Annotated in this window: 48 protein-coding genes (1 of these 48 running past the window's edge); 32 read left to right on the forward strand and 16 right to left on the reverse strand. The window is 61.1% G+C overall.

Features of this window, described 5'->3' with window-relative positions; translation table 11 throughout:
• A protein-coding gene (locus WNY80_RS07180; RefSeq protein WP_342886665.1) for an amidase crosses the window boundary here: on the forward strand, positions 1 to 274 show its 3' portion. Its footprint begins 2,090 nt before the window's first position; only the last 274 of its 2,364 coding nucleotides appear in the window; the start codon falls outside the window, past its left edge; the stop codon is at positions 272 to 274.
• Positions 275 to 287: 13 nt separating this feature from the next.
• Positions 288 to 2,057: an AMP-binding protein gene (locus WNY80_RS07185; RefSeq protein WP_342886666.1), complete on the forward strand. Its 1,770-nt coding sequence runs from the start codon at positions 288 to 290 to the stop codon at positions 2,055 to 2,057.
• Positions 2,058 to 2,240: 183 nt separating this feature from the next.
• Here WNY80_RS07185 and WNY80_RS07190 read toward each other — a convergent pair whose 3' ends face one another.
• Genes WNY80_RS07190 through WNY80_RS07225 form a run of 8 tightly spaced genes read right to left on the reverse strand, consistent with a single transcriptional unit; the run spans position 2,241 to position 9,843 of the window.
• Positions 2,241 to 3,014, reverse strand: a complete 774-nt coding sequence (locus tag WNY80_RS07190) for an HpcH/HpaI aldolase/citrate lyase family protein (RefSeq protein ID WP_342886667.1) — start codon at positions 3,012 to 3,014, stop codon at positions 2,241 to 2,243.
• An 11-nt stretch (positions 3,015 to 3,025) separates the two neighbouring features.
• Positions 3,026 to 3,826 carry a 2-oxo-hept-4-ene-1,7-dioate hydratase gene (hpaH, locus tag WNY80_RS07195; RefSeq protein WP_342886668.1) on the reverse strand — a complete coding sequence of 267 codons (801 nt, stop codon included), beginning with the start codon at positions 3,824 to 3,826 and terminating at the stop codon, positions 3,026 to 3,028.
• Positions 3,823 to 4,674: a fumarylacetoacetate hydrolase family protein gene (locus WNY80_RS07200; RefSeq protein ID WP_342886669.1), complete on the reverse strand. Its 852-nt coding sequence runs from the start codon at positions 4,672 to 4,674 to the stop codon at positions 3,823 to 3,825. The genes hpaH and WNY80_RS07200 overlap by 4 nt, the downstream gene beginning before the upstream one ends.
• Positions 4,674 to 6,071, reverse strand: coding sequence for a pyridoxal-dependent decarboxylase (locus WNY80_RS07205; protein ID WP_342886670.1), 1,398 nt, complete (start codon positions 6,069 to 6,071; stop codon positions 4,674 to 4,676). Before WNY80_RS07205 ends, WNY80_RS07200 begins: the two co-directional genes overlap by 1 nt.
• Positions 6,072 to 6,080: 9 nt before the next feature.
• Positions 6,081 to 7,061 carry a 3,4-dihydroxyphenylacetate 2,3-dioxygenase gene (gene hpaD / locus WNY80_RS07210; protein WP_342886671.1) on the reverse strand — a complete coding sequence of 327 codons (981 nt, stop codon included), beginning with the start codon at positions 7,059 to 7,061 and terminating at the stop codon, positions 6,081 to 6,083.
• 20 nt (positions 7,062 to 7,081) lie between these two features.
• Positions 7,082 to 7,936, reverse strand: a complete 855-nt coding sequence (gene hpaD / locus WNY80_RS07215) for a 3,4-dihydroxyphenylacetate 2,3-dioxygenase (protein WP_342886672.1) — start codon at positions 7,934 to 7,936, stop codon at positions 7,082 to 7,084.
• A 12-nt stretch (positions 7,937 to 7,948) separates the two neighbouring features.
• Positions 7,949 to 9,454, reverse strand: coding sequence for a 5-carboxymethyl-2-hydroxymuconate semialdehyde dehydrogenase (gene hpaE / locus WNY80_RS07220; RefSeq protein ID WP_342886673.1), 1,506 nt, complete (start codon positions 9,452 to 9,454; stop codon positions 7,949 to 7,951).
• Positions 9,451 to 9,843 (reverse strand): 5-carboxymethyl-2-hydroxymuconate isomerase, encoded by a 393-nt coding sequence (locus WNY80_RS07225; protein WP_342886674.1) that lies wholly within the window; start codon positions 9,841 to 9,843, stop codon positions 9,451 to 9,453. Before WNY80_RS07225 ends, hpaE begins: the two co-directional genes overlap by 4 nt.
• A 105-nt stretch (positions 9,844 to 9,948) precedes the next feature.
• Here WNY80_RS07225 and hpaR point away from each other — a divergent pair, with 105 nt between their 5' ends.
• The gene (gene hpaR / locus WNY80_RS07230; protein ID WP_342886675.1) at positions 9,949 to 10,413 is read left to right on the forward strand and encodes a homoprotocatechuate degradation operon regulator HpaR; all 465 of its coding nucleotides are present in this window, start codon (positions 9,949 to 9,951) and stop codon (positions 10,411 to 10,413) included.
• A gap of 20 nt (positions 10,414 to 10,433) precedes the next feature.
• Here hpaR and WNY80_RS07235 read toward each other — a convergent pair whose 3' ends face one another.
• Positions 10,434 to 11,138 carry a GntR family transcriptional regulator gene (locus WNY80_RS07235; protein ID WP_342886676.1) on the reverse strand — a complete coding sequence of 235 codons (705 nt, stop codon included), beginning with the start codon at positions 11,136 to 11,138 and terminating at the stop codon, positions 10,434 to 10,436.
• Between the two features lie 108 nt (positions 11,139 to 11,246).
• Between WNY80_RS07235 and WNY80_RS07240 the strand changes: the two genes are divergently transcribed.
• From WNY80_RS07240 to WNY80_RS07300, 13 genes are all read left to right on the forward strand, one after another.
• Positions 11,247 to 12,713: an FAD-binding oxidoreductase gene (locus tag WNY80_RS07240; protein ID WP_342886677.1), complete on the forward strand. Its 1,467-nt coding sequence runs from the start codon at positions 11,247 to 11,249 to the stop codon at positions 12,711 to 12,713.
• Between the two features lie 43 nt (positions 12,714 to 12,756).
• Complete coding sequence (locus WNY80_RS07245; protein WP_342886678.1) at positions 12,757 to 13,764, forward strand: MBL fold metallo-hydrolase; 1,008 nt, start codon at positions 12,757 to 12,759, stop codon at positions 13,762 to 13,764.
• Between the two features lie 178 nt (positions 13,765 to 13,942).
• Positions 13,943 to 14,155, forward strand: a complete 213-nt coding sequence (locus WNY80_RS07250; protein ID WP_342886679.1) for a hypothetical protein — start codon at positions 13,943 to 13,945, stop codon at positions 14,153 to 14,155.
• 50 nt (positions 14,156 to 14,205) lie between these two features.
• Positions 14,206 to 15,249 carry a TRAP transporter substrate-binding protein gene (locus WNY80_RS07255; RefSeq protein ID WP_342886680.1) on the forward strand — a complete coding sequence of 348 codons (1,044 nt, stop codon included), beginning with the start codon at positions 14,206 to 14,208 and terminating at the stop codon, positions 15,247 to 15,249.
• A gap of 2 nt (positions 15,250 to 15,251) precedes the next feature.
• Positions 15,252 to 15,791, forward strand: a complete 540-nt coding sequence (locus WNY80_RS07260; RefSeq protein WP_342886681.1) for a TRAP transporter small permease — start codon at positions 15,252 to 15,254, stop codon at positions 15,789 to 15,791.
• Between the two features lie 2 nt (positions 15,792 to 15,793).
• Entirely contained in the window at positions 15,794 to 17,113 is a 1,320-nt protein-coding gene (locus WNY80_RS07265) for a TRAP transporter large permease (RefSeq protein ID WP_342886682.1), read from the forward strand.
• A gap of 62 nt (positions 17,114 to 17,175) precedes the next feature.
• Positions 17,176 to 18,591 carry an aldehyde dehydrogenase family protein gene (locus WNY80_RS07270; RefSeq protein WP_342886683.1) on the forward strand — a complete coding sequence of 472 codons (1,416 nt, stop codon included), beginning with the start codon at positions 17,176 to 17,178 and terminating at the stop codon, positions 18,589 to 18,591.
• A 9-nt stretch (positions 18,592 to 18,600) separates the two neighbouring features.
• A complete protein-coding gene (locus WNY80_RS07275) occupies positions 18,601 to 20,226 on the forward strand; it encodes a thiamine pyrophosphate-dependent enzyme (RefSeq protein ID WP_342886684.1) in 1,626 nt (541 codons plus the stop codon).
• Positions 20,227 to 20,353: 127 nt separating this feature from the next.
• Positions 20,354 to 21,121, forward strand: coding sequence for an SDR family NAD(P)-dependent oxidoreductase (locus tag WNY80_RS07280; protein ID WP_342886685.1), 768 nt, complete (start codon positions 20,354 to 20,356; stop codon positions 21,119 to 21,121).
• Positions 21,122 to 21,137: 16 nt separating this feature from the next.
• Complete coding sequence (locus WNY80_RS07285) at positions 21,138 to 21,911, forward strand: crotonase/enoyl-CoA hydratase family protein (protein ID WP_342886686.1); 774 nt, start codon at positions 21,138 to 21,140, stop codon at positions 21,909 to 21,911.
• 88 nt (positions 21,912 to 21,999) lie between these two features.
• Complete coding sequence (locus tag WNY80_RS07290; protein WP_342886687.1) at positions 22,000 to 22,476, forward strand: MarR family transcriptional regulator; 477 nt, start codon at positions 22,000 to 22,002, stop codon at positions 22,474 to 22,476.
• A 23-nt stretch (positions 22,477 to 22,499) separates the two neighbouring features.
• Positions 22,500 to 24,314 carry a feruloyl-CoA synthase gene (locus WNY80_RS07295; protein ID WP_342886688.1) on the forward strand — a complete coding sequence of 605 codons (1,815 nt, stop codon included), beginning with the start codon at positions 22,500 to 22,502 and terminating at the stop codon, positions 24,312 to 24,314.
• Between the two features lie 7 nt (positions 24,315 to 24,321).
• A complete protein-coding gene (locus tag WNY80_RS07300; protein ID WP_342886689.1) occupies positions 24,322 to 25,203 on the forward strand; it encodes an amidohydrolase family protein in 882 nt (293 codons plus the stop codon).
• 60 nt (positions 25,204 to 25,263) lie between these two features.
• Here WNY80_RS07300 and WNY80_RS07305 read toward each other — a convergent pair whose 3' ends face one another.
• The 7 genes from WNY80_RS07305 to cydD all read right to left on the reverse strand — a co-directional run bounded on the left by WNY80_RS07305 (position 25,264) and on the right by cydD (position 33,486).
• Complete coding sequence (locus tag WNY80_RS07305) at positions 25,264 to 25,614, reverse strand: DUF5368 domain-containing protein (RefSeq protein ID WP_342886690.1); 351 nt, start codon at positions 25,612 to 25,614, stop codon at positions 25,264 to 25,266.
• Positions 25,615 to 25,624: 10 nt separating this feature from the next.
• Complete coding sequence (locus WNY80_RS07310; RefSeq protein WP_342886691.1) at positions 25,625 to 26,938, reverse strand: FAD/NAD(P)-binding oxidoreductase; 1,314 nt, start codon at positions 26,936 to 26,938, stop codon at positions 25,625 to 25,627.
• Positions 26,939 to 27,121: 183 nt separating this feature from the next.
• Positions 27,122 to 27,265: a cytochrome bd-I oxidase subunit CydX gene (gene cydX / locus WNY80_RS07315; RefSeq protein ID WP_342886692.1), complete on the reverse strand. Its 144-nt coding sequence runs from the start codon at positions 27,263 to 27,265 to the stop codon at positions 27,122 to 27,124.
• 16 nt (positions 27,266 to 27,281) lie between these two features.
• Positions 27,282 to 28,445 (reverse strand): cytochrome d ubiquinol oxidase subunit II, encoded by a 1,164-nt coding sequence (gene cydB / locus WNY80_RS07320; protein WP_342886693.1) that lies wholly within the window; start codon positions 28,443 to 28,445, stop codon positions 27,282 to 27,284.
• Positions 28,446 to 28,450: 5 nt separating this feature from the next.
• Positions 28,451 to 30,061, reverse strand: coding sequence for a cytochrome ubiquinol oxidase subunit I (locus WNY80_RS07325; protein ID WP_342886694.1), 1,611 nt, complete (start codon positions 30,059 to 30,061; stop codon positions 28,451 to 28,453).
• A gap of 153 nt (positions 30,062 to 30,214) precedes the next feature.
• Positions 30,215 to 31,906, reverse strand: a complete 1,692-nt coding sequence (gene cydC / locus WNY80_RS07330; RefSeq protein ID WP_342886695.1) for a thiol reductant ABC exporter subunit CydC — start codon at positions 31,904 to 31,906, stop codon at positions 30,215 to 30,217.
• Positions 31,903 to 33,486, reverse strand: a complete 1,584-nt coding sequence (gene cydD / locus WNY80_RS07335; RefSeq protein ID WP_342886696.1) for a thiol reductant ABC exporter subunit CydD — start codon at positions 33,484 to 33,486, stop codon at positions 31,903 to 31,905. Before cydD ends, cydC begins: the two co-directional genes overlap by 4 nt.
• A gap of 214 nt (positions 33,487 to 33,700) precedes the next feature.
• Here cydD and WNY80_RS07340 point away from each other — a divergent pair, with 214 nt between their 5' ends.
• The 16 genes from WNY80_RS07340 to WNY80_RS07415 all read left to right on the forward strand — a co-directional run bounded on the left by WNY80_RS07340 (position 33,701) and on the right by WNY80_RS07415 (position 50,053).
• On the forward strand, positions 33,701 to 34,189 hold the full coding sequence (locus tag WNY80_RS07340) for an Rrf2 family transcriptional regulator (protein WP_342886697.1): 489 nt from the start codon (positions 33,701 to 33,703) through the stop codon (positions 34,187 to 34,189).
• Positions 34,190 to 34,438: 249 nt separating this feature from the next.
• A complete protein-coding gene (locus WNY80_RS07345; RefSeq protein ID WP_342886698.1) occupies positions 34,439 to 35,317 on the forward strand; it encodes a GntR family transcriptional regulator in 879 nt (292 codons plus the stop codon).
• Between the two features lie 35 nt (positions 35,318 to 35,352).
• Positions 35,353 to 36,597 (forward strand): ABC transporter substrate-binding protein, encoded by a 1,245-nt coding sequence (locus tag WNY80_RS07350; RefSeq protein WP_342886699.1) that lies wholly within the window; start codon positions 35,353 to 35,355, stop codon positions 36,595 to 36,597.
• A 74-nt stretch (positions 36,598 to 36,671) separates the two neighbouring features.
• On the forward strand, positions 36,672 to 37,544 hold the full coding sequence (locus WNY80_RS07355) for a branched-chain amino acid ABC transporter permease (protein ID WP_342886700.1): 873 nt from the start codon (positions 36,672 to 36,674) through the stop codon (positions 37,542 to 37,544).
• Complete coding sequence (locus tag WNY80_RS07360; RefSeq protein WP_342886701.1) at positions 37,541 to 38,533, forward strand: branched-chain amino acid ABC transporter permease; 993 nt, start codon at positions 37,541 to 37,543, stop codon at positions 38,531 to 38,533. The genes WNY80_RS07355 and WNY80_RS07360 overlap by 4 nt, the downstream gene beginning before the upstream one ends.
• Positions 38,526 to 39,272, forward strand: a complete 747-nt coding sequence (locus WNY80_RS07365) for an ABC transporter ATP-binding protein (RefSeq protein ID WP_342886702.1) — start codon at positions 38,526 to 38,528, stop codon at positions 39,270 to 39,272. The genes WNY80_RS07360 and WNY80_RS07365 overlap by 8 nt, the downstream gene beginning before the upstream one ends.
• A complete protein-coding gene (locus tag WNY80_RS07370; protein WP_342886703.1) occupies positions 39,265 to 39,969 on the forward strand; it encodes an ABC transporter ATP-binding protein in 705 nt (234 codons plus the stop codon). Before WNY80_RS07365 ends, WNY80_RS07370 begins: the two co-directional genes overlap by 8 nt.
• Complete coding sequence (locus WNY80_RS07375) at positions 39,966 to 41,249, forward strand: 3-isopropylmalate dehydratase large subunit (protein ID WP_342886704.1); 1,284 nt, start codon at positions 39,966 to 39,968, stop codon at positions 41,247 to 41,249. Before WNY80_RS07370 ends, WNY80_RS07375 begins: the two co-directional genes overlap by 4 nt.
• A complete protein-coding gene (locus WNY80_RS07380; RefSeq protein ID WP_342886705.1) occupies positions 41,246 to 41,752 on the forward strand; it encodes a 3-isopropylmalate dehydratase in 507 nt (168 codons plus the stop codon). The genes WNY80_RS07375 and WNY80_RS07380 overlap by 4 nt, the downstream gene beginning before the upstream one ends.
• Entirely contained in the window at positions 41,749 to 42,615 is an 867-nt protein-coding gene (locus WNY80_RS07385; RefSeq protein WP_342886706.1) for an isocitrate lyase/phosphoenolpyruvate mutase family protein, read from the forward strand. Before WNY80_RS07380 ends, WNY80_RS07385 begins: the two co-directional genes overlap by 4 nt.
• Positions 42,612 to 44,351, forward strand: a complete 1,740-nt coding sequence (locus WNY80_RS07390) for a hydantoinase B/oxoprolinase family protein (RefSeq protein WP_342886940.1) — start codon at positions 42,612 to 42,614, stop codon at positions 44,349 to 44,351. The genes WNY80_RS07385 and WNY80_RS07390 overlap by 4 nt, the downstream gene beginning before the upstream one ends.
• Positions 44,348 to 46,399, forward strand: a complete 2,052-nt coding sequence (locus WNY80_RS07395; protein WP_342886707.1) for a hydantoinase/oxoprolinase family protein — start codon at positions 44,348 to 44,350, stop codon at positions 46,397 to 46,399. The genes WNY80_RS07390 and WNY80_RS07395 overlap by 4 nt, the downstream gene beginning before the upstream one ends.
• Before the next feature lie 3 nt (positions 46,400 to 46,402).
• On the forward strand, positions 46,403 to 47,017 hold the full coding sequence (locus WNY80_RS07400) for a cysteine hydrolase (RefSeq protein WP_342886708.1): 615 nt from the start codon (positions 46,403 to 46,405) through the stop codon (positions 47,015 to 47,017).
• A 1-nt stretch (position 47,018) separates the two neighbouring features.
• Positions 47,019 to 48,440, forward strand: a complete 1,422-nt coding sequence (locus WNY80_RS07405; RefSeq protein ID WP_342886709.1) for an FAD-dependent oxidoreductase — start codon at positions 47,019 to 47,021, stop codon at positions 48,438 to 48,440.
• Between the two features lie 108 nt (positions 48,441 to 48,548).
• Entirely contained in the window at positions 48,549 to 49,301 is a 753-nt protein-coding gene (locus WNY80_RS07410; protein ID WP_342886710.1) for a class I SAM-dependent methyltransferase, read from the forward strand.
• On the forward strand, positions 49,298 to 50,053 hold the full coding sequence (locus WNY80_RS07415; protein ID WP_342886711.1) for a formyltransferase family protein: 756 nt from the start codon (positions 49,298 to 49,300) through the stop codon (positions 50,051 to 50,053). Before WNY80_RS07410 ends, WNY80_RS07415 begins: the two co-directional genes overlap by 4 nt.
• Positions 50,054 to 50,270 lie beyond the last annotated feature (217 nt).

Raw genomic sequence — 50,270 nt, forward strand, 5'->3', positions numbered from 1 at the left:
GCGTTTCGACGTGCTGCTGATGCCCACCATGCCGATGAAACCGCAGGAAATTCCGCCTGCCGACTGTTCGATCAGCCTGTATGTCCAGCGCGCTTTCGAGATGATCGGCAACACAGCGCCTTTCAATGGAGGCCTGCCCGCCATGAGCGTGCCATGCGGTTTGAGCGAGGGCCTGCCGATCGGCATGATGCTGGTGGGGCCGAGCTTTGGCGAAATGAAGATCTACCAGGCGGCGCACGCCTTTGAACAAAGCGAAGACTGGCGCAGCATGTAAAGGGGGGAGGCCCATGTCCATTCTGAACGAGAGCCTGGCAGGACGACTTTCCGATTTCGGCCGTTCGGACAAGGCGCAAGCCATCGAGTCGAGCGAACCGGAAAACAATCTTTCCTATGTCAGGGGAAGCACGCATCTGCCGCTGCGCTACATCACCATTCCGCAATTGCTGCGCGAGGCCGTGTCGCTGTTCGGTCCGCGCGAGGCGATCGTCTGCCCGCAACAGGACATCCGGCTGAGTTACTACGAGTTTGACCGCGCCGTGGACGAACTGGCGTCGGGGTTCCTTGCCATGGGCCTGCAGAAGGGTGACCGCATCGGTATCTGGTCGCCCAATCGCTATGAATGGGTGCTGACCCAGTTCGCAACAGCCCGGATCGGGTTGGTGCTGGTCAACATCAATCCGGCCTACCGGCTGTCGGAACTGGAATATGCGCTCAACAAGGTCGGCTGCAAGGCGCTGGTGACGGCGCGAGCCTTCAAGAGTTCGAACTATCTCGAGATGATCCAGGCGCTGGCGCCGGAGATCGAGGCTTGTGCGCCCGGTCGGCTGCGGGCTTCAAGGTTGCCGCATCTGCGGGCGGTGATCGTTCTTGGCGAGGCCAGCGAACCGGGCGTGTTTTCCTTCGAGCAGGTGAGGACCCTGGGCGGCCCGGCGCAGCAGTTGCGGCTGCCGGCAATCGAGGCCGAGCTTGGCCCGGATGACGCGATCAACATCCAGTTCACCTCGGGCACGACCGGCCATCCCAAGGGCGCGACGCTTTCGCATTACAACATCGTCAACAATGCCCGTTTCGTCACCGATCGCATTGCGCTCACGGAAAGTGACCGGCTGTGCATTCCGGTTCCGCTCTACCATTGCTTCGGCATGGTGATGGGGGTGCTGGGCGCCGTCAGCAAGGGCGCTGCCATGGTTTTTCCCGGCGAGGCCTTCGATCCGGCCGCAACGCTGTCGGCGCTGGAAGCCGAACGCTGCACCGCGGTCTATGGTGTGCCGACCATGTTTGTGGCCATGCTCGAGGAGCTCGAGCGGTCACCGCGCAACCTGACGCAGCTGCGGACCGGGATCATGGCCGGTGCGCCATGTCCGGTGGATGTGATGCATCGCGTGATCGCGCGGATGCACATGGGCGAGGTGACCATCTGCTACGGCATGACCGAGACATCGCCGGTGTCGTTCCAGAGTTTCAGCGATGATGCGGTCGACAAGCGCTGCGAGACCGTTGGCCGGGTCCACCCGCATCTCGAGGTCAAGATCGTCAACGACGACGGACGGATCGTGCCGGTCGGCGTTCGCGGTGAGCTGTGCACACGCGGCTACTCGGTGATGAAGGGCTACTGGGGCGACCAGGAAAAGACCGCCGAGGCGATCCGGGACGGATGGATGCACACCGGCGACCTGGCGGTGTTCGACGAGCAGGGGTTCTGCACCATCGTCGGGCGGGTCAAGGACATGATCATTCGCGGCGGCGAGAACGTCTACCCGCGCGAGATCGAGGAGTTCCTCTTCACCCATCCCAAGATTTCCGAGGTGCAGGTGTTTGGAGTTCCGGACGAGAAATACGGCGAAGAGGTCTGTGCCTGGGTGGTTGCCAAGCCTGATACCAGCCTTGACGGGGAAGAGCTGCGCGCCTTCTGCACTGGCCAGATCGCCCATTACAAGGTCCCCCGGCACATCCGGGTGGTCGAGGCGCTGCCGATGACGATCACCGGCAAGCCGCAGAAATTCATCATGCGCGACCAGATGGCGGAGATGCTGAAACCGGGCAACAGCCCGGCCTGACGCTGTGCCACCGGCCGGGACATCAGGATCGAGCGCAACCGGGCATGAGAGCAAAGCTCACGCGCAGCCTTTCCGCTTCTGCGGCCCGGGGGCATGCCTTCAAGGCTGGCGCAACCACCCGCGGCGACAGCGACCGGTTCCATGCCAGCCTGCTTGCTACATTCTGAGATCCGGATCAGGCGTTCAAACGCCTGATTTGAACTTTTTCGCGTGGGCACGCATGGCGCCGGCAAACAGCGTTATGTCGATGCCGACACCGAGGAAGTTTGCACCCGCTGTGCGGCAATCGGCGATGTAGGCGGGGTCCAGGGACAGCACGCCCGCGATTTTCCCGGCAGCGCGAATGCGCCGGAGCGCGTCAAGCACCGCGTCCTTGACGGCCGGTTCCGAGGGCTTGCCGATATGGCCCATGTCGGCAGCCAGATCCGAGGGGCCGATGAACACGCCGTCGACGCCGTCAATGGCGAGAATAGCATCCAGCGCTTCGAGGCCTGCACGGCTTTCAACCTGGGCCAGCAGACAGATCTGGTCATCGGCGGTGGTCAGGTAATCCGGAATGGCGGCAAATTTCGAAGCGCGGGCGAGGGCGGAACCGACCCCGCGGAAGCCAAGCGGCGGATAGCGTGTGGCGCGGTAGATCTGCCCGGCCTGTTCTGCGCTCTCGACCATCGGGATCAGCAGCGTCTGCGCGCCGATATCCAGTGCCTGCTTGATCTTGGCCGGGTCATCATCGGGCAAGCGCACCACGGTTGATGCCCCGCCGGCTTCGAGCACGGCCAGTTGGGCTGCCATCGAGCGGATATCATTTGGCGCATGCTCGCCGTCGATCAGCAGCCAGTCAAAGCCCGCCGTGGCCGAGATTTCCGCAAGATAGGGCTCCGCCATGCCAAGCCAGCAACCGATCAGTGTTTCACCTGCCTGGAGGCGATGCTTGAGCGTGTTTTGAGGAGCCGGCATGGTGAAAATCCTTAGCTGAATGTCACGGAGACTGAACCGAAGCCGCCAAAATCGGCCTCGAAGATTGAGCCTGATGGCGCCTCGATGGGGCGGATGAAGGAACCCGAGAGGACGATGTCACCTGCGGACAGGCCATCTCCATACTGGGCAAGGCGGTGGACCAGCCACAAGATTCCGGTGACCGGATCATCGAGGACCCCGGCGCCAAGGCCGGTCTCCTCGACAACGCCGTCGCGCTTGACGATGGCGCCGACCCAGCGCAGATCAAACGCATCGACGGCATGAAGTGCTTCGCCCAGAACGATGCCCGCATTGGCAGCGTTGTCGGAAATCGTATCGGTGATGATCCGCGCCTTTCCGGTTTCGGGGTCAGCGCGAAGTATTCGGGTGTCGAGAATTTCGAGCGACGGCGCGACATGAGCGGTGGCGGCGAGCACATCGTCGCGGGTCACGTTCCTGCCTGCGAGACCGGTTTTCATGACGAAAGCAATCTCGGCCTCGACGCGCGGCTGGATGAATCGTCCGGCAGGGATCGTCGCACCGTTTGCGAAAAACATGTCTTCCAGCAACACGCCGCTGTCGGGCGTGGTGATGTTGAGTGCCTGCTGCATGGCGCGGCTGGTCAGGCCGATCTTCCAGCCGATGACAGCGAGACCGGCGGCGCGCTTTTTCGCCACAAGTGCCGATTGAACTGCGTAGGCATCGTCCAGTGTCATGCCGGGGTAGGCAAGGCTCAGGAGTCCACACTGGGTGCCGGTCTTTTCGGCTTCGAAAAGACGGCTTGCGGCTTCTGCAATCTGGTCGGGTGTCATTCGTCGACCACTCCATTGCGCAAGGTGCCGATACCGTCCGCCTCGACCTCGATCGTGTCGCCGGGAACCAGCCATACGGGCGGATCGAAGCGGGCGCCGGCGCCGGTCGGGGTTCCGGTGACGATGATGTCGCCGGGAACCAGCGTGGTGAAGGTCGAGATGTAAGCAATCTGCCGGGCCACGGGGAAGAGCATGCGGCCGGTCCGGTCGTCCTGGCGGATATCGCCGTTGACCCTTGTCTGCAGGTGCACATCGACAATCTGGGCAGGATCGGTGAACGGCACCAGCCAGGGGCCCATGGCGCCGGAACCGTCCCAATTCTTGCCCTGGGTGACGTTGAACTTCGCATGCCGCACCCAGTCGCGCAGCGTGCCCTCATTGCATAGGGTCAGTCCTGCGATGTGGGACAGGGCTTCTGCTTCCGGTATCCGGCGTCCGCCCTTGCCGATCACGATGGCGATCTCGCCTTCATAGTCGAGTTGCGGCGTTTCCGGCGGTCGGGTCAGCGGTGTCTCGTGACCGACGAAGGATCGCGGGAAACGGATGAACAGGCTCATGTTTGGCGGCGCGTCCTGACCGTCCTTGTATTCGGCATTGCGGTCGGGGAAATTGACGCCGACACAGATGATCTTTTCGGGATCGGGAACCGGGATTTCGTAGGTGAAGCTGCCATGCGGATGGGTGACGGCCCGGCCGGTTGCCGCCTGGGCAATCTCTTCCAGCGCGCCTGCCGCAATGACATTGCGCAGGGTGTGCAGATGCGGATAATCCGGCGAAAGGGCAATCATTCCCTCCGGGCGGGCTATTCCCCAGTGGCTTGTTCCCTCAGAGGTAAACGTGGCAAACATCAGATGGTCTCCGCAATTTCGGACAGCACGTCAAACGCAGTATCAACATCATCGCGCGTCGCGTCGAACTGGCCGACCTGAAAGCGAATGGCGATCTGCCCGTCCACGCGTGTCTGGGTGATGTAGATGCGCCCGTCGGTGTTGATCCGGTTTACATATTCGATCAGTTGAGCGTCGGTTTTGTCGGCAAGGCGGAACGTGAAGAGCGAGAGAACCGGCTCGGTGACAATCTCGAAACCGGGCGTCTGGCGCAGCCGTTCGGCCAGACTTTGCGACCAGGCAACATGGTTGCGGATGCGCTGGCGCAGTCCTTCAAGTCCGTAACTGCGGATCAGGAACCACAATTTGAGTGCCCGAAAGCGGCGGCCAAGCGGTACCGACCATTCCGAATAGTTGATGATGCCATCGGCACCATGGGTCTTGAGATATTCCGGCTGGATCGCAAGCGTTTTGACCAGGCTTTCGGGATCGGCAATGAAATGTGCCGAGCAGTCAAATTGCGCACCCAGCCATTTGTGTGGATTGAAGACGACGGAATCCGCGCCGTCGACGCCTTCCCAGAGTGTGCGGAATTCAGGGCAGATCATCGCCGATCCCGCCCATGCGGCATCGACATGGGTATACAGATTGTAGGCCTTGGCAACCTTGATCACCGCGGCAAGATCATCGCACGCGCCGGTTCCCGTGCCGCCGGTGCAGGCAACAAGGCCACATGGCAGGAAGCCGTTTTCGATATCGGCACGGATGGCTGCATCAAGCGCTGCGGGATCCATTGCACGCAATGGCCCACCGGTGGGGATGCGAACCAGGTTTTCCTCGCCGATGCCGGAGACCCAAATCGCACGGTCCACCGATGTGTGAACCTCGGCGCTGGTATAGACCCGCAACCGCGGCTGGCCGGAAAGGCCCTTGGCGTTGCCGGTCCAGCCGAGTGCGCGTTCCCGCATCGTCAGCACAGCAGCCAGCGTGGCCGAGGAGGCGCTGTCCTGAATGACGCCGGAAAAATTGCCGGGAAGCCCGAGAGCCTGACGCAGCCATTCGAGCATGCGGGTTTCCATTTCGGTCGCCGCCGGGCTGGTTTGCCAGAGCATGCATTGCGGCGCGATGGTCGACACCAGCATTTCGGCCAGCATCGATGGCGGGGCGGCATTGGCCGGGAAATAGGCGAAGAAGCGCGGGTGCTGCCAGTGGGTAATTCCGGGCATAACGATGCGCTCGAAATCAGCCATTACCGCGTCCATCGGCTCTCCGTTTTCGGGAGGATGGGCCGGAAGCTGGGCGGAAATTTCACCTGGCTGCACCTGGGCACGAACTGGACGCTCCCGCAGGGTCGCGTGATAATCGGCCGCCCATTGTGAAATGTGCGATCCCCAACGGGAGAATTCGGTCCATTCCATGATCAATCCTTACGGTGCAATAATGGGCTGCGACTTGAGATCGCTTTCCACCAGCCTGGCGCCCTCGAATTCAGACCCCAGCTCGAACCAGCTGCGCGGCGCAGGTGCACCCCACAACGTCTGGCGCTGGGGATCCTTGAGATCCCATTTGATCGGTTCGTGATCGGGATCGATGGTCTGGTAATCCGAGCAGTAGATTTCGGTACGATGGCCGTCATTGTCGCGGATATAGAGGAAGAAGGCATTCGATATGCCGTGACGGCCGGGGCCCCGTTCGACATTGGCGAGGTAGCCGGTTGTCGACATCAGGTCCAGGAGGTCGATGATGTTGAGCGGGGTCGGGACCCAGAACGCCGTGTGGTGCAGGCGGGGGCCGGTACCATTGGTGAAGGCGATATCGTGGACGCCGCCCTTGCGATGCATCCACGCGGCCCAGCTGCGGCCGGTTTCAGCGTCTTCGGTGTATTCGGTGACCCGGAAACCGATATCGCCGTAGAACTTGATGCTTTCATCGACATTGGAGGAAAACAGGTTGAAGTGGTCGATCCTGAGCGGCTTGACGCCGCGATAGAGCTTGTACTTCTGGTGCACCGGTTCCAGCCGGTCCATCTTGGCGTAGAACTCCAATGGCACGCCGAAGGGATCACGGGTGCTGAGCACCCTGCCCATGAACGGGCGCTCGATCCAGGCGGTGGGAAGGTCACGTGACCTGAACCAGCTTTCGGCCTTGTCGAGGTCTTCCTCGCTCCAGACCTTGAAGCCGAGCACACCGACCGACGGCTGTGCCGCTTTCTTGAGGATCATGCAGTGGTGGCCGCGTTCCTCCATGGCGCGCAGGTAAATCGTCTCGGAATCTTCATGGGTGACCTGAAGGCCGAGCGTGTCGACATAATAGCCGCGCGACCAGGCAAGGTCGGTGACGCGCAACTCGGTATGGCTGAGCCGGACGATGTTGAAGGGCGGATTGAGGTTCGGTGCGGGAATGGACATGGTTCTCTCCTCCAACCGGTTCAGGTGACCGGGAAAATGACGTTGGTCTGCCCGGTGCCGGACGACGGGAAATATTCGGTCACCACTTCGCACCTGGCGTCGTAGGCATCCCAGCCCAAGGCACCGTAGAGCATGGCGGTGTCGTGCATCGAGCCTTCGCCGCAGCAGAAATTGGCATAGTCGCCGAGCATCTTGAGGAAAGTGGCGTGATCGCCGTTCTTCCACATTTCCAGCACGTGAAGATCCATCTGCCGGTTGAACTCGGAGCTGATGGTGAAGGTGCCGTTGTTGGCGGCGTAGTCCTTGTTGGGCCAAATCTTGTGCGACAGCGAACCGGACGCCACCAGCAAGACCTTGCTGTCGGAGGCCTCGACCGCCTGACGGATGGCCTCGCCAACGATCCGGCTTTCATCATGGCCGTGCACGGTGCACCAGGCGGCGACCGAGACCACTTTCATCTTGTGCTCCCGGCTCATGAACCGCATCGGCACGAGTGTCCCGTATTCGAGTTCGAGACTGTCGAGGTGGTGCGACAGCGTGTAGGCGCCCTTGTCGGAGGCGCATTTGGCGATGGCGTCGCCCAGAGACGGGTTGCCCTCGTAGTCGTATTCCAGATCCTGGATGAACTGCGGAAATTCGTTGGACGTGAACACGCCCCTGAACCGGTCATTGGCATTGATGTGGAAACCGGCATTGATCACCCAGTGTGTGTCGCAGACCACCACGGTATCCGCGCCGAGTTCCTTTGCCCGGCGGGCGATTTCGATGTGACCATCGATTGCCGCCTGGCGCTTGCCCTTCACCGGTCCGTCCTGTTCCGACATCAGCATGGTCGGAACATGGGTGCATTTTGCTGCGAGGACTATTTCTCCCATGGTCTTTCCTCCTCAGGCGCCCAGCCGCTGGATCTTGTGCTGGCCCAGGGCAAAGGCCACGTTCTTCTGCTCCATGTAGAACTCGAACGACCATTGCCCGCCATCGCGGCCGATGCCGCTGGATTTGACGCCGCCGAACGGTGTGGGCAGGTGGCGCACGTTTTCCGAATTCACCCAGATCATGCCTGCTTCCAGCGCATCCGAGAAACGCAGTGCCCGGGTGACGTCATTGGTCCAGATATAGCCGGTGAGGCCGTACTGCACGTCATTGGCAATCGCCAGCGCCTCGTCCTCGTCCTTGAACCGGATGGAGGTGAGGAACGGGCCAAAGACTTCCTCCTGGGCGATGCGCATGGTGGTGTCTGCATGGGTGAAGAGGGTTGGCTGAATGAACCAGCCCGCATCGCCGATCCGTTCGCCGCCGGCGGCAAGCGTCGCGCCGTCGGTCTTGCCGATGCCGACATATTCGGTGACCTTGTCGAAATGCACCTTGTGGATCAGCGGACCGATTTCTGTGGCCGGATCGAGCGGATGGCCGACCTTGATATTGTTGACCCGTGCTGCAAGCCTGGCTTCGAACTCGTCGGCGATGTTCTCCTGGACGAGCAGACGGCTCGAGGATGTGCAGCGTTCGCCGTTGAGCGAATAGATCATGAAGATCGCTGCATCGAGTGCGCGGTCGAGATCGGCGTCATCGAAGACGATGACAGGGTTCTTGCCGCCGAGTTCGAAATGAACCCGCTTGAGCGTGTCGGCACCCTGTTTCATGATCATCGAACCGGTGCGGCTTTCACCGACAAAGGCAATGGCCTTGATGTCGGGATGCTCGGTCAGCGCCTTGCCGGCGTCTTCACCGAAACCGTTGACCAGGTTCCACACGCCTGCGGGCAGGCCAGCCTCATGGGCGATTTCGGCAAGGATGCGCGCGGTCAGCGGGCTGAATTCGGCCGGCTTGTGAACCACCGTGCAACCGGCGGCCAGCGCCGGCGCGATTTTCCAGGTGGACAGCATGAAGGGCGTGTTCCACGGGGTGATGACACCGACCGGGCCAATCGGGCTGCGGCTGGAGACATTCAGATGGGTCTTTGTCGGCAGGGACTGACCGTCACGGGCGCTGGGTGCCAGATCCGCATAGTAGCGGAAGTTCTCCGCCCCGCGCAAAGCGGCCTTGGACATGAAGCGGTAAGCCTGCCCGGTGTCCCAGCATTCGCACAGCGCGATTTCCTCCGCGCGCTCGACGATGAGGTCGGCAATCTTGTGCAGGATTTTCTTGCGCGCTTCGCCGCTCATCGCGGCCCAGGCGGGGAAAGCGGCCCTGGCGGCCTTGGCCGCGGCGTCGATATCGGCGGCGGAGCCGCGGGCGACGTTGCAGATCAGGCTTTCATCGACCGGCGAGCGGGTCTCGAAGGTTTCGGTCGCGGCCGCGTCCTCGCCATTGATCAGGTTGAGGATCCCCTTGTCGCGGTAGCGGGCCAAATGGGTCTCGAGTTTGGCGAGATGGGTGGAAAGGTCGCTCATTTGCCGTCTCCCGGTAGATGTTTACGGATTGAACTGGCCTTGGGGCTCAGCTCGGGATCGATGTCGCGCATCTCGAGCGACAGCATGAAGGAAGATGTTTCCATCACCTCGGCACAGAATGCCTCGGCGGCCGCGAAGATGTGCTGCGTGGCCTGTTTCTTGGCCTCGGGGGTGCGTCCTGCACGCAGGCGGATGGAAATATCCAGAAAGGCGTGATCCGGATTGCCGTCAGCAATGAGCCAATGGTCACAGGCGGTCGCGCGGATGCGGATGCCGGCAAGTGGAAAAACGCCGGTTTCCATCGCAGCGTCACGAATGACCACCAGAAGGTCGGCGATCTGCAACCTCTCCTCGAGATTTGCGGAATAGTCGATATGGAAATGCGGCATGCTGCAACCCTCCCGATTGATTGCTTTGTTAAGTAATATTGGTTGCCTTGTCAACTATTATGTTGCAATGTCGGTCACGCCCAATTGCAGAGTGTCAGAGAGATTATGGACAAGCCAGATTCCAGGCCGGCAAACGGCACCTCCCAGTTCGGGCCGACTTCGCGCTCGCTGCCGATCGCGCTTCTGCGCACGCGCGAGCGGATCATGGCTCCGATCCGGGAGATGCTGCAGCAAAGCGGCATCTCGGAGCAGCAGTGGCGGATTCTCCGTGTTGTCGACGAGGCGGGCGAAATGGAGCAGACAGCAATTGCCCAGGCCGCCTGCCTGCAGCTTCCCAGCCTGACGCGGATCCTGCGATCGATGGAGAACGACGGGTTGGTCGCCCGCAAGACAGACGAGAGCGACAGGCGCCGGACCCTGGTCAGTGTAACGCCGGCAGGCAAGGCGCTTATCGCCAGGCATCGTGAGCGCAATGCAAACATCTTTTCCACCGTGGAAGCGGAATTTGGCCGGGAGAAGCTCGACCTGCTGCTCGACCTGCTGGACGAGCTTCAGCAGATCCGGATGTAAGGCCAGCGACGGCTGCGAGATTAGGCGGTTACGGTGGAGAGGCCGTCAAACAGCGATGTTTCCGACAGGGCCACTCGATAGGCGTCAACCAGGTGAGCTGCATGCACATCGACAAGCCTTTCGGCTTCGTCGGCATCCTTGGCGCGGCATGCCTCAAGCAGGGCCAGATGCTCCTTCATCGAGCGGGCAAGATTCTCGTTCATGATGGTGAAGAGATGGGTCCGAAGCGCCATTAGCGGGCCGATCGTCCGCTTGTAGGATGAGGTGATGGAGTGGTTGCCGCCGCTCAGGATGATCGAATTGTGAAACTCCATGTCACCCCTGGTGTATTGCAGGGCGTCCTCCCGCCTGGCTGCCTCGGCCATGCGTGTGCATGCGGCGGCCATGTTCTTGAGCAGTGCTGCATGATTGTTGGCGATAGCCTTGCGGATTGATGCTTTCTCCAGAATGCAGCGATGCTCATTGATCTCGTCGACGGCCTTGAGATCGGGCGTGAAGACGAAGGAGCCGCGTTTGGGGGAAATCGTCACCAGTCCCTCGACCTGAAGCGCGGCTAGCGCATCGCGGACCGGCGAGCGGCTGATGCCGAGCATGTCGGCCAGGCGCTGCTCGGACAATTTGCACCCCAGAGGCAACTCGCCAGCGATGATCGCGTCGCGGATACGGTCAACGGTGACCTCCATCAGGGAGGTCGGCGGATCGATTCGTTTCAGGCTGCTGCTCATGGCTCTAGCTAACATTCTACATGGTAGTTGACAATCCAATCTACCATGTAGCATGTTAGTTTTGGATGGAGCCGGATCGTGAAAAGCAGGTCCGGCGGGGAGTGAAGCGTGAGGCAAACCGTCAAACCTGTTGAGGGTGTTTCAGTCGATTTCGTCGATGGCCTTTGCGGTATCGTCGGCCCGGAACACGTTCTGACCGAGGCGGCCGCGATGGCCGGTTACCTGACCGACTGGACGCGGCAGTTCTCCGGCGATGCGATCGCTGTGGTCAGGCCTTCGGCGACAGAGCAGGTGTCGCGGATCGTCAGGCTGTGCGGTTCGGCCGGGGTCCGGATTGTCCCGCAAGGCGGCAACACCGGGCTTGCCGGCGGCGGCATACCTTCGCCGGACGTTCCATCGATCATCCTGTCGCTCAAGCGAATGAATGCTATCCGCCATTTTGACGAGGCCGGCCGCACTGTCGTGGCCGACGCCGGCGTGGTTCTGGAGGCTCTCCAGACATATGTGGAGGCGCGCGACCTGCTGTTTCCGCTGACCTTCGGGGCAAAGGGCAGCTGCAGCATCGGCGGCAATCTTGCGACCAATGCGGGCGGTTCCAACGTGGTGCGTTACGGAAACACCCGTGAATTGTGTCTTGGTGTCGAGGCGGTGCTGCCCGATGGCTCGGTCTTCAACGGGCTGACCGGGCTGCGCAAGGACAACACCGGGTACGATCTGAAGGACCTGCTGATCGGGTCAGAGGGGACGCTCGGCATCATAACGGCTGCGGTCTTCAAGCTTTTTTCCAAGCCGTTGACCCGGGTCACCGCGTTTTTGTCGATGGCTTCCGTCGAGGCGGCGATCCGGACGCTGAACCGGATCCAGGACCGGACCGGTCAGTCGGTCGAGGCGTTCGAGTACATTCCGCAGCCGGTGCTCAGCGCCGTGGAAAAGTCCTTCCCGGACCTGAAGTCACCACTCGAGGGGCCGGTCGAAACGGGCGTGTTGCTGGAGGTCGGGTCGAGCCGTGTCTCGGACGCCAGAACAGACGATGCCGGTTCGACCTACCTCGCTACCGAACTCCTGGCGGTTCTTGAGGAGCTGATGGAAGCGGGCGACATCGTCGATGCCGCGATCGCAACGTCGGAACAGCAACGCCTGGTTCTTTGGCGCATGCGTGAATCCGTCCTGGAAGCGATCATGGAATACGGCGCGTCCTATCATTTCGACATCTCGCTGCCGCTGGCGAATATTTCCTGGTTTCTGCAGGAGATGGACGCGATGGCCGCTGAGCTTGGGTTCGAAACCCTGACCATTGGCCATCTCGGCGACGGCAATCTTCACTATGCCCTGGTCTGTGCCGACCAGGACAGGTGGCTGACGCTTCCGCTCGATCAGGCGAAAACCAAGGCATTCGAACTGCTCACACGATTGAACGGTTCCTTCAGCGCCGAGCACGGCATCGGGCAGAGCAAACTCGATGTCATGCGCATGCTCAAGGAGCCGGCCCAGCTTGATGCCATGCGGGCAATAAAGCGGGCGCTGGATCCGGAAGGCATCATGAATCCGGGCAGACTTGTTCCAGGGGTGGAGTGAACCGCCAGCCCGTCCGGTTGGCGAAGAAACAGGGAAAGCAGACATGGAAACTCGAAGCACACAGATGAAGGAAAGCGCGGTTCGGGCTCGGATCAGGGCGATGGCCGGCGCAACCCTGATCTCTTGCCTGGCAGGCATGACCGCTGTACCGGCTGCATCGGCACAATCGCTTTTTGACGGGTGCCCGTCGGATGCCATCCTTGAGCGTTTCGTGGATTTCGGCCGCACCGGCAAGATGCCGCCGGACCTTGGCAAATGGCTCAACGATGCCGCCGCACAGAAGGTCGAACCGTGGAAGCCGTTCGACAATGTCGATTATGTCGGGGTTTGCTGGGTCTCGGCCTGGCTGGTTCAGACAGATGACGGTTATGTCCTGATCGATACGCTGTACGGCCCGTTCATCGGTCAGCTGATCGACAATCTGAAATCCACCGGGGTCGATTTCGCCGACATCAATTATGTGCTGATGACGCACGGGCATTTCGATCATGTCGGGGGTGCCGCGGCGCTCAAGCCGCAATTGCCCAATGCCAGGTTCGTGATGACGCAGGGCGGCTGGGACGAGGCGATCGAATCCGCCGAGAAATCGGAAGGCACGCGACGTGCCTGGAAAATGATCGAGCCTGATGTCGTGGTCAAAGGCGGCGATGTGATCGAACTTGGCGGCAACAGCTTCAAGGTGATCGAAACACCGGGCCACACCTGGGGGACGGCGTCGTACCTGTTCGATGTCAAGGATGGCGACGAGACCTACCGGGCGATCACCATTGGTGGCCTTGGCCTCAATGCGATCGACGGTCCGACCCAGGTGGAAGCCTACATTCAAAGCGTCGACCAGGTGCGGGCCCTGGTCGAGAGCGGGGATGAAAAGGTCGAGGTGCATCTGACCACGCACGGATTTTCCAATGATCTGGACGAGAACCGGCAGAAACATCTGGCGCGAAAGCCGGGTGAGCCGAACGTTTTTGTCGATCCGCAAGCGTTGCTCAACCAGGTTGCGACACTGCGGGCCGGAGCAGTGGAGCGGCTGGAGATCGAAAAGAAGAAATAGGGTCGAATATCATGGCTTCGAACTGGCCGTCCGCATCTTCAGCGCGGCCGGCCGGTTGCCGGTTGTCGGGCTGCAAAAGGCCGGCTTCTGGAGGTTGAACCGGCATATGCGACCATTGAATAATTGTTCATTGACATAACAATTATTCTTATTCACAACTTGCGTGAGGAGGAGCGACATGGGTCTTGATACATCAGCGGCACTCATCGCCTGTGCGGGTGGTGGTCTGGGCGCGGTGGCTGTCTGGCGGTTCGCGCAGACGGCGGCGGCAAACGCAATCAATGTGCCGCCGGCCTTTCCGGTCTCTCATGCAGCAGGTCCTGCAAGTGCCACGCAGTTGGCGGTGCAGGAAAAATCAAGCGGGGCAACCCTGTTCAGAAACGGGGAATAGACCCCGTTTCATGTCGAACGGATCTCCGGATCCGAAGGAGGAGAATGTAGATGACAATATTCAAAGTTTCACGACGCCAGGTGTTGGGTGGAATGGCTGCAGCCATTGCCGCTCCGGCTTTCATCCGCGATGCCAAGGCTGCGGAAGTAACGCTGCGCCTGCATCATTTCCTGCCGCCGGTGGCTCCGATGCACTCGAAGTTCTTCGAGCCATGGGCAAAGGAAATCATGGAGGCATCCAACGGCGCAATCGAGGTTCAGATCTTCCCGGCGATGCAGCTCGGCGGCAAGCCACCACAGCTGGCCGACCAGGTCAAGAACGGCATCGTCGACATTGCCTGGGCGCTGCCGACCTACACGCCGGGCCGTTACCCCGTTGCGGAAACCATGGGCCTGCCGTTCATGGTGACCAACGCCGAGAAGACATCCGTCGCGCTGCACAAGCTGATGGATGAGTTCGGTGGCGATGAATATGCAGGCATGAAGAATCTCGCTTACTGGAGCCATGACGGCGGCAAGCTGCACATGCGCGACAAGGCCATCCGCACCGCGGACGATCTCAAGGGCATGAAGATCCGCAGCCCCAACTCGGCAATGGGCGAATTGCTGGAATCGATGGGTGCCGAACCGGTGTTCTTCCCGGTCACCGAAATGGTCGTCGGGCTGAGCAACGGCGTCATCGACGGCTGCTGCCTGCCTTACGAAGTTGTGCCGCCGTTCAAGCTGCAGGAACTGACCAAGTTTTCCTGCGAGGCAGCTCCGGGTGCGCGTGGTCTTTATGCCAACACCAATACGCTGCTGATGAACCAGGCCTCGTATGAGGGGCTTTCGGACGATCTGCGCGGTGTCATCGACGCCAACAGCGGCATCGCCCTGTCACAGCGGATCGGCCAGACCTTCGATCAGTTCGAGGCGGTTGGCCGCGGCATCGTCGAGAAGAACGGCAACGAGATCGTCGAAATCTCGACGGACGAAATCGCCAAATGGCAGGAAGCTTCCAAGCCGGTTTACGCCAACTGGGAGAAGACGCTGAACGATGCCGGGCATGACGGCGCGGCGATCATTGCCCGCGCGAATGAACTGCTGGACAGCTAAGCATGTCCACTTGGTCCAGTCTCTGGCCGGCGCAGCAGGGGGGGCAATCCCCCCTGCACACCTGGCTGCTGCGGCTCGCGACGCTTTCGGGTGCGCTGGGCGGCGCTGTCATTCTGACGGTGGCGTTGATCGTCACCGTGTCGGTGGTCATGCGCAATGTCGGATTGCGCGGGATTACCGGCGATTTTGAACTGGTGCAGATGTCCTGTGTCTATGCGGCCGGGCTGTTTCTGCCGCTATGCCAGCTGAACAAGGGCCATGTCATGGTCGACCTGTTCACCAACTGGTTGCCGGAAAAGGTCGTTGCCCGGATCGACCAGTTCTGGACTTTTGCCTTTGCACTGGCCTGGGCCTGCCTGTTCTTCTTCATGTTCAGGGGCATGGAAGATATCCGGGCCTATGACGACCGGTCGATGCTTCTGAAAATACCGATGTGGTGGGCGTTCGTGCCGGCCATCGCGGGAACCGGATTGTCGAGCCTGATTGCCCTGGCGCAAACATTTTTCTGGCGTGACGAGATCACCGGGCCGATTGGACACTGATCATGGATCCCACACTTCTTTCAGCCATCATGGTCGTGGTGCTGCTCTGCGCGATTCTGCTGCGGGCGCCGATCGGCCTGGCCATGGGCCTGGTTGGTGCTGCGGGGTATGCCGCACTTTCCAGTGTCGCCGGTCTTCAGGCCTATATCGCCTCGGCCTGGCCGGACCGTTTCCTGTCCTACGAACTGGCCATCGTGCCGCTGTTCATCCTGATGGGGAACCTTGCCACCCGCACCGGTATTTCCGCCGCGCTGTTCTCTGCCTCAAATGCCTGGATCGGGCATTTTCGTGGCGGGCTGGCCATGGCGTCGGTGGCCGGATGCGCCATGTTCGGTGCGATTTCAGGATCTTCCATTGCCACGGCATCAACCATGGCGCGCGTTGCGCTGCCTGAAATGCGCAAGCACAAATATTCGGACGCGCTTGCTTCCGGCTCGCTGGCCGCCGGCGGCACACTGGGAATTCTCATTCCGCCCTCGATCGTGCTGATCATCTATGCCCTGCTGACAGAGCAGAACATCGTCAAGTTGTTCCTTGCCGCGACCCTGCCCGGTCTGCTGGCAATCGTCGGCTTCCTGATCACCATCGCCATCTATGTCCGGATTTATCCCGAGGAGGGGCCATCGCAGGAGCCCGCCAGTCTGCGTACCCGGCTCAAGAGCCTTGGCGAGGTCTGGCATATTGTCGGTATTTTCGTGGTGGTGCTCGGCGGCATTTACGGCGGCTTCTTCACCCCTGCCGAAGGGGCGTCTGTGGGGGTGGTACTGACGGCGCTTGCCGGACTGCTGACCCGGGAAATGACGCTCGAGGCTGTCATCACCAGCCTGATCGACACTGCTGCGGCCAGTGCGATGATCTTCGTCATCATCTTTGGCGCGGACCTGTTCAATGTCGCCATGGCCTTGTCGCGGATGCCGACCGCGCTGGCCGACTGGTTCATCGCCGCCGACATTGCGCCGATGGTGGTGCTTCTGTGCATCGTCGTGTTCTACCTGGTGATGGGCTGCGTCATGGACAGCCTGTCGATGATCCTGCTGACGGTGCCGGTGTTCTTTCCGACGGTGATGAGCCTCGATTTCGGCCTGTTGCCCGAACAGCAGGCGATCTGGTTCGGGATCCTGACGCTGGTGGTCGTCGAAGTCGGCATGATCACCCCGCCGGTCGGGATGAACCTGTTCATCATTGCCGCCATCGCCAAGGACATTCCGACCCGGGAAATCTTCAGGGGAACCATTCCGTTCATCCTGTCGGAACTCGTGCGGATCGTGCTGCTGATCTCGTTTCCGTGGCTCAGTTACTGGCTGGTGTCGTTCTGGAATTGAAGCACTCAACGGCGCCGCCGGAGACCAGTTCTGGATTGCCGTATGCAAGGGAAGGAAACCCGATGACCTATTCACTTACCATCGACGGAAAAGCGGTTGAGACGCGGGAGACGTTCGATGTCGTCAACCCGGCTACCGGCGATGTTCTGGCAGCCTGTCCGCAGGCTTCGGTTGCGGATCTTGACCGGGCGGTGGCAGCCGCCCGGCGTGCATTCCCGGGCTGGGCTGCGAAGCCGGATGCGGACCGCCAGGACGCGCTCGGCAAGATCGCAGATCTCATCGAGGCGCACCAGGACGAACTGGCGGCGTTGATCACCGCGGAACAGGGAAAACCGCAGGCCGGACCGGGCGCACCTTTCGAAGTCGGCGGCTGCGTGGCCTGGACCCGTGTGACGCAAGGGCTTTCCACCGGATCCGAGGTTCTGATCGAGAATGGCGAAGAGCGGGTCGAGCTGATCCGCGAGCCGGTCGGTGTCGTCGCCTCGATCACGCCGTGGAACTGGCCGCTGATGATCGCGGTCTGGCATGTGATGCCGGCGCTGAGAGCGGGCTGTACCGTGGTGATGAAGCCGTCGCCCCATACGCCGCTGAGCACATTGAAGCTGGTTCAGCTGATCAACGAGGCCGGCATCCTGCCCGCCGGTGTGCTCAATGTCGTCACCGGTGACGCCGAGGTCGGCGACCGCATTTCCAGCCATCCGGATATCGACAAGATTGCCTTCACCGGCTCTATCGCGACCGGTCGGCGGATCATGGAGCGGGCGGGATCGACGCTGAAGCGGCTGACGCTGGAACTTGGCGGCAATGATGCGGGCATCGTGCTTCCCGGCACCGACATGAGCAAACGGATGGAAGACCTGTTCTGGGGCTCATTCATCAATGCCGGCCAGACCTGCTCGTGTCTCAAGCGGCTTTACGTTCATGACGACGACTATGACGCCGTGTGTGAGGGGCTGGCGGAATTCGTTGGCGGGATCAAGGTTGGCAACGGCGCGGAACCGGACACGCTGATCGGGCCGCTGTCGAACAAGATGCAATTCGACAAGATCGTCGACCTGGTCGAGGATGCGCGGGCCAGGGGCGCACGGATCCTGACCGGCGGCGAGAAACCGAACGGCAAGGGTTACATCTATCCGCTGACCATCATTGCCGATGCGACCGACGACATGCGCGTTGTCGCCGAAGAGCAGTTCGGGCCTGTTCTGCCGGTGATCCGCTACAGCAATCTCGATGATGCCATTGCCAGGGCCAATGCGCTGGAAGTCGGGCTGGGTGCCTCGGCCTGGGGCGATGATCCGGAGGAGGCGGCCAAGGTGGCGCGCAAACTCGTCGCCGGGACGCGCTGGGTTAACCGGCACGGCGTCCTCAATCCGACGGTTCCAATGGGCGGGGTCAAGCAATCGGGCATCGGCGTCGAGTTCGGCGAGGAAGGCTTGCGCGAATACACGACTGTCCAGATTCTCAGCGTTGCAAAGTAGGATGTTCCAATGACCCGCATGACCACCGGCGAAGTAATGGCAAAGTCGCTGATTGCCAATGGCGTGGATACCGTCTTCGGCATTCCCGGCGCGCATATGTATGATTTCAACGATGCGATTGCGCGTGAAGCCGGGAGCATCCGGTTCATCCATACCCGGCATGAGCAGGGTGCGGGCTACATGGCCTATGGCTATGCCAAATCCACCGGGCGGGTCGGAGCCTACACGGTGGTGCCGGGCCCGGGGCTTCTTAATTCGGGCGCTGCCCTGTGCACCGCCTATGGTGCCAATGCGCCGGTGATGTGCCTGACCGGCAACATCATGTCGCACCTGATCGGACAGGGCCGGGGACAGTTGCATGAATTGCCCGATCATCTGGGAACGCTGAAGGGGCTGACCAAGTGGGCCGAGCGGATCAATCATCCGACCGAAGCCGGTGCGGTGATGGATGAGGCTTTCAAGCAGATGCTGTCGGGCCGCCAGCGGCCTGTCGGTGTTGAAGCGCCGTGGGAGGTGTTCGGCATGGCTGCCGAAGTAGACATGCCCGAAGCTGCGCAACCGGTTGCCGCGCCGCGTCCGGATCCCGAGGCTGTCGAAAAGGCAGCGGCGCTGATCCGCGAAGCCAGGAACCCGATGATCATGCTCGGTTCTGGCGCCATCGGTGCGGAAGCCGAAGTTGCCGAACTTGCCCGCTTGCTGCAGGCGCCGGTCACCGCGCACCGCTCGGGCAAGGGCGTGTTGCCCGATGATGATCCGCTTGCGCTTTTGCCGCCGGCAGCCTGGCACTACTGGCAGAAATGCGACCTGCTGATCGGCATCGGCTCGCGGCTTGAGTTGCAATATTTCCGCTGGCGCTGGATGCCCGAGGGGCTGAAAGTCGTGCGGATCGATATCGATCCGACCGAGATGGTGCGGCTCAAACCCGATGTCGGACTGGTGACGGATTCGGCTGCCGGTGTCCGTGCGCTGATTGACGAACTCAAGGGCATGCCGGCGCGACCGTCCCGTGAGGCCGAGCTAGGCAAGCTGAAAGCGGATGCCGCCGAGGCGCTGACCAGCGTTCAGCCGCAAGAGGGGTATCTGCGGGTGATCCGCGATGTGCTGCCGCGAGACGGGTTCTTTGTCGAAGAGGTTTCGCAGGTCGGGTTCACCGCACGGATGTGCTTTCCGGTCTATGCCGCACGGCAATATGTCACTTGCGGTTACCAGGACAATCTCGGCTTCGGCTTCAACACGGCGCTGGGTGTGAAGGTTGCCAATCCGGACAAGGCGGTTGTTTCTGTTTCCGGCGACGGTGGTTTCATGTTCGGGGTTCAGGAACTTGCGACAGCCAAGCAGTTCGGCATTGCGGTCGTTGCCATCGTCTTCAACAACTCGGCCTACGGCAATGTGCGGCGGGACCAGCAGACTGTCTATGGCAACCGCCTGCTTGGCGCCGATCTGGAAAACCCGGACTTCGTTGCCCTGGCAAAATCCTTTGGCGTCATGGCGATGAAAGCCGACAGTCCGGAAGACCTTCGCGGCAAACTGGCCGAGGCATTGCAGGCCAATGAACCGGTGGTGATCGAGGTAACCATCCCGCGCGGGTCGGACAGTTCACCCTGGCCCTTCATCCATCCGGCGCCCCTGGCATAGGTCACAACGGACAGGGTCTGTCGGCGGGGCAGTCAATGTCCGGCCGTCGGTTTGGTGTCAAATATAATTGTTAATTGACATAACAATTATATTTGCTAACAAAAATGAACGAGTGAGGAGGAACGTCATGGATTTGAGCGGAAGCATCGCGTTGGTGACCGGTGGCGGCAGCGGCCTTGGCGAGGCGACCGCCCGGCGTCTGGCGGCAGCGGGTGCGCGTGTCGCAGTGCTTGATCTTTCGATGGAGGCGGCCAGGCGGGTTGCCGGCGATATTGGTGGCGAGGCGCTTGCGGCCGATGTTTCCAGCGCCGCCGAAGTCGAGGCTGCGTTTGAGCAGGCGGTTCAGGCGATGGGAGGCGCACCGCGTGTGGTCGTCTCGTGCGCCGGGATCGGCACGGCGTCCCGCATCCTTCCGCGTGACGGCTCGCTGACAACAGAGATCTTTGACCGCACGATCCGCGTCAACCTGATGGGGACCTATGCGGTCATGAATGTCGCCGCCCGGGCAATGGCGTCTGCCGAGCCGCTGGATGAGGACGGCACGCGCGGCGTGATCGTCAACACGGCTTCGGTGGCGTTCGAGGACGGCCAGATCGGACAGGTGGCCTATTCCGCCTCAAAAGGCGGCGTGGTATCGATGACGTTGCCGGCGGCGCGGGAGCTGGCGCGGTTCGGAATCCGGGTCGTCGCCATCGCGCCCGGCCTGTTCGAAACCGGCATGAGCGCCGGGCTGCCTGACGATATTCGCGGCGACATTCTCAAGAATGTGCCCTTTCCGAGCCGGATGGGCCTGCCCGCAGAGTATGCGCAGCTGGTCCAGCAGATTGTTGAAAACTCGATGCTGAACGGTTGCGTCATCCGGCTGGATGGTGCGGCCCGTATGCCCGCAAAATAGGATTGCACAGATAAAGATGACCAATTCCAGTGACATACTGGTGGTGACGGCCGACGGACCGGTGGCCACGCTGACCATGAACCGTCCGGCCAAGCGCAATGCCATGTGCGACGAGCTGCTCGAAGCGCTCGAGGCCTTTTTCACGAAGCCGCCGGAAGGCGTCAGGGCCGTTATCCTGACAGGGACGGCCGGGCATTACTGCTCCGGGCTTGATCTGTCGGAGCATGTGTCGCGCGATGCGGAAGGCACCATGCGGCACTCGCGCAACTGGCACCGGGTGATGGATATCATCCAGTTCTCCGGTCTACCTGTTGTCTCGGCGATGTTCGGTGCGGTGATTGGCGGCGGACTGGAGCTTGCCACCTCAACCCATGTGCGGATTGCGGAACCATCGACCATCTTCCAGCTGCCCGAGGGCATGCGCGGCATTTTCGTCGGCGGCGGCGCCACCGTGCGCGTCGGCCGGATCATCGGGTCGGACCGGATGTGCGAAATGATGCTGACCGGGCGCAAGTACAACGCCGAGGAAGGCCTGGCGCTTGGTCTGACGCACTACTCGGTCGGCGAGGGCGAAGCCATGGCGCTGGCGCAAAAGCTTGCGAACAAGATTGCCAACAATGCCAGCCTGTCCAACTACATGATGATCCAGGCGATCAGCCGGATTTCCGACATGTCGAAATCGGACGGTTTGTTTGCCGAAAGCCTCTGTGCGGCGGTGTCGCAGACCAGCGCCGACGCCGAGGAAGGTCTGCGGTCTTTCCTCGAGAAGCGGCGCCCGGTTTTCCGGTGAACTCAATGATGGCAGGCGGGATCCTCGTCAAAGGCCACCGCAATCCCGGCGATCACTGCACGGCAAGGATGCCACGACAGGAGCAGAAATGAAAAAGCGAGCAACTGATATGGCCGGAAAGGATGAGCAACTGGCGCAGAGCAATCTCCGTCAATTCGCCGGTTACGAGATGAAACTGGCCTACCTGCTGATCCATGAAGACATGATGCGCATTCTCAAGCCAACCGGCCTGAGGATCGTGACATTCTCGGCGCTCGGCATCGTCGTTGAAAACCCGGATATTTCGCAAACGCAACTGGCCCAGGCGCTGCAGATCGAACGCTCCGGTGTTGTCGTCATTGTGGACGAGCTGGAAAACGCCGACTTGATTTCGCGCAACAAGGTCGAAGGCGACCGCCGCTCCTATGCACTGCGGGCGACGTTGAAGGGCCGCAACCTGTGGAGCCGCACCGAGAAGCGGGTTCACGAACATGAAGACCGCATTCTTTCCGGATTGACCACGTCAGAGCGCGAGACGCTGAAGATGCTTCTCGGGCGCATCATCGAAGACAATAGCAAGAGCTGACTGACCGCTTGGGAGGGCATGTCATGAAAGACAACTCAACGGGGCTGACACTTGTGTCTCATGCCGTCGCGATGGAGCGGCGTGCCAGCGACCTGGTGATGACAAGCGGGACCCCGTTTGATCCGGTGGTCTCGAACACCGGTGTCTGGCTCGACAAATGGGCCGATGAAACACCATCGAGCATCTTCCTCGCCGAAAGGTCAGGCGAGGGCTGGCGCGAGATGGAGTATGCGGAAGTCCGCGATGCGGTTCGGGCGATTGCATCGAGCCTGGCGGGGCGCGGGATGGATGCCTCGACCCCGATCGTCATCATGTCCGGCAACAGTCTCGATCACGCGCTGCTCTCGCTCGGGGCGCAATATGCCGGCATCCCGACGGTGCCGCTGGCCGAACAATACTCGCTGATCACCGAGGCGCATGACCGGCTGGTCTATGTGCTCAACAAGATCCGGCCGAGCATGGCTTTTGTCGATGATGCCTCACGCTACGGCGCCGCCATTTCGCGGCCCGAACTGGAAGGCGTCGAGATCGTTGCAAGCCGGACCGAAAATTCGCCGGTCAAGGTGACTCCGTTTGCGGAATTGCTGTGCGGTGACAGCGGGGTCGATCTCGCCAGCGTCCATGCCAAGGTCGGTCCCGAAACCCTGGCCAAGATCCTCTTTACCTCGGGGTCCTCTTCGGATCCGAAGGGTGTTCTGACGACACAGCACATGATGTGCGCCAACCAGGCGCAGATGAGCAGCGTGTTGCCTTTCCTCAAGGAACGGCCGCCGCGGATCATGGACTGGCTGCCGTGGAACCACGTCTTTGGCGGCTCGCACAACACGCTGATGATGCTGGCGCATGGCGGCAGCCTTTACATCGACAATGGCAAGCCGACGAGTTCGGGGTTCCAGCAGACGGTCAGGAATGTCATCGACAAGCCGGGTACGTTGTCCTTCAACGTGCCCGTGGGCTTCTCCATGCTGGTCAACGAGATGGAAACCAATATGGCGCTTCGGAAAGCCTATTTCGGCGACCTGGACATGCTGTTTTATGCCGGCGCATCGCTGCCGCAGGACGTCTGGACGCGGCTTGAGGAGATGGCGATCGAAATCCGCGGCAGGCTGCCGCTGATGATATCGAGCTGGGGCATGACAGAGACGGCACCGGCGACGCTGATGGTGCATGAGCCGATCGGCCGGTCCGGCGTGATCGGCGTGCCTTTGCCCGGGACCGAAATCAAATTGATCCCGGATGAAGAGATGCGCTGCGAATTGCGCGTCAAGGGCCCCAATGTCATGTCCGGCTACTGGGGCGACGCGGAAAAATCGGCGGCAGCCTTTGACGAGGAAGGGTTTCTGATCACCGGGGATGTGGTGCGTTTCGTCAATCCGGACGATCCGGAACGGGGCCTGATCTTTGACGGACGGGTGTCGGAAGACTTCAAGCTGCTGACCGGCACATGGGTGCAGGCGGGAAGGCTGCGGCTCGATGCGCTCGAACATCTGCGCGGGCTGGTGCAGGATGTCGTCGTCTGTGGTCATGACCGCGGCGAGATCGGCCTGTTCATCTTCCCCAAGCCCGACCAGGTGCACGGCGACAACACCTCGGAAGGTGCGGTCATCGATCCGGAGCTTCAGGCGGCGATCGAGACTCGTTTGCGGGACCTGGCCAAGGCGTCCACCGGATCGGCCAGACGCATCAGCCGGGCCATCATACTTGCGGAGCCGCCGAGCCTGAAGGATTCAGAAATGACGGACAAGGGCTCGCTCAATGTCCGCAAGATCATCACCCGCCGGGCCGAACTTCTCGAACGGCTTTACGACAATGAAGATCCGGCGCTGATCCGGGTGTGAGGAAACAATGGTAGATTTTTCAAAAATTCGCGCAATCGACACGCATACCCATGCCGAGGAGCCCTGCGGCTGCCACGCGGATGACGGCTATGACGAGCTGCAGACGACGATGGCGAAATATTTCGGCGCGCCCTGGCAGCATCCGCCGACCATTCCGGAGACCGCGGCGCATTACCGCGAAATGAACATCGCGGCGGTGATTTTTCCCGTCGATGCGGAGCGCGAGACCGGCTATCGCCGCTACAACAACTACGAAGTCGCCGAGGCGTGCGCCAAGGAAAGCGATATCCTGATCCCGTTCGCCTCGATCGACCCGCACAAGGGCAAGCTTGGTGCCCGCGAAGCGCTTGACCTGGTGAAGAACCACGGTGTCCAGGGCTTCAAGTTCCACCCGACCATGCAGGGCTTCTACCCCAATGACCGGATGGCCTACGATCTCTACGAGGCGATTGCGGAAACCGGTAAGCCGGCACTGTTTCACACCGGCCAGACCGGTGTCGGATCGGGCATGAAGGGTGGCAACGGCATGCGGCTGAAATACTCGAACCCGATGTATATCGACGATGTGGCGGTCGACTTCCCCGACATGCCGATCATTCTCGCGCATCCCTCGTTCCCGTGGCAGGAAGAGGCGTTGTCGATCGCGACCCACAAGCCCAATGTCTTTATCGACCTCTCCGGCTGGTCGCCGAAATACTTCCCGCCGATCCTTGTCCGTTATGCCAACACGCTCTTGAAAAAGAAGATGCTGTTTGGTTCGGACTGGCCGATGATTGCTCCGGAGAAATGGCTGGATGCCTTCGACAAGGCCGACTTCAAGGAAGAGGTGCGCCCGCTGATCCTGAAGGAAAATGCCATGCGGCTGCTGGGCGTGTCCGGAAGCAAGTAGGGCCGGGTTTCAGGTGTTTGCGGGCGCGTGCTCGCGCGCGCGCAGCCACGTTGCTTGCGGTTATTTTGAACGTGGCCGCATCAGCGATTGCAGTGTGTAGACCAGAATGGCGGTGCCGACAGCGCCCAGAGCTGCGACTCCCAGAAGCACGATCAGATCAATCGGCCCGCCGATATCGTTGAACCCGGAATGGGTCATCACTTGCACAAACAGCACTGCGGCGATTGCACCGAACGGCATAGAAAGCTGTGCCAGCAGGAACTTCCGCATCGACATCGAGCGGTCGCGGATCAGCACATAGAGATAGGCAACGGTTATCAACACGGCGGCAACTACCATGGCCCAGAACAGGCCGCGGCCGAAAATTTCCTCGAACACCGCGATCAGGGTAGTGAAGGTCAGGTCTTTCATGGCGGTCTCCTCAGGCCTTGCCGCGCAGCATGGCGTTGTATGTGGCTTTCAGCGCCACTTCTTCCATCAGCCAACTGATCCAGAGTTCTTCCAGCGGCGAGATGATGCCAGGGAAGGAAGGTGTCAGATTGTTCTGGTAATCGAATTCGACCAGCATGGCCCGGCCGATGCGGGTGATCATCGGGCAGGAGGTATAGCCATTGTAGATCGCGGTGCCTTCGCGGCCTTCAATCGCTGCCACCAGATGATCTTCGACCACCGGAACCTGCCATTTCACCGAAGCCGCGGTCTTGCCCTTGGGCACACCGGCGACGTCGCCGAGCGCGAAAACCTCCGGATAACGCAGGTGCTGAAGTGTCTGCATGTCGACTTCAACCCAGCCCTGGCCGATCCATTTGTCGGCCCATGACAGACCCGACTGGCGCACCACATCCGGTGCCCGCTGTGGCGGGATGACATGCAGATAGTCATAGCCCATCTCGGTGTCGCCCTCAGGCGTGGCAAAGGTGGCGATCCTCTTGCCGGGCTCGATTGCCTTGAGCACATGGCTGTAGGCAGGCTCGATGCCGCGGTCGTCAAACAGCATCCGTACCTTTTCCGACACGATCGGCACGCCGAACAGGCTTTCGTTGTTGGATGCGTAAATGATTTCGCTCTTGCCGGCATTGCCTGCGGTGCGGGCAATGTCATCGATCAGGAAGGCATGCTTGAGCGGTGCGCCCGCGCATTTCATTTCGGTCGCCGGGCGGGTGAAAATTCCAACGCCGCCGTCTTCGGTAAACTTCTGGGCGGCCTTCCAGGTGCTGGCGGCATAATCCGCCCCGTTGTAAAGCGACCCAATGCCGTTCGTGCCAATCAGGTCCGGCGAAAATCCCTCGATTGCATCATTGTCCAGAACCAGTCCGGGCGCGACGACGAGAAAGTCATACGCGATTGTCTGGCCGCCTGAGGTGGTGACGGTCCGGGCTTCAGGATCGATGCCGGCAGCGGCCTCGTTGATGTAGCTGATCCCCTTGGGCAACCAGTCGGTGGTCTTGCTCTGGGTGTAGGAGGCTGGTTTCAGCCCGGCGGCCACAAGTGTCAGTCCGGGCTGATAAAGGTGCTCCTTGCTGGCGTCGAGAATGGTGATGGCAGCGCCGTCGAGCCGGTCGACCAACCGGTTGACCAGTGCCGTGCCGGCTGCACCTGCTCCGATGATCACCACGCGCGCGGACGTCTTGACCGGCGCAGCTCCAGCGGGACCGCTGATGGCGGCAGCGGCTATTCCGCTTGCGGCGAGGCCCAGAAACATGCGTCTCGATGTTGCAAAGTCTGAATCGGTCATTCTGGGTATCCTCCAAAACATATTCCGCATTGATGTCACAGGTTTCTGCGCTGCGGGTTGATCTGGGTCAAAATGCATTCGTATATCCAAATTCTTTTATAGACGTCTCGATTTGCCGACACGAAAAAGGGCGCCGCAATGGTGCGGCGCCCTTCAAACTCAGGGTAATCAATGGCAGATGATTTAGCGCTGTGCGCCGCCCTTCCGGCCGTGTTCGCCTTGATCATTTATAATGCGACTGTCTTCCTGCAGTTCCAGCCACATTGCGTTGACGACGGCGAACATTGCGGCCAGCGGAAGACCGAGCAACCAGGCGAAATACCACATATCTTGATCCTCCTGATCAGTAGACGGAGTGAGAGTTGTCGGAGACATCGGCCTCGGTGACCTTGCCCCACAGCACTTTGTAGACCCATGCCGTGTAGGCCAGGATCAGCGGCATGAAGATTGCAGTCGACACCAGCATGACGAACAGGGTCAGGTGGGACGATGAGCTGTTCCAGACCGTCAGCGACGAGCGCGGATCGGACGAGGACGGCATGATGAACGGGAACATGGTGAGCCCGACAGACGAGATCACGCCGAGGATTGCCATCTTGGAGAACAGCAGTGTCGAGACTTCACGTCCGGCTCGCAGACCGGCAAATGTCAGCAGGCCACCGACGATGCCCATAATCGGAGCAATGGCGATCCATGGACGATCCGCATAGGAGGTCAGCCAGCTCGCAGTCTTTTCAACCTCGAAATGCAGCGGATTGGACGGGCCACCCGTCACATAGTCACCAACAATGCGATAACCGTCGATGCCCACAGCCAGCCACACACCAGCCAGCACGTAAGCTGCAATGGCGACCAGGGCCGCGGTGGAACCAAAACGGCGGGCCCGGTCACGAACAGTGCCTTCGGCCTTCAGCGTCAGCCAGGCACCGCCATGCATGACCAGCATGGACAGCGATACCACGCCAGCCAGCAGGGAGAATGGATCCAGCAGGCCGATGAACTTTGTGTACCAAGCCCCCTCGTAGATGGTGTGCAAATCATCGGTGAAATGGAACGGCACGCCCTGGATCACGTTGCCGACGGCGACGCCGAACAGCAGGGCCGGGATCGCGCCACTGGCAAACAAGGCCCAGTCCCACGACGTCCGCCAGCGTACATCATCGCGCTTTGAGCGGTACTTGAAGGCCACGGGCCGCACGATGAACGCCGCCAGGATCACGAACATCGCCAGATAGAATCCGGAAAACGAGACCGCGTAAAGCGGTGGCCAGGCGGCGAAGATCGCACCACCGCCGAGAATGAACCAGACCTGGTTGCCTTCCCAGACCGGGCCCACGGTGTTGATCGCCACGCGGCGCTCGACATCGGTTTTGGCGACGAAGGGCAGCAACGCGCCGACGCCCATGTCGAAGCCGTCGGTCAGGGCGAAGCCGATCAGCAGCACGCCGAGCAGGCCCCACCAGATCACGCGCAAGATGTCATAGTCGATAAGAGTGTGCAGAATCATGGTTCTTACTCCGCTGGCATGGCGATGGCGTCGGCATTCTGCCGGCCGGCCAGCCGTTCATTGTGTCTGATCACCCAGGCGTCGGTTTCCTCGACATCCTGGTAGGGACCCTTGCGGATGTATTTCAGCATCAGTCCCATCTCGATGACGAAGAGCACGGTGTAGAAGATGACAAAGCCTGCAAGCGTCATCGCCACCTCGGTCATTGACAGCGCCGAGACCGACATGGCTGTCGGCAAGACGCCGTCCACCGTCCAGGGCTGCCGGCCATATTCGGCGACGAACCAGCCCAGTTCGGCGGCAATCCAGGGGGTCGGGATCATCCAGACGGCCAGATGCAGGGCCGGGCGTGGAAAGTTCATGCGCTTGAAAGAGGCGCGGTAGAAGAAATAGGCCATCGTTGCGATGAAACCGAAACCCAGAGCCACCATGATCCTGAATGCCCAGAACAGCGGCCAAACCCTGGGGATGGTGTCGTTGGCGGCCTGCACGATTTGTTCGGGCGTCGCCTGTCGCGGATCGTCGACATATTTGCGCAACAAGAATGCGAAGCCGAGATCTGCGGAATGCGCCTCGAACCTTGCCAGTTCAGCAGGATCGGCGTTGTCGCGCGTTTCACGGATATGCATCAGTGCGTCATAGGCGATGATGCCCGAGCGGATGCGGGTTTCGGCCTGAGTCTCGAGCTCCTCGATGCCGGGAATGGAGGTGGTCAGCGAGCGGGTGCCGATCAACCCCATCACATAGGGAATGTGGATGGCGTAATGGGTTTCGCGGGCTTCCTGATCGGGAAAGCCGAAGGCGGTAAATGCTGCCGGAGCCGGCTCGGTTTCCCACATGCCTTCGATGGCCGCGAGTTTCATCTTCTGGCTGTGCGTGGCGCTGTAGCCGGATTCATCACCCAGCAGCACGACCGAGAATGCGGAAGCCAGTCCGAAAGCCGCGGCGACCGTGATTGACCGCCGGGCCAGTTCAATATGGCGCCCGCGCAGCAGGTACCAGGCCGAGACGCCGAGCACGAAGACAGAGGCGGTCACGTAACCGGCCGACACGGTGTGCACGAATTTGGCCTGGGCCACTTCATTGAACAGCACCGCATAGAAATCGGTCATTTCCATGCGCATGGTCATCGGGTTGAACTCGGCGCCGACCGGATTCTGCATCCAGCCATTGGCGATCAGGATCCACAGGGCCGAAAAATTCGACCCAATCGCCACCAGCCAAGCCACGGCCAAATGCGCCACCTTGCTCAGCTTGTCCCAGCCAAAGAAGAACAGGCCGACAAAGGTCGCTTCGAGAAAGAACGCCATCAGGCCTTCCATCGCCAGCGGTGCGCCGAAAATGTCGCCGACATAATGGCTGTAGTAACTCCAGTTCATGCCGAACTGGAACTCCATGGTAATGCCCGTGGCCACACCCAGAGCGAAGTTGATGCCGAAAAGCATGCCCCAGAACTTCGTCATCTGCCGCCAGATCGGACGGTTGGTCATCACGTAGACCGTCTCCATGATGGCGACGACGACGGAGAGACCCAGCGTAAGCGGCACGAAGAGGAAGTGATACATAGCCGTCGCGGCAAACTGCAGCCGTGACAACTCGACGATCCCGAATTCCATTTGTTGTGCTCCTTGGAACAGGGGACGCGGAAAAGTCCCCAAATGTATATATGCGAGTTTAGATATACGTAGGCAAACAGGTCAACCTTGATGTGGATCAATTAACTTGCATTGGGGATGTGGCTTTGAGCCGCACACATTCGACTGGCGATATCATTGCGCCCCTCTGCCTGTCTGGTCCAGCCTGAGAACACGGTCAGCCCACCGGGTTTCGACCGTGCGGTGTGATGCGGTCAGGATGGCGGCTTCAGGCAGGTAGGCCCGGATTCCTTCAAGAACAGCCAGCGCCGTGGCCTCGTCCAGCCCTTCGGTCGGCTCATCGAGCAGCAGCAGTTTTGGCCGCCGCAGCAGGCTTCGGGCCAGCACGAGCCTTCGCGTCTCTCCACCCGACAGGCCGGCGCCCATTGGTCCTAACAGGAATTCGAGCCCGCCCCTGGTGCGGATGACGGTGGCCAGCGACACGGCTTCGAGAGCCTGCCAGAGTTCGGTGTCCGTTGCCTCCGGTGCACCAAGCTGCAATGCCTGCCTGATCGTTCCGGCCATCAGGGTGCTGCGTTGCGGCACCAGGGTGAGGACCGCGCGCAATCCGGTCTCGTCCCATTCGGCCAGCGGGACGGACCCAATGAGTATGCGTCCGCTACCGGCTGGCAGAAGCCGGGCGACGATCAGCAGCAAGGTGCTTTTTCCGGATCCGCTGGCGCCGGTGATGGCGAGGCTTTCGCCGGCTGCGAGGCTGATGGAGACATGATCGAGAACCTGCCGTGCTGCATCGGCGCGCCGGAACGAGAGGTCTTCGACCAACAGGTCGGCAGTCTCGCTGGAACGGTTGCCGTGGTGTTGGATTCCGGCCGAAGCGAGATTTTCATTCACCCTTTGCGCGGCAACAGCCATTCGGCCCAGCTCTGCCATCGCCCTGCGCAACGGGGCGATTGTTTCCATCAGCGCCAGCGAAGCGAAGAAGCCTATTGCCGCAAGCGCCGGCGTGATGGTGCCTGCCCGGGTCAGCACCATGCCCAGCGCTAGTGCGCCCGCTGCCACGATTGTTCCTGTCAGCGAGAGGGCAAATCCGGCGCGCCTTTCAACGCGGTCAAGCCTGTCCCTGTCGGTTTGCCGTTGGGCGTCGGTCGCCAGTACGGCCTCTCCGCGTTGTGCCAGCTGCCCATAGACGGCGAGATCGCTTCGTGCCCGGATCAGATCGATGAAACCTGACCGGAACGCCTGGGCTTTGGCTTCCTCGTTGCGAGACGCGTTGGAGGCAGCGCGGGCGGCGAGATACAGCGTGACAGTGGAGGCAGCAAGAAAACCTGCCGCGATCCAGAGCGCGACACGGATGTCCACCAGCCACCAAAGTGCCGCGAATGTCAGCATCTGGGCGGCGAGGCCGGCCGCGACCGGCAGGATCAGCCGTAGCGGCACGCCGTCGAGCGCATCGACATCGGCCATCAGCCGGTTCAGGGCCTGGGGGCCGCGCAACCGGACCAGAAGATCGTGCGGGGCGGAGATGGTGGTGGCCAGCAGCCGTACCCGGATCGATGTCAGCGCCCGGAGCGTTGCGTCGTGGGTCAGCAATCTCTCGCCATAGCGCGCGGCAGTTCGGCCAAGCGCGAGAAACCGCACCATGGCGGAGGGCCTGAATACGTCGAAAACCGCGCCCATGCCCGCCAGTCCTGCCGCCGCAGCGGCGGTGATGAACCATCCGGACAGTCCGAGAAGGGCGATGCCGGCGACCAGCACGGCAAAGCTCAATGCCGCGCCGCGCATCAGCGCGGTTTTCTGATCTGCAAGGATCACCCGGAATATGCGCCACAAGGAACTCATTCCGCGATCATGGTTGGTCCCGCTCATGCGCCCGCCCCGATGCAGATTATCCGGTCCATACGCGCAGCAAGCTCAGGATCATGGGTGGCGACGATCAGGCTGCACCCTTGTGCGGTGAGCGCGCTCAGCCCGGTCATCACCATGCTGGCGGTTTCAGCGTCGAGATCTGCGGTTGGCTCGTCGGCAAGCAGGATATCGGGCCGGGCGAAGACTGCCCGCGCCAGCGTCAACCGACGGGCTTCGCCGCCGGACAGTCCACCGCCGGTTTCCCCCAGCAGTGTCCGGGTTCCGTCAGGCAGCGCCGCGACTACTGGCTCGACTGCCGCGGCGCGCAGGGCTTCGCCGAGATTGCCGGGCTGTCCAAGGCTTATGTTGTCGGCCACGCTGGCGTTGAGGAAATGCGGGGCTTGCGGCATCCAGCCCAGTCGCGCGCGCCAGGCATCTGCGGTTTGGGTGTCAAGCTTCTCTCCGGCCACGGTGACAAGTCCTTCATCCGGCGCAGTCAGACCAGCGAGCAACCGCAGCAGCGTGGTCTTACCTGCGCCCGAGGCCCCCATCAGGGCAACGCTCTCGCCCGGCCGGATCGACATGTCCGGATAGCGGATCACCTTGTCGCCCAAATGCACGGCGACGCCCTGCAGGCTGATTTCGGCCGGTCCGGGGAGTTTCGCGGTTCTCGCGCCTTGGCCAAGCAATGCCGCGGGCGCGCGGTCCCGCCATGCGGCGAGTTCGCCGGCAACGGCCAGCGCCGCCGCCTTGTCATGCCAGGCGGCCGACAAATCCCGCAATGGCTGGTAGAAATCGGGCGCCAGAAGCAGGAGGAAAATTCCTGCAGCGGGGCTCAACGGAGCCGAGTAGCTGCCAAACCCGATGGAGCCGAGCAAGGCAAAGCCGACATAGACTGCCACCATCGCCACACCGATGGCTGAAAACAGTTCCAGCACTGTCGAGGACAGGAAGGCGATCCGCAGCACGTTCATGGTTTTGGCCCTGAGGCTTTCCGCGCCGCTGGCAAAACCGGAGACAACCGCGGGACCGGCATCCAGCAATCTAATGTCGACAAGAGCGGACAGCCGTTCGATCAGCAGGTCGTTGAGCGAGCCGATGTCGGCCATCTGCCGCTGGCTTGCCTCTTTGGCGGCCAGCCCGATCAGCGCCATGAACACCGGGATCAGGGGGCCGGTTACGACAAGCACCAATCCGACCGCCCATGAAAACCCGAAGCCCAGCGCGAGAATGATCAGCGGAACAATCATCACCCGTGCACGTGCCGGGGCATAGCGGGTGATGTAGGGCAGGAGGGTGTCGAGCTTTTCGGTGGCCAGCGCGGCAATGGATCCGGCGCCTCCGGTATCGATTGTCTGCATCTCGCGCCGGACGATTTCCTCTCGCGCCCCGGTCACCACTTTCGTGGCCGCGGTAAACAGCAGTCCCTCGGCGTAATTGGTCAGCAAAGCACGCGCGACACCGAGGCCGATAAAGGCGGCTGCGGAGGTGATCGGGCCGGGGCCGGGGTGCTGACCGAGCAGGCCCGAGATTGCCATTGCCACGATTGCCGCCTGCAGCGGCCAGATCAGCGAAGATGCCGCCGTAAGCATTGAAGCCATGCGAACCTGGCCGCCGGTAGTGCGTATCAATTGATCCAGCGTGCGTTCGTCTGCCTTGAGATCTGCTTCCGGCCGTGAGGACATGTCTGCCTGTAAAGTTGTTTTCAGAATGTGTGTTATCGGTTCTCACTGCGCGAAAGAGTGATCTGAATCAATCCGCGGCGGTTCGGCCTGGTCTATTTTGCGAGGTGATCGATGTCACCGGAACCGCGCCATGCGCCTGACCACCAGAACAAACCTTGCCACTCGTGTTTTGATGTATTGCGCTGTCAATGATGGACAGGTCGTCCGTTCATCCGACATCGCCAAGGCCTGCAATGCGTCGGGCAATCATCTCGGTCATGTCATTCATCAACTCCGGCAGCACGGTTTTGTCGAGACCCTGCGTGGACGCGCGGGCGGGCTGCAGCTTGGCCTCAGGCCGGGCGATATCAGCATCGGCAAAGTCTTCCGCATATTCGAATCCGGCGTTCCCTTCGCGGAGTGCTTTGCCCGTGACCAGAACACCTGTCCGCTGATTTCGGAATGCCGGTTGCGCGGCTTTATCATCCGGGCGGTCGAGGCGTTCTATCATGAACTGGACATGGTCACCCTGGATGATCTTGTGGCTGGCAATTGCGGTCTGGAAACCATTCTCAAGCTTGCACCCGAGAGGCCTGCTGCCTGTTCGGACAAGAACAGCGCCGCCGCCATAATCGCCTGAATTCCCAAGACCTGCTCCAGAGGACACGAAGGTTCTGAAATCGACGGGCCGTCTCTGCTGACGCCGTGGCGTTGGCGGCTTCCGGAAAAATCCTGGCCTGATCGTTTCCCGTGTCGAGTGGCAGCCCTCAATCGCCAAAGCCCCGCCTTGTCCGGTCCATCGGGGCTGTCAAAATCGGCTTTGTGCAAAATATATTTGACATAATGGCATATTGACATACCATTAGTTTCAACTGGCGTTGGAGCGGATATGAAAACGACAAAATCCGGAGATTCGGGCAAGGTTGACGCGGGCAATGAACGCATGTCCGTTCGGCTTGATCCCAATGCCCGCGTGCCGCTTTACCACCAGATCTTCCTGATTCTGCGCAACCGCATCTTCGGAGGCGAGGTTCGTCCGGGGGAACTTGTTCCTGGTGAGCAGGAACTGGCTGCAGAATTCAACGTCTCCCGCATCACCGCCAAGCGCGCGCTCAATGAGCTTGCCAGCGCCGGGCTTGTTGTTCGCGAACGTGGCCGCGGGACCCGCGTGACCCACCGGCCCAAGGCGCCGGCTGTGACCTCGTCCATCGAGGGCTGGCTTGAAAACATCTCGTTGATGGGCATCGCCACGGAAGCCCAGGTGCTTGATTTCGGTTATGTCGCGGCCAGCGAGGACATTGCCCACGCGCTTGAGCTCGACCCTGGCACGGACGTGCAGCATGCCGTGCGCGTGCGCAGTCTCGACGGCGAGCCGATGTCCTATCTGGTGACCTACGTGCCTGCCGATATCGGGCGTCAGTATGATCGCGACGATCTTGATACAAAGCCATTGCTGCTGCTGCTGGAGCTGGCCGGCGTCAAGGTGGCCTCGGCGCGCCAGACCATCTCGGCAACGCTCGCCGATTCAGAAGTTTCCAGTGCCCTGTCGGTTCATGCCGGCACTCCGCTGATCGAAGTCCGCCGCGTCGTTCGCGACAGTGCGGGTCGGCCGGTCGAGTACATCCGGGTGCTGTATCGACCCGACGTCTATCATTTCGAAATGTCCATGAATCGCGTTCGCGAGAGAGAAGGCATGAGATGGGCGACGCAGACCTCGTCACCGGTCCCGGCCGGCGGCGCTGAAACCAATCTAACCGGGGAACACTGATTCGACCCGAAGGTCGACCAAACAGGAGGTGAATGATGGCTGATACGAAGACAACGAAAACCAATTCCGCAGGGGTTCGCCGGCGCGAATTCCTCGCAACCGGTGCGGCAGCGCTTGGCGTTGGCATCACCGGGTTCCCGGCAGTGCTGCGCGCCCAGGCTGCGCCGGTCAAGATCGGCCTGATCCATCCGGTTTCAGGCTTCATCGCGTTCTCCGGCTCGCAGTGCCGCGCCGGTGCCGAGATGGCAATTGCCGACATCAATGCTGCGGGCGGCATCAAGTCGTTGGGCGGCGCCATGCTCGAAGCAATGCTGGCTGACAGCCAGGGCAAGCCGGATATCGGTGCAGCCGAAGTGACCAAGATGACCGAAGCCGGCGTGCACGGCATCGTTGCCGGTTATTCCTCGGCGATTTCGCTGGCGACCTCGCAGGAAGCCGCCAAGACCAACACGCCGCACGTGGTCGATGTCGGGGTGTCGGATTCGATCGTCACCCGTGGCCTCGCCAACACGTTCCGCTTCGGACCCGGCTACGGCAAGGTTGCGCAGATGGCTGTCGCCAACCTCGACACCATCAACAAGGCTGCCGGCTCACCGGCCAAGACCGCGATGATCGTTCACGAGGAATCGCTGTTCGGAACGGGTACCGCAGAGCTTCTGTCCAAGCAGCTTCCGGGCATCGGCATCGAAGTGGTTGATGTGATCAAGCACGCCAACCCGACGCGTGACTTCACCAACATCGCGCTGCAGATCAAGTCGAAGAAGCCTGACCTGATCATTCCTGCCAACTACTACAATGAGTATGTGCTTCTGGCCCGTACCCTGCGCCAGCAGAAGATCGAGGCCATGGGCATCTATTCGGTGCTTGGCGGAGCTGCTTCCAACCTTCAGTTCGTCAATGAATTCCCGGAAGCGGCCGAGCTGATCATGGATTGCAATCACTGGTACAATCCGAACTCGGATGTTGCGCTGGAACGCCGCAAGGCGGCCGAGGCCAAGGGGCTGGTCTACACTTACGAAGTGTTCCTGGCCTACAATGCCGTGGCCTTCCTTGCCGACGCCATCGAGCGTGCAGGGTCGACGGATCACGATGCTGTCAATGCAGCGCTGGCGTCCTCGACATGGGACAATCACGGCATGCCTTACGGTCCGACCAAGATGGTCAACGGCCAGAACGAGGGTGCCCAGCCCGTCAACACACAGGTTCAGAAGGGCGCCATCGAGGTGATCTATCCGGAAGAGTTCGCGTCTGCCGAAACCGTCTTCCCGATGAACATGTAGGCTTCTCGACCGACATCGACGGGCCGGGCGCACGCCGCCCGGCCTGCAATTTCCCTTCGTGATCGCAGGCCAGCATGCCAGACAGCGCAATCATCATTCCATCGGTTCTCAACGGGCTGACCACCGGCGGGCTCTATGCCCTGGTGGCACTCGGTCTGACACTGATCTACGGCGTTCTGCACATCATCAATTTCGCCCATGGGGCGCTGCTGATGCTCGGGCTGTATGCCGTGTATTTCCTCAATGCGCAGTTCGGGATTGATCCCTATGTGGCGTTGCTGATCGTGCCTCCGGCGATGTTTGTGCTGGGGTACGGATTGCAGCGCGGGATCATCGGCCGGGCCAGCCACGGCAGGGACGAAAACATACTTCTGGTGACGCTCGGACTTTCGATCATCGTTGAAAACCTGTCGCTGTTTTTCTTCCGGTCCGACACACGGACCGTGGACACACCCTATTCCTTCGACGTGGTCGAGATATTCGGGGCCTTCCTGCCCTATCCCAAAGTGGTGGCCTTCATCGGTGCGCTGGTGACGGCCGGGTTGCTCTGGCTGCTGATGAGCCGGACCGATCTCGGCCGTGCCATCCGTGCGCTGGCCAAGGAGCGCAAGGGCGCGCAACTGGTCGGTATCAACGCAGACCATGTGTTCGCCATGAGCTTCGGGCTCGGCGTTGCCTGTCTTGGCGTTGCGGCCTGCCTGTTGCTGCCGAGCTATTATGTCAATCCGCAGGTTGGTGGCGGCTTTGTCCTGATCGCCTTCACCATCGTCGTCCTTGGCGGCATGGGATCATTTGTCGGCGCACTGATCGGCGGGCTGATCGTCGGTGTGGTGGAAGCGCTGGGCGGATTGTTTCTGGGCGAAAGCCTCGGGCAGATCGGGATTTTCCTGATCTTTATCCTGGTGCTGATTTTCCGGCCGACCGGCCTGTTTGGAGCCAAGGCATGAAGACCGACACAAAATTGCTGATGCTGATCGTGGTCTTTGGCCTGATTGGCTTTGCGCCTTTGCTGATCACGCAGGAATCGCTGCTCAACATCGTCATCATGACACTCTACGCGGCCTTGCTGGGGCAGGCATGGAACATCCTGGGCGGCTACGGCGGACAGGTCTCGTTCGGCCATGCGGCCTATTTCGGTACAGGAGCCTATACGGTGGCGGTGCTGCAGGTGCAGTTCGGGATCAATCCATGGATCGGCCTGGCTGTTGGCGGTTTCGCCGCCGCCGCAGTCGGGGCCTTCATCGGATTCTGCACGTTCCGCTATGGAATGCGTGGATCGTATTTCGCGCTGGTGACGCTCGCCTTCGCCGAAGTGTTGCGGATCCTTTCAAACTCGGTCGATTTCACCGGCGCCGGGGTGGGACTGTTGATCCCGCTTGAGCGGAGTGCGGCCAATTTCCAGTTTCTGACCAAGGATGGTTTCTTCTGGGTGATCTGGGCAATGACATTCGCCGCATTCCTGACGGTGTGGAAGATCGGCAATTCGCGCTTCGGCGCGCAGCTGATGGCGGTGCGGGACAATGAAGATGCTGCGCGGGCGCTCGGCGTCGACGCCTTCCGGGTGAAGATGGGGGCGATCATGTTGTCAGGATTCTTTGCCGGTCTGGCCGGCGTTTTCTACGCCCAATATTTTCTCTATCTCGATCCGCACATTGCCTATGGCGCGGCGATTTCGGTGGAAAGCCTGCTGGTTCCGATCATCGGCGGCATGGGAACGTTGTTCGGCCCGTTGCTTGGGGCTGCCTTCCTGCACGGATTGTCTGAGCTTTCGCGGGCGGTGATCGGCGACGCGCCAGGGATCAGCCTCGTGCTGTATGGCGTGCTGCTGGTGATCATGGTGCTGTTCGTGCCGCGCGGGCTTGCCGGACTGATGTCGCATCTGCGCAGCGGAAAGCCGGGCCAATCCCGGACCGAGGGGAGCAAGGGCCATGCTTGAGATCAGCGGATTGTGCAAGAGCTTTGGCGGATTGCAGGCATCGCAATCGGTGACGCTGACCGTGCCGCAAGGCGGCATCACCTCGCTGATCGGCCCCAATGGTGCGGGCAAGACCACGCTGTTTGCGCTGATCACCGGCTTTCACACGCCGGATTCCGGATCGGTCCGGTTTCTCGGCGAAGACATCACGGGCTTGCCGCCCGAGGCGATCGCGAAGCGGGGCATGATCCGCACGTTCCAGACGGTGCAGCCGTTTGCCGGGCAGACGGTGCGGGAAAACATTGCCGTGGGCGCGCATCTGAAAATCCGGAACCGCGCCGATGCCCTGGCCAAGGCCGAGGCGGTGGCGCAGCAGGTCGGTCTCGATGACCGGCTCGACATGGATGCAGGCTCGCTGACCGTTGCCGGGCGCAAGCGCCTTGAAGTGGCGCGGGCGCTGGCGACCGATCCGAAGCTGATCCTGTTTGACGAGGTTCTGGCCGGGCTTAACCCGTCTGAAATCCGCGATGTGATCCCGGTCATCAACACCATCCGCGATGCCGGCGTGACCATCCTGCTGATCGAGCACGTGATGCAGGCGGTGATGAGTCTCTCGGATTACACCTGGGTGCTGAACCAGGGTGCAATTATCGCGGAGGGGCCGCCGCGGGAGGTTGTCTCCGATCCTCACGTCATCGAAGCCTATCTCGGCAAGGGAATGGCCGAACGTATCGCCAAGCGGGAGGCAGCCAATGCTTGAGGTCAGCAATCTGCGTGCCGGCTATGGTGCGGTCGAGGTGCTGCGCGGCATCGACCTTTCGATCAGCAAGGGCGAAATCGTTACGCTGCTTGGCTCCAACGGTGTCGGCAAGACCACGTTTTCTGCGGTTGTCTCCGGACTGATGCCGGCGTGGAGCGGCACAATCACTTTCGGAGGCAAGCCGATTGCAGGCCTGTCGCCTCAGGCAATTGTCGATGAAGGGCTGATCCAGGTTCCCGAAGGCAGGCACGTGTTTCCCAACCTGACAGTGCGGGAAAATCTCGAGCTCGGCAGTTACCGACGCGGCCGGGCCAACAGGTCGAAGAATATCGAGCATGTGGCGCATATCTTTCCGCGTCTGAAAGAACGGTTCTCACAGAATGCCGGCACCTTGTCGGGCGGCGAGCAGCAGATGCTGGCCATCGGCCGCGGCATGATGGCCGAACCTTTGCTGCTCATTCTCGACGAGCCCTCGATCGGGCTGTCGCCCTTGCTGGTCGAGGAGATGTTCTCGCTGATCAAGCAGCTCAACACCGATGGGCTGACGATCCTGCTGGTCGAGCAGAACGTGCTGCAATCCATGGAAATCGCCGACCGTGCCTTCGTGATGGAGAACGGCGAGATCAAGCTGTCGGGCGTTCCGGCCGACCTGATGGATGACCCGGAATTGCAGCGTTCCTACCTGGGGCTGGCATGATGGCATCGACGTTGGCTCAAAAGATCATTGCACGCGCCGCTGGGCTGGAAACGGTCCGCCTTGGCGAAGTGGTGACGGCCAAGGTCGATCTTGCCATGATCCACGATTCAGGTGGTCCGCGCCGGGTCGAGCCGATCCTGCAGGACCTCGGCGTCGGTTTGTTCGACGCCTCCAAAGTGGTGCTGATTTCCGATCATTTCGTGCCGGGTGACACGGATGAAGGCGCGCATATTCTCGAGCTGACCCGGCGTTGGGCCAAGCAGCGCAAGGTCACCTTCCATGATGGCGAAGGCATCTGCCATGTGGTGCTGCCGGAGCGCGGACATCTGAAGCCGGGGATGCTGGTTGTCGGCGGTGACAGCCATTCGCCGACGGGCGGTGCTTTCGGGGCCTATATGTTCGGCATCGGCGCCACCGAGATGGCGGGTGTTCTGGCCACCGGCGAGATCTGGCTCAAGGTTCCCGGCACCATCCTGATCGAATGGCAGGGGCGGCTGTCGCCGGGTGTGCTTGCCAAGGATATGATGCTGGCGCTGTGCGGACAGCTCGGCATGGATGGCGGGCAATACCAGGCGGTGGAATACACAGGCGAGGCGATTGCGGCGCTGTCGATGCAGGAGCGGATGACACTGTCCAACATGGCGGCCGAACTTGGCGGTCAGGTGGGGCTGATCGCGCCGGATGTGACCACCGAGGCCTATCTCGAAAGTGTCGGCGGCTCGGCCGGTGACTGGCGCGGGCTGGTGACCGATCCGGGCGCGGAGCTCGCCGCCCATCATGTCTTTGATGCAACGGCACTGGAGCCGCAGGTTGCCGCTCCGCATTCGCCGGCCAATGCGATGCCGGTGACTGACGCACCCGACACAGGTTTTGACGTCGCCTATATCGGGGCCTGCACAGGGGCCAAGTATGAAGATCTCAAGGGCGCCGCCGCGATCCTGCGTGGCCGCAAGCTGGCTCCGGGCATTGTGCTCAAGGTCGCGCCGGCATCTATGCGGGATCAGCAGCGCGCCGCAGACGAGGGCATCATGGCGGTCTTCGAGGATGCCGGTGCGCAGATCCTTCCCAATGCCTGCGGGATTTGTGCCGGCTATGGCACCGACCGGCTGGGCGAGAATGTGACCTGCATTTCGTCAACCGCGCGCAATTTCCAGGGCCGAATGGGCGCGGCATCTTCGAAGGTCTGGCTGGCATCGCCGCTGACCGTTGCCGCGTCGGCGATCACGGGGCGCATTGCCGACCCAAGAGAATTTCTTGATGGCGGGGAGGGTGCGGCATGAGCGGGCGAATTTTCCTTCTCGGCGACGATATCGACACCGACCAGCTGGCACCGGGCAAATACATGAAGGGCGGTCTCGACATGCTCGCCGCCCATTGCCTGGAATCGGCGCGGCCTGATTTTGCCGGGGCCGTAAAACCCGGTGACGTGATCGTGGCCGGCAAGAATTTCGGCATGGGCTCGTCACGTGAACAGGCGGCGGAAGCCCTGGAGCATCTGGGCCTTGCCGGTGTCGTGGCCAAATCCTTTGCCGGGATTTTCTATCGCAATGCGCTCAATCTCGGCCTGCCGGTGCTGGTGGCGGGTGATCTGGCCGGAGTTGCCGATGGTGACCGGGCTGTCCTTGACGCAGTGGCGGGCGAACTTCGACTGACAAACAAAAACCAGACTGTCCGGCTCGAGCCGTTGCCGGACAATCTCAAACCGATGCTCGCAGATGGCGGGCTGGTGCCGCACTTGAAAAAGCGTTTCGCGGCGGAACGCGCAAAGGAGGCAGGCGCATGAGCCTGAAACAACGGCTGGGCCAGGCAGAAATCCTGCTTGCACCCGGTGTCTACGACGCCCTGACCGGACTGATCGCCGAACAATCGGGTGCGGAGGCGGTGTATCTGTCGGGCGCATCGATCGCTTACACACGTTTCGGACGGCCCGATATCGGGCTGGTCTCGATGAGCGAAGTCGCCGACACCATCGCGGCGTTGCGCGACCGGATCTCGCTGCCGATCATCGTTGATGCCGACAATGGTTTTGGCAACGCGCTCAACGTGCAGCGCACGGTGCGGGTGTTCGAACGCATGGGTGCCAATGCGCTGCAGCTTGAAGACCAGACCATGCCCAAGCGCTGTGGCCATCTCGATGGCAAGTCGCTGATCTCAAAGGGCGAGATGGCCGGCAAGATCCGGGCTGCCTGCGATGCCCGGCAGTCGGACGAAACGCTGGTGATCGGCCGCACCGATGCCATCGCAGTCGAAGGCTTTGATGCGGCGATGGACCGGGCGGAGTCCTATGTCGAGGCCGGTGCGGACATGTTGTTCATCGAGGCACCGCAATCGATGGAAGAGATCCATCAGATTGTGAAACGCTTCGGCGGGCGGGTGCCGTTGATGGCCAACATGGTCGAGGGCGGCAAGACGCCGATCATCAATGCGTCCGGCTTGCAGGAACTCGGTTTCAGCTTCGTCATATTCCCGGGCGGAATCGTGCGCGCCATCGCGGCCACCGCGCGGGACTATTACGCCAATCTCGCTGCGTCGGGTTCCAATGAAGCTTTCCGCAACCGCATGTTCGATTTCGCAGGGCTCAATGGCGTTATCGGCACCGATGATCTGCTTGCGAGCGGCAAGCGCTACGATGGAGACACCGAATAATGACGATTGATCCGGTCACGCTGGCCATCCTGAAGGGCCGCCTGGAACAGATCGCCGACGAAATGGACGCGACGCTGTTCCGTTCCGCGTTCAACCCGATCATTGCCGAGGCGCATGACGCTTCGCACGGTATCTATGATGCGAAGACCGGCGACACGCTGGTGCAGGGGAAATCCGGTCTGCCGATTTTCGTCGGCGTGATGGCGTTTGCGGTGAAGGCGGTGATCGACAAGGCGGCGAAACAGGGTGGCGTGCACGAGGGAGACGTCTGGATCTTCAACGATCCCTATGATGGCGGCACGCATCTGTCGGACTTCCGGCTGGTCAAACCGGTGTTCCGCGATGGCGAAGTGTTCTGCTACCTGGCGTCGGTCGGGCATTGGCACGATGTTGGCGGCAATGTGCCGGGCAACTACAATCCTGCCGCCACCGAGTGTTTCCAGGAAGGCATGCTGATCCCGCCGGTCAAGCTCTATGATCGCGGCGAGTTCCGGCAGGACATTGTCGATATCCTGTCGTCCAATTCGAGACTGCCGCTCTCGCTCTACGGCGATCTCAATGGTCAGATCAATGCGCTGCAACTTGGTGAAAAGCGCATGAATGCCCTGCTCGACGAGTATGGCGACGCCAAGGTGGCCGTCTGCATGGACGAGCTGACGGCGCGTGCGGCGCAGATGATGCGGGCGCAGATTTCCAATCTTCCCTCGGGCACGGTCTCGGCGGAGGATTTTCTCGACAATGACGGTATCAATGACGAGCCGCTGAAGATCGCGCTCGACCTGATCATCGACGGCGACAAGATGGTGATGGATTTTTCGCGTTCGTCGCCAGCCTGCGCCGGTCCGGTCAACATCTCGCGGGCGACGACGATTGCCGCCTGTTATGTGGCGTTGAAGCACATCTTTGGTGACGTGCCGGCCAATGCCGGGGTGCTCGAACCGGTCGAATTCCGCATTGATGAGGATTCGCTGCTGTCTGTTCGCGCGCCCAAACCTGTCGGCGGTTATACCGAGACGATCCTGCGATTGATCGACGTGGTGTTTCAGGCAGTGGCGCAGATCGCGCCGGAACCGGCGATGGCCTGCGCCTACGGCACCATCAATGCGCTGTCGCTGGCCGGGCACCGCGGCAATGGCCAGCGCTGGGTGATGTTCTCGTTCTTCGGCGGCGGCCACGGTGCGCATGGGGCCGGCGATGGTCTCAACCACGGCAATGCACCGATTTCCACCGCGACGATCCCGCCGCTGGAAATTCTCGAGGCGGCCTATCCGGTGCGGTTTACACAGTGGGCGCTTCGACCCGATTCAGGTGGCGCGGGTGAATTCCGCGGCGGGCTTGGCGCTGTTTATGAAATCGAGCTGCTGGAGAAACAGGCCGATGTCTTCCTGTTTGGCGAGCGAGGCAGGTTTCCACCACCCGGTGTGGTTGGCGGCGGGGCAGGTGCCTTGAATACATTCCATTACCAGCAAGCGGATGGCGACCATGAGCCACCGATGGCCTCGAAAATTGTCGGTGTCCACATCGACCGTGGCCAGAAGCTGCGGCTGGAGACACCGGGCGGTGGCGGTTATGGCCGAGCCTTTGACCGGAACCCTGAAAGCGTCGCGCGCGATCTGCGGCTGGGCTACATCACGGCTGAGCACACCGAGGCCGATTATGGCGTCGTTATCGGACCTGATGGGTCCGTCGATGAAGCTGCCACACGAGATCTGCGCGCCCGGGAGACAGCCCAATGACACGACCAGCCTATGTAATCGGCGTCGACGTCGGCGGCACCTTCACCGATGTCTTCATTCTGGACGAAAGCAACGGCCAGGTGTTCACCGCCAAGGTGCCGTCCACCCGCGGCGACCAGTCGAAAGGTTTCGTCGAAGGCATTGCCAGCAAGGTGGAAGATTTCGCCGACATTTCCACCGTCGTGCACGGCACGACGGTCGGCACCAACGCGCTGCTGGAACGCAAGGGTGCGCGCACCGGCATCATCACCACCGAAGGCTTTCGCGATGTGCTGGAGATGCGCCGCCGCGACCGGCCGACGACCTGGGGCCTGAAAGGATCCTTCACCCCAGTGGTGGAGCGGCCCGACCGGGTCGAGGTCAGCGAGCGGGTGCTGTCTGACGGTACCGTACTTGAGGGCGTGGACGAGGTGCAGGTCAAGGCTCGCGCAAAAGAGCTGGCCGATGCCGGCTGCGAGGCGGTCTGTGTGTTCTTCATCAATGGCTATGCCAACAATGACAATGAAAAGCGGGCGGTCGAAGCCGTGCGCTCGGTCTGGCCCAATGCCTATGTCACGGCGGCAACGGAAATCCTGCCCGAGATCCGCGAATTCGAACGGCTATCGACAGCGACGCTGAACGCCTATCTTCAGCCGGTTGTTTCCTCCTATCTCGACAAGCTGGAAAAGGGGCTTGAGGCCAAGGGCTTTGGCGGCGACATCCTGATCGTGCAGTCGAACGGGGGCGTGATGTCGATCGACATGGCCAAGCGTTATCCGGTGAAGACCGCGCTCTCGGGCCCGGCGGCCGGTGTCATCGCTGCCACCGCGATTGCCAAAGCCGCAGGTTTTGACAACATCATCACCTGTGACATGGGCGGCACCTCGTTCGATGTGTCTTTGGTCGCCAACAATGAAGCAGCGCTCGCGGCCCAGACGGCGATCGATTTCGGCATGGTGGTGCGCACGCCGATGATCGAGATCACCACGATCGGCGCCGGTGGCGGATCGATTGCCTCGCTCGACAAGGGCGGGCTGTTGCAGGTCGGTCCGGAATCGGCTGGCTCGGATCCGGGCCCTGTCTGCTACGGGCTCGGCAATGACCGGCCAACGGTTACCGACGCCAATGTCGTGCTCGGCCGTATCAACCCCGACCGACCGATTGGCGGCAAGCTCAACCGGCTTGACGTCGAAGCAGCGCGGCAGGCGATCGATACGCATCTGGCCACACCACTCGGGCTTTCCATCGAGCAGGCGGCGGAAGCAATCCTGCAGCTTGCCAATGCCAAGATGGCCGGTGCGATCCGCCTGGTCTCGATCGAGAAAGGCCACGATCCGGCGAAGTTCTCGGCGATGCCGTTTGGCGGCGGCGGAGCGCTGCACACCGGCGCCTTGATCAAGGAAGTCGGTCTTGCCTCGGCGCTGGTTCCACGGTTTCCGGGCGTCACCTCGGCACTCGGCTGCGTCGTGGCCGACATGCGGCACGACCGGGTACAGACGGTCAACCGGCTGCTCGACCAGATTGATGCCACAGAGCTTGGTGCCGAGATGATCCGCGTTGGTGACGAAACCGAAGCGTTGCTTGAAGGCGCCGGTGTTGCGTTTGCCCGCATCGACCGGGTGGTCGAACTCGACATGCTATATCTCGGCCAAACCCACACGGTGAATGTTGCGATAGATATCCCTGAAACCGGATTGACGGCGCAAGGTATCCGCGAAGCCTTTGAAACCGCCTATCGCGAAGCCTATGGCCGGCTTCTCGACGGTATTCCGATGCGGGTGATGAATTACCGGATAGCAGTGATCGGCCGTCGGCCGAAGCTGGACATGGCGGTGTTTGCTCCGGTCGACGGCAAATCTGCCGATGCCTGCCGGATCGGAACACGCCGGGTGTTTGCCGATGGCACATGGCACGAGGCGGGCGTCTATGAGCGCCTGCAGCTGGCTGTCGGCGCGACCATTGCCGGGCCGGCGTTGCTGGAGCAGGCCGATACCACCATCTTTGTCGATCCGGGTCTCGATGCCGTGGTCGATGCATTCGGCAATCTTGTGATCACCCCGGGAGTCTAGATCATGGCAACTCATCCTCTCGATCCGGCGCGTACCGGCCTGTTGATCGTTGATCTTCAGAACGACTTTCTGCATCCCGACGGGGCTTACGCGCGCGGCGGGCAGAAGAGTGCCGATATTGCTGCACTGCCTGAACGGGTGTTGCCGGTTGCCAACGCGCTTCGGCAAAAAGGCGGATGGATTGTCTCGACGCAATTCACGCTGGTGCCGGGGAAGGGTGGGGAGCCATTCATCTCGCCGCACCTCAAGCAGATCCGCCCGTTTCTGACCAAAGGTGATTTCGCGCCGGGAAGCTGGGGGCATTCGCTGGTGGACGAATTGCAGCCGGCTGATCTGTCGGTGGAGAAAGTCGCCTATTCGGCGTTTTACATGACGCGGCTTGAATGGGTGTTGCGCAAGGCCGGAATCGACACGCTGATGGTCTGCGGCATTGTTACCAATGGCGGCGTTGCCTCGACCGTGCGCGACGCGCATGTGCGGGATTTTTCGACTTTCGTGCTCAGCGATGGCTGCGCGGCGTTCTCGGCCGAAACGCATGAACGCGCCATCGGTGACCTGTCGACTGTGGCAAAGACCATGACCTGCAGCGAAGCAGCAGAGCTGATTGCGGGTGCCTGAGATGAACGGCGGCCGGATATCGCGGGAGATCCCCGAAAGCATTGATGCCGCAATCGATGTCGTCGTCATCGGCGCGGGGGCCTGTGGTCTGGTTGCAGCCTTGCGGGCCCGGGCTGCGGGCAGCGAGGTCATCGTGCTTGAACGTGATGCCTCACCCTCCGGGTCCACGTCGATGTCATCGGGTTTCGTGCCCGCGCCAGGCACCCGGTTCCAGAAGGAAATCGGCGTTACAGATGACACGCCGGAGCGTTTTGCGGCCGACATTCTTGCCAAATCCAAAGGCAAGTCGGATGCCGCTCTCGCGCGGCTTGCCAGTGTCAGCATCGGCCCGGCGCTCGAATGGCTGGCTGATGCGCACGGACTGGAATGGATCGTGCTGGATGATTTCCTCTATCCCGGCCATTCGCGGCACCGGATGCATGCGGTGCCGGAAAAGACCGGCGTGGCGCTGGAGGCCCGGCTGCTCAGTGCGGTCGAGGCGGCGGAGATCCCGGTTGTCACCGAAGCGCATGTCACCCGGCTTTATGCAGACGGACATGACCGGATTTCAGCAGTCGAGATCACCCGTCCTGATGGCGCAACGGAGGTTCTGGGCTGCAAGGTACTGGTGCTGGCCTGCAACGGTTTTGGCGGCAACCGCGCGCTGGTGAGGCAGCATATTCCTGAAATTGCTGACGGTCTCTATTACGGTCACGAAGGCAATACCGGGGATGCGCTGACCTGGGGCGAAGCTCTGGGCGCACGGATAAGGCACCTGTCCGGCTATCAGGGCCACGGCTCGCTGGCGCATCCGCATGGCATCCTGATTTCCTGGGCGCTGATGATGGAAGGCGGTATCCAGGTCAACAGCGAGGGCCTGCGCTTTTCCAACGAGCACGGCGGCTATTCGGAACAGGCGGTCAACGTGCTGGCGCAACCGGGTGGTATCGCCTGGAACATCTATGATGCGCGGCTGCATGATTTCGCCCAGAACTTCCCGGACTATCGGGAGGCAATGACAGTGGGCGCAATCCGCGAGGCTGCCGATGTGAGCGCGCTTGCCCGTGTGACCGGATTGCCAGGGGCCGCATTGGCGCGGACGCTTTCCGAAGCGGCGCTCTATCAATCCGGCCAGGCCACCGATCCGTTTGGCCGCGATTTCACCGGCAAGCCGGCTTTGGCCGCGCCGTATTACGCCGTGAAGGTGACGGGGGCGCTGTTTCACACCCAGGGTGGCTTGATGATTGATGATCAGGCACGTGTGCTGCGTGAAAATGGCAGCCCGTTTGCCAATCTGTTCGCAGGCGGCGGCGCAGCCTGCGGAGTGTCCGGCCCGGATGTTTCCGGCTATCTCTCCGGAAACGGGCTGCTGACGGCCATTGGCTTCGGCTCCGTCGCCGGCGCTTCTGCGGGGAGTTTGGCAAGGTTAGCCCCGCCGCGTTGATGTCGCTGCATCCAAGGACTCCAATGCCCCGTAAGGTCCAGCGAAGAATCAGCCATCCGGTTTCAGGTTTCACTTGCTCACCATAGGGCTCTCGACTAGAAAGTGCCCATGCCAGTTCCCGCCTCTACCGCTCCTGATTTTTTCGCAGCATCGCGCGGGCATGTTCTGGACCCAGCCGATATTCATGCTTTCCTGTCTCATTTTGTAAACCCTGAGCAAATCCGGGGGAAATCAGTGCTGGACGTTGGCTGCCGGCTCGGCGAATTTGTTGTCGGGCTGTCTGAAATGGGCGCAACAGCATTCGGCATCGACATCAGTGCCCAATGCATAGACGAAGCGAAAGTCCTGCATCCAGAGATGGCTGACCGATTTGGCGTCGCTGACGTCAAGGACCTCTCCCACCTTGATGCGGGCTCATTTGACTTCATTATTTGCTCCGGTGTGCTTTGCTATCTAAAGCCCGATGAGTGGGGTGAGGCTCTCAAGCAGATGGGACGGCTGCTCAGCGAGAATGGCCGACTTCTTGTTCTTTTTCAAAAGCCCCGGCCAGCCGCAGTGCGCGCTGTGGTAGCCGTCGCAAACATTATCCCGGCCTGGCTCTATATCAATGTGGTGGCGCCTGTGGCCGCGGCGGTTTTCGCACCCTCTGCCCGGTGGTTGCTCGGCTCGGATCTAACCGCTGAAGCGTTCCGATATCGCGTCCTGCTCTCGCTCAGGGGGCTTCAGTTCGGCTATCCTGACGTGATTGCGGACCAAAGTGTCCCCGTACCGACAAGCCGATATGCTTCTGCAGAAACCTCTGTCGCATTCCTGCTCAATCGCAATGCGATAACGAGCGCTTTCGGGGATCTTCCAGCATGACACCCATTCGCAGGGTGCTGGCGGTCGCGCACGATAATTCGGGGTCAAGGTTGCTTTTCGAGAATGTCTCGAAGGCTTTCCCGGAGATAGAGTTTGGCCTGGCCATCACCGAAGGTCTCTATTACCGCAAGACGGCCCTTCAATCTGTGATGAAGTTGGTCCGCGAAAGCAGTATAATTTTCTGTGCCGTGCGAGCCTTTGACCTGTTTCTGTACAAGATGGGCAGAGACACGCTGGCGAACAAGGTAAAGCGCGATGGCCTTTTTTCATTTCGCACCAGAGATATCAACGACGTCCAATCTGTCGCCTCCGCCAGGGAGTTCGCGCCAGATCTGATCCTTTCCCTCTACACCATGCACATTTACCGGGCCGAGTTTATTGCGATCGCCCCGCTTGGTGGCATCGGCACCCATCCGTCGATCTTCCCTGACTACCGCGGTCTTGAGGTCTTCTTCTGGGCAATGGTGAACAACGAACCGACCATCGGCGTCAGTGTGTTTAAGACCGAGGTCAAAGTGGACAGCGGTAAAGTGCTGAACGAAGCGGTTCTTCCTCTTGACCCGAAACAGCCGATGAACTCGGTCTACCGGATGATTACCGAGAAAGCTGCCGACCTACTGATAAAGTCGATCAGGGAAATCGGAAGCGATAGTGTCACGTATCGCATCCCGGAAGGCGAAGGCCGCTATTTTCCCATGCCGACCAGAGAGGCCGTTTGGAAGTTCATCCGCTTGGGCAAGCGGTTCTTCTAAACCCGAGTATTGCTCTGTGGCGACTAGCTGAACTCAAAACATGACATTTTTGGAAGACCTCCAAGAGCCGGTGTGGTTTGTGTTGGAAACTCGATCTGACCTGAATTCGATAACATCGAAGGGAATTGCCATGGCCCGGAAATATGAATCCTGGCGGCATAGGGCACCGGCAATCCGCGACGGGGCGACGCGACGCGAAACTCTTGATCCCCCAGAC

The organism is Hoeflea sp. AS16 (assembly GCF_038900095.1).
In the GTDB taxonomy this organism is placed as follows: domain Bacteria; phylum Pseudomonadota; class Alphaproteobacteria; order Rhizobiales; family Rhizobiaceae; genus Hoeflea.

Coding starts and splice junctions, on each gene's coding strand:
- WNY80_RS07375 (WP_342886704.1), top strand. CDS start 39,966: ATGATGGCATCGACGTTGGCTCAAAAGATCATTGCACGCGCCGCTGGG.
- WNY80_RS07345 (WP_342886698.1), top strand. CDS start 34,439: ATGAAAACGACAAAATCCGGAGATTCGGGCAAGGTTGACGCGGGCAAT.
- cydB (WP_342886693.1), bottom strand. CDS start 28,445: ATGATTCTGCACACTCTTATCGACTATGACATCTTGCGCGTGATCTGG.
- WNY80_RS07185 (WP_342886666.1), top strand. CDS start 288: ATGTCCATTCTGAACGAGAGCCTGGCAGGACGACTTTCCGATTTCGGC.
- WNY80_RS07200 (WP_342886669.1), bottom strand. CDS start 4,674: ATGTTTGCCACGTTTACCTCTGAGGGAACAAGCCACTGGGGAATAGCC.
- WNY80_RS07205 (WP_342886670.1), bottom strand. CDS start 6,071: ATGGAATGGACCGAATTCTCCCGTTGGGGATCGCACATTTCACAATGG.
- WNY80_RS07260 (WP_342886681.1), top strand. CDS start 15,252: ATGTCCACTTGGTCCAGTCTCTGGCCGGCGCAGCAGGGGGGGCAATCC.
- WNY80_RS07275 (WP_342886684.1), top strand. CDS start 18,601: ATGACCCGCATGACCACCGGCGAAGTAATGGCAAAGTCGCTGATTGCC.
- WNY80_RS07300 (WP_342886689.1), top strand. CDS start 24,322: ATGGTAGATTTTTCAAAAATTCGCGCAATCGACACGCATACCCATGCC.
- WNY80_RS07225 (WP_342886674.1), bottom strand. CDS start 9,843: ATGCCGCATTTCCATATCGACTATTCCGCAAATCTCGAGGAGAGGTTG.
- hpaE (WP_342886673.1), bottom strand. CDS start 9,454: ATGAGCGACCTTTCCACCCATCTCGCCAAACTCGAGACCCATTTGGCC.
- WNY80_RS07250 (WP_342886679.1), top strand. CDS start 13,943: ATGGGTCTTGATACATCAGCGGCACTCATCGCCTGTGCGGGTGGTGGT.
- WNY80_RS07325 (WP_342886694.1), bottom strand. CDS start 30,061: ATGGAATTCGGGATCGTCGAGTTGTCACGGCTGCAGTTTGCCGCGACG.
- WNY80_RS07395 (WP_342886707.1), top strand. CDS start 44,348: ATGACACGACCAGCCTATGTAATCGGCGTCGACGTCGGCGGCACCTTC.
- WNY80_RS07400 (WP_342886708.1), top strand. CDS start 46,403: ATGGCAACTCATCCTCTCGATCCGGCGCGTACCGGCCTGTTGATCGTT.
- hpaD (WP_342886672.1), bottom strand. CDS start 7,936: ATGGGAGAAATAGTCCTCGCAGCAAAATGCACCCATGTTCCGACCATG.
- WNY80_RS07245 (WP_342886678.1), top strand. CDS start 12,757: ATGGAAACTCGAAGCACACAGATGAAGGAAAGCGCGGTTCGGGCTCGG.
- WNY80_RS07360 (WP_342886701.1), top strand. CDS start 37,541: ATGAAGACCGACACAAAATTGCTGATGCTGATCGTGGTCTTTGGCCTG.
- WNY80_RS07365 (WP_342886702.1), top strand. CDS start 38,526: ATGCTTGAGATCAGCGGATTGTGCAAGAGCTTTGGCGGATTGCAGGCA.
- WNY80_RS07270 (WP_342886683.1), top strand. CDS start 17,176: ATGACCTATTCACTTACCATCGACGGAAAAGCGGTTGAGACGCGGGAG.
- WNY80_RS07370 (WP_342886703.1), top strand. CDS start 39,265: ATGCTTGAGGTCAGCAATCTGCGTGCCGGCTATGGTGCGGTCGAGGTG.
- WNY80_RS07190 (WP_342886667.1), bottom strand. CDS start 3,014: ATGCCGGCTCCTCAAAACACGCTCAAGCATCGCCTCCAGGCAGGTGAA.
- WNY80_RS07265 (WP_342886682.1), top strand. CDS start 15,794: ATGGATCCCACACTTCTTTCAGCCATCATGGTCGTGGTGCTGCTCTGC.
- cydD (WP_342886696.1), bottom strand. CDS start 33,486: ATGGCTTCAATGCTTACGGCGGCATCTTCGCTGATCTGGCCGCTGCAG.
- hpaR (WP_342886675.1), top strand. CDS start 9,949: ATGGACAAGCCAGATTCCAGGCCGGCAAACGGCACCTCCCAGTTCGGG.
- WNY80_RS07350 (WP_342886699.1), top strand. CDS start 35,353: ATGGCTGATACGAAGACAACGAAAACCAATTCCGCAGGGGTTCGCCGG.
- WNY80_RS07355 (WP_342886700.1), top strand. CDS start 36,672: ATGCCAGACAGCGCAATCATCATTCCATCGGTTCTCAACGGGCTGACC.
- WNY80_RS07385 (WP_342886706.1), top strand. CDS start 41,749: ATGAGCCTGAAACAACGGCTGGGCCAGGCAGAAATCCTGCTTGCACCC.
- hpaH (WP_342886668.1), bottom strand. CDS start 3,826: ATGACACCCGACCAGATTGCAGAAGCCGCAAGCCGTCTTTTCGAAGCC.
- WNY80_RS07285 (WP_342886686.1), top strand. CDS start 21,138: ATGACCAATTCCAGTGACATACTGGTGGTGACGGCCGACGGACCGGTG.
- WNY80_RS07405 (WP_342886709.1), top strand. CDS start 47,019: ATGAACGGCGGCCGGATATCGCGGGAGATCCCCGAAAGCATTGATGCC.
- WNY80_RS07290 (WP_342886687.1), top strand. CDS start 22,000: ATGAAAAAGCGAGCAACTGATATGGCCGGAAAGGATGAGCAACTGGCG.
- WNY80_RS07280 (WP_342886685.1), top strand. CDS start 20,354: ATGGATTTGAGCGGAAGCATCGCGTTGGTGACCGGTGGCGGCAGCGGC.
- WNY80_RS07295 (WP_342886688.1), top strand. CDS start 22,500: ATGAAAGACAACTCAACGGGGCTGACACTTGTGTCTCATGCCGTCGCG.
- hpaD (WP_342886671.1), bottom strand. CDS start 7,061: ATGTCCATTCCCGCACCGAACCTCAATCCGCCCTTCAACATCGTCCGG.
- WNY80_RS07410 (WP_342886710.1), top strand. CDS start 48,549: ATGCCAGTTCCCGCCTCTACCGCTCCTGATTTTTTCGCAGCATCGCGC.
- WNY80_RS07310 (WP_342886691.1), bottom strand. CDS start 26,938: ATGACCGATTCAGACTTTGCAACATCGAGACGCATGTTTCTGGGCCTC.
- cydX (WP_342886692.1), bottom strand. CDS start 27,265: ATGTGGTATTTCGCCTGGTTGCTCGGTCTTCCGCTGGCCGCAATGTTC.
- WNY80_RS07255 (WP_342886680.1), top strand. CDS start 14,206: ATGACAATATTCAAAGTTTCACGACGCCAGGTGTTGGGTGGAATGGCT.
- WNY80_RS07305 (WP_342886690.1), bottom strand. CDS start 25,614: ATGAAAGACCTGACCTTCACTACCCTGATCGCGGTGTTCGAGGAAATT.
- cydC (WP_342886695.1), bottom strand. CDS start 31,906: ATGAGCGGGACCAACCATGATCGCGGAATGAGTTCCTTGTGGCGCATA.
- WNY80_RS07340 (WP_342886697.1), top strand. CDS start 33,701: ATGCGCCTGACCACCAGAACAAACCTTGCCACTCGTGTTTTGATGTAT.
- WNY80_RS07235 (WP_342886676.1), bottom strand. CDS start 11,138: ATGAGCAGCAGCCTGAAACGAATCGATCCGCCGACCTCCCTGATGGAG.
- WNY80_RS07380 (WP_342886705.1), top strand. CDS start 41,246: ATGAGCGGGCGAATTTTCCTTCTCGGCGACGATATCGACACCGACCAG.
- WNY80_RS07415 (WP_342886711.1), top strand. CDS start 49,298: ATGACACCCATTCGCAGGGTGCTGGCGGTCGCGCACGATAATTCGGGG.